Origin of the sequence: Streptomyces sp. NP160 (genome assembly GCF_006335115.1) — a bacterium.
GTDB lineage: Bacteria > Actinomycetota > Actinomycetes > Actinomycetales > Quadrisphaeraceae > Quadrisphaera.
This window is the reverse complement of record NZ_VDMJ01000038.1, coordinates 1-57671: the sequence shown is the minus strand read 5'-3', so window position 1 is coordinate 57671 and position 57671 is coordinate 1. Positions and strand designations below refer to the sequence as shown.

The window sequence follows — 57671 nt, the reverse complement described above, 5'->3', positions numbered from 1 at the left end:
GCTGTTCGTCCCCCCGCGGGCCCTCACCGGCCGCAAGCGGCCCCCAGCCGCACCGTCCGCCACTTCCTCGTCCGCCCCCGCGCCGAGAGCGGCTTCCCCCCGAAGGACCTCGTGACCCACTTCCTCCACCGCGCTCGCGACGGCGACCGCGGCATGGCGCGCCGCGTGCTCGTCCTCGCCACCGCTGCCCTCCTGGGCCTCAGCACGGCGTGCACCGAGCCTCCGCCTCCGCAGCTGCTGCCCGGGCGCACGCAGGAGTCGACCGTCGTGGTCGACGAGGACGTCCCGTACCGGGAGGTCGAGGGCGACCAGCTCGTCGCCGACGTGTGCCGTCCCAAGGACCAGTCCGGACCGCTGCCCCTCGTGCTGCTCCTCCACGGCGGGGGCTTCTCCCAGGGTGACAAGTCCAACGTCAGGAAGCTGTGCGAGCGGCTCGCCGACCGCGGCTACGCGGCCCTGGCCATCCAGTACCGGCTCCTGCCCGACGTCTTCCCAGCACAGGTCCTCGACGCCTCGGCGGCGCTCGGCTGGGCGGCGACGCCCGACGTGTCGCAGCGCTACGGCTTCGACACCAGCCGCACCGCGGTGATCGGCAGCTCCGCGGGTGCGATCATCGCCGACTCCCTGGCCGTCGGCATGGGTGACCCACCGGTCGTGCCCCGCGCTGTCGTCGCCCTCTCCGGAGCGACGGACTTCACCGGCACCCTCGCCTCCCCGGACGGGGCCTCGGCCGCCAGCGCGAAGATCGCGACCGAGTACATGGGCTGCAAGGACCTCAGCAGGTGTTCCGCCGCCCGCGAGGCGTCGCCGGTCTTCCGCGTCACGGCCCAGAGCTCGCCGCTCCTGCAGGTGATCGGGTCGGACGAGCTGGTCCCGCTCGACCAGGCCCAGGTCATGGACCAGGCCCTGGCGCAGGCGGGGGCGCAGCACCAGCTCGTCGTCGTGCCCGGGGCCAAGCACGGCCTCGAGCTGCTCGACAGCGACACCACCTCGGCGCTCGACGCCTTCCTCGCCGACCACCTCTGACGGCCCTCGCGCCGCGCCGACTCCGACCACGCACCCCAGCAGAGACAGGACGACCCATGGACATCAGCAGCGCACTGCGCACGGCACGGCGCCTGTGGATCGCCGTCGTCGCCCTCGCCCTCGTGGGTGCAGGCGTCGGCGCGCTCGTCGCCGGGCTGACGCCGGCCAGGTACTCCTCGAGCACCAGCCTGTACTTCGCCTACGACGCCCCGGCTGACGCCGCGCCCAGCGACCTCGTGCAGGCGAACAACTTCGCGCTGCAGAAGGTCTTCTCCTACCAGCAGCTGGTGGTCAGCCCGCGCGTGCTGGACGGTGTCATCTCCGACCTCGGGATGAACACCACGGCCGAGGACCTCGCCGAGGACGTGAGCGTCTCGATCGCCGAGAACAGCGTGGTCATGACCATCACCGCGCAGGCGGCCAACCCGCAGGACGCCGCGGTGCTGGCGCAGAGCGTGGCCGACAACCTCGTCAAGGTGGTCGTCGACCAGCTCGAGGCGCCGGCCAGCGGCGGCACCGGACCGCTGCGCGCCGAGGTCATCGCTCCCGCCAGCGAGGGGGAGAGCAGCCGCCCAGCCGGCATCCTGCTGGGCCTGCAGCTCGGCCTGTTCGGTGGCCTCGTCGTCGGCCTGGCCCTCGCCGTCCTCCTGACGTTCCTGGACCGCCGCGTCCACAGCCGTGCCCAGCTGGAGGACGAGCTGGGCCTGCGGGTGCTCGCGGGCGTCCCGGTGCAGCGCCGACCCTCCGCTGTCGAGGTGCTGCAGCAGCCGACGAGCCCCACGGCGTCCGGATACCGCGCAGCCGCGTCGTCGCTCCTGCTGGACACCAGCGTCGCGGACGCGAAGGGACTGGCGGTGCTGGCCAGCACCGAGCGCGAGGACTCCGCCGAGGCGGCGTGCAACCTCGCTGCGTCCGTGGCCGCGGCGGGCTTCAACGTGCTGCTGCTGGACGCCGATCCCGGCAACCACGGGGTCACGACGCGCTTCGAGCTGGACGGCGTCCCCGGTCTGGTCGAGAAGCTGGTGGACGGCGCAGACGTCGGTCCCACCGCCACCAGCGTGCCGGGCCTGCGCGTCATCCCCGTGGGGCGGACCGAGGGCCTGGGGGGCCGGAGCCTGCCCGCCGCGGCGTTCACCGAGCTGGTCGAGGACCTCTGCGGGACCGCGGACCTGGTGCTGGTGTCGTGCCCGCCGGTGCTGGGGGGCGCCGGCTACAGCCTCACCGCATCGTCGTGCGGAGGGGCGCTCCTCGTGGTGCGCGCTGGTGCCGTGACCACGCCGCAGGTGCGCGCCGCGATCGCCGACCTCGAGGAGACCGGACTGGCTCCTGTCGGGACCCTGGTCACCGACATGCCGACCCGCGGTCCTGACTCCGACCCGGCCGTGCGCGCGCTGGCAGGGCGGCGCCGGTGACCGCGGCGCCCCCTGGGAGGGACATCACCTTCGTCGTCACGTCGCTGCACGGCGGCGGCGCGGAGGCGGTGGGGCGTGCGTGGATGGGGTGGCTCGCCTCCCGCGGGCACCGCGTCAGGGTCCTGGCGACCTCGCGGAAGCAGGCGCCGGGCCACCTCCCGGAGGGCGTCCAGCTCGACCACCTGGTCGGCGGGCACGCCCAGAAGGTGGCCCAGCTGCGTCGGGAGCTGACCCAGCAGCCCTGCGACGTGGTCCTGGCCATGCAGTCCTACCCCAACCTCGTGGCGGTCGCGGCGGCCACGGCGCTGCGGCGGCCGCAGCGGCCGGCGGTGCTGGTCTCCGAGCGCAACCTCGTCACCCCGGGGTTGGTGGGCGCGCGGATCGGTCACCGCGCCAAGCACCAGCTCACGCGCATGGCGTACCCCCGCGCCGATCGCGTGATCGCCATCTCCCACCCCGTGGCCGCTGAGCTCCTCGCGGGTGCGGGGGTCTCTCCGGAGCGCTGCGTGGTGGTGGCCAACCCGGCGGCCGCCCTCACGAGCGGTCGGCCCGCGCGACGCGGCGCGGGGGGCGGCGGGACCCTCGAGGTGGTCCTCGCGCACCGCATGGTGCGCCAGAAGCGCCCCCTCCTCGCGGTGGCGGCGGTCGCGGAGCTGGTGCGCCGCGGTCGGCCGGCCAGGCTCGTCCTCTTCGGAGACGGCCCGCTGGCGGGTGACGTGGACCGAGCTGCGCGCGAGGCGGGCGTCGAGCTCGAGGCCCGCGGCTGGGTGGAGGACTGGACCGGCGAGTGCAGCGAGGGTTCGGTCCACCTGCTCGCCTCGGCCCGAGAGGGCTTCGGCAACGTGCTCGTCGAGGCCGCGGTCGCCGGCATCCCGTCGGTGGCCGTCTCAGGGGCGCTCGGCGTCGCCGACGCCCTGGTGCCGGGCATCACGGGCCAGCTGGCCCTGGAGAGCACGCCCACCGCTCTCGCTGACGCCCTCGAGGAGGCGAGCAGGCTCCGGCTGGACGCCGACGTCGTCGGTGCCTGGGCGGAGCGGTTCAGCCTCAGGTCGAGCGGCACGGCGCTCGAGAAGGTCATCGAGGGTGCCGTCTCGGGCAGGCGGGCCGCCGCGTGAAGGTCTTCGCGTCCGCAGTCGGACAGCACGACAACCTCGGCGACACCGTCTTGCGGCGCGCCTTCCTCCGCACGGTCAGGCGGGCCGGCCAGCTCCACGTCTACGTGGGCAGGCCTGGAGACGACCAGGTCAGCGCGTTGGGCCTCGAGGCTGACGACGTCGTCGTCCGCACGTCCTCGGAGTGGCGTGCGGAGCTGCGGCGGACCCTGGGCCGCACTCCGGCGCTCTACTCCTTCGACACGGGGGAGAAGGAGCTCGAGCGTCGCTTCGCCCTGCGCTACCTGCGCACAGCGCCGCTGCTGGTGGCCAACCGCTTGCGCGGAGGCGCCTCCGTGCACCTCGGCGTCGGTCTGCGGCGAGCGACCCCGTGGCGCTACCCGATGGCAGCAGTGCTGCGGCTGTGCCAGGAGGTAACCTGGCGCGACGAGCACTCGCACCGCTGGATGGGCGTGGGACGGACGGCTCCGGACTGGGCCTTCCACGAGGGCGCGTCCACCGAGGAACTCCGCGCCCAGCACCCGCGCGACGTCCTCGCGGTGGCCCTGCGCGCCAGCCTCCCTCACGACCGCCGGCCCGAACCCAGCAGCGAGTGGGCCCACGAGGTCGCCGCTGCCGCGGGCTCGCTCGGGCTGCGCCCGGTGTTCACGGCCCAGATCGGTCGGGACGGCGAGCTCGCGAGCCGGCTGGCCGACGCGGTAGGGGCTGAGGCCATGACGTGGGGGTCTGCGCACCACGGGGAGATGGAGGCCCGGCTGCGGCCGCTCTACCGCCGCAGCGCCGTCATCGTGAGCGACCGCCTGCACGGATTGGTCATCGCCGCCACCGAGGGCGCGTCCCCGCTCGCCCTGAGCTCCGGGCCGCTGGACAAGGCGACCCGGACGCTGGCCGCCGCAGGGCTCAGCGAGGCGTCGGTCCAGCACTCGCCCACGAGCGGTGCCGCTGTCGCTCGCGCCCTGGAGGGGGCGGTGGGACGTCGGTCGCGGGTGGTCGAGAGCGTGATCGCCGCCCGCCGCGAGCTGGACCGGCTCAGCGACGCCGTCGCCGCCCTCGGGGCGCGGGCGTGATGAGCACCACGCCGCAGGTCAGCGTGGTCCTCCCGGTCTTCGACGACGAGGAGCACCTGCCGGCAGCGCTGGAGCGCCTGCTGCGCCAGCGCAGCGTCGACCTCGAGGTCGTCGTCGTCGACGACGGCTCCCGTGACGGCTCCCTGGCGGCTGCCCGCGCCGTGGCAGCTCGCGAGCCGCGGGTGAGGGTGGTCGCCCTGCCCGAGAACCGCGGCGTGGCCCGCGCGCGCGAGCGGGGCGTGGCGGAGAGCCGTGCGGAGCACGTCTGGTTCGTCGACTCCGACGACGACTGGCCCGACGACGCCGCCGCGACGCTCCTGGACACCGCCCGGTCGTGCGATGCCGACGTGGTGGTGGCGGCGGCGGTGCAGGACGCCTCGGGCACGGGCGCGAGCCGGGCGGCGCGGCGCCTGTCACCCCCTCAGGAGGGTGGGTCCGTCTCCGGCGAGCGGGCCCTGCGCTGGGCCCTGACCGGTCGCATCACCGGGCACCTGTGGAACAAGCTCTTCCGCCGGGAGCTGCTGCTCGCGGTGGAGGTGGTCCCCGCGACCACCCAGTCCGACCTCCCCACGGTGCTGGGGGCTCTCGCGCGAGCTCAGCGCGTCGCCTTCACCGGCGCCGTCGTGTACGAGTACCGGCTCCGTCCCGGGTCCGTCATCACCAGCGCCCGACGGCGCGCTGCTTCCCTCGCGCTCATCGGCCCTGCCGTCGAGCGGGCCCTGGTGCACAGCGCTCCTCACCTCTCGGGGTCACCGGAGCACCGGTACTTCACCACTCGGTACCTGCTGCTCTCCGGCATCAAGGACGCGCTGAGCGGCGCCTACCCGCCGGACGAGTCCGCCCGCGCTGCGAGCGCACTGCGCCGCCAGATCGGGTGGCAGGAGCTGACGGCGGTCGGTCGGCAGCGCGACCCGAGGCGACTCGCCCTGGCCGCGGCGGCGCGCGCGAGCCTTCCCCTCTACAGGAGGCTGCTGCGCGTCGCCGCGCGCTGAGCCGTCGCCTCGACGTCCCGTCAGTTCTGGCAGGGGCCGCTGTACGCGCCCGCCGTCGCCCCCGTCAGGTAGTTGTCGCACCCGACGATGGCGCCCTTCGGAGGGGGCGAGCCCGGGTTCTGCAGCAGGACGCCCCACCCCGGCGCGTCGACGGCGCCGGTGTTGCCGACGACCGAGTTGTCGTGCCCCCACTCACCGCCCTGCCGCATGAGCATGTAGCCGTTGTTGACGGCGCCCGAGCCGTCGTTGCCGCGGACGAGCCAGTCGTTGCCGGTGACGAGCACCCAGGCCCTGGCGCGCGAGCCCGGCTGGTGCCCGCGGAGGGTGTTGCCCTGGATGATGCCGTCCGACGTCCCCATCTTCGCCTCGATCGGCTCTGCTCCCGCGTCGGTGATCGTGTTGGCCACGACGGCCACGCGTCGTGTGGTGTCGGGTTCCCCACCGGTCACCTCCTCCCACCGGCGGTCGGAGGTCCCGACGTAGACGCCCTCACCGAAGGCGACGTCCTCGACACCCGTGTCCTGGATGCGGTTCCCCCGCACCACCACGTCCTCCGAGAAGCCGTAGACGTGGACGCCCTCGTACCCGATGTCCTGGACCGCCAGGCCGGTGACGACGACGTCGGAGCTGCCCTTGACGAAGACTCCGTGCAGCGCTCGGGTGACGGTGAAGCCGCTGACGCCGACGTGGCTGGCCGAGTCGATGCGCAGCGCGGTGCCCGAGCTGGTGCTGCCGTTCTCGAGGACCGCCCCGCGGCCGCCGCACAGCCACACGGGCGCCTGTGACGTGCCCTTGGCCGAGAGCCGGAAGGGGCCGCGGTAGGTGCCGTCAGCGAGCCGGATGACGTCCCCCGGGCGCGCTCCCGCGAGCGCTGCGGTCAGCTGCTCCGCGGTGCGCACCAGCGTGCCCGGCTTCGCGGCCGCAGCGGGGCAGGTGCTGGACAGCAGGGGCGCGAAGGAGGCGAGGGGGTCGGCGGGCACGACGGACGACGTGGGCAGGTCGACGGGGCGCCGCAGCTCGGCCGTCGCTGCGACTTCCGGGTACCTCGCCTTCACGGCGTAGGTGTAGGTCTTGCCCGCCGTGAGCCCGGCGTCCCGGAAGCGGGTCTGCGAGATGAGGTCGGAACTCACCCTCACCCAGCCCTCGGGTCCCGCTCCGACCTGCTCACGCGTTCCCGGCGCTCGGAAGAGGTCGTAGCCGACCGCGCCCAGCACCGGCGTCCACGACACCTCGGCCCCGTCGGACCAGGGGGCGGTGGTCAGCTGCACCTCGGCGTCGGTGGCGACGCCCTGCGCAGCCACCGCGTCGAGCTCGACGGGGCTGGTGGGCACCCCTCCTGAGGACGCCTGCGGCGCGGAGCTGGCGGCGAGGACGCTGAGGACGACGGTGGCCAGCGCACCGACGCCGACGCCCACCAGCGGTCCTCGCGCGCGGCGCGCGCGCCGCGCCCGACGGCTGGGGGAGCGGCGCGTCGCCGTCGGTGCAGACGCGTGCCTGCTGCGGTCCACGGGGCCTCCTTCGACACGGACGGCGCTCCGCAGACCGTGTGTCAGTTGCGCACGGTCACCGGGACTGCCGCCGATGTGGTGGTGTTGCCTGCGGCGTCCGCCGCGACTGCCGTGATGCTGTAGCTGCCGTTGGCGAACTTGGAGGTGCTGATCGTCAGCCTCCACAGGCCGCCGGACAGCACGCCGGACCCGGCGAGACGGCCGCTGGCGTAGAACTTCACCGACGTGACCCCGACGTTATCGGACGCCTGCGCCGTTGTGGTGACGCTTCCCGAGATGACGGCACCGGCCGCGGGTGCGGTGATGGTGACCGCGGGGGCTGTGGTGTCAGCGGTGGCGTTGGCGACGGTGGCGCTGACGGCGGTGCTGGTGGTGGTGTTGCCGGCGGCGTCGCGGGCGGTGGCGGTGATGCTGACCGGGCCGTTGGGCAGCGTGGTGGTGTCCAGGCTGGCGGTCCAGGTGGTGCCGGTGCCGCTGGGGGCGGTGGCCGCGACGGTCTTGGTGGTGGTGCCGGCGGTGGCGGTGAAGGTGACCGCGGTGACGGCGGTGTTGTCGGTGGCGGTGGCGCTCAGGGCGCTGGTGCCGCTGAGGGAGGCCCCGGCGGTGGGCGCGGTCACCGACACGGTCGGTGCGGCGGTGTCGGCGTTGGCGACGGTGGCGCTGACGGCGGTGCTGGTGGTGGTGTTGCCGGCGGCGTCGCGGGCGGTGGCGGTGATGCTGACCGGGCCGTTGGGCAGCGTGGTGGTGTCCAGGCTGGCGTTCCAGGTGGTGCCGGTGCCGCTGGGGGCGGTGGCCGCGACGGTCTTGGTGGTGGTGCCGGCGGTGGCGGTGAAGGTGACCGCGGTGACGGCGGTGTTGTCGGTGGCGGTGGCGCTCAGGGCGCTGGTGCCGCTGAGGGAGGCCCCGGCGGTGGGCGCGGTGACGCTCACGGTCGGCGCGGTGGTGTCCGTCACGACGGGCGCCGGTGCCCACCGCGGGATCTGCGCCAGGAAGTCGGGCTCGGCGAAGCCGGGCGTCTGGTGCCCGAGCGAGTGCGCCCGCATGGTGGCCTCCTTGGCCACCGGCGTGGCCAGGGAGAGCAGCGCGAGGCCGTGCTGCTCCGGCGGGACCGTCCGGTCGCTCGAGTCGGGCTGCGAGACGACGATGCGCATCGTCGACCCGCTCCAGGCCGCCTGGCCCAGCTTGGCCGGGTTGGCCGCGGCGATGGCCGCGGGGTCGTCGCCGAAGGCGGCGACGATGCTGGCGCGGTCGCGGCCGTCGGGTGCGCTGCCGTAGTAGAGCGCCTCGAGGTCGTACACGGCGTTGACGTTGTACATGCCGGCGATGTTGGGGATCACCTTGGCGCCGAGCGTCCAGCAGGCCAGGGCGCCGCCGCCCGAGGTGGCGCGCAGGACGTTGGAGACCACCGTGTAGACGCCGGCGGCCCACGCGTAGCCGGCCGCCTGGATCGACTGCGCCGTCGGGTGGGAGTAGAGGGTGCCGCCGTCGTTCTGGCAGATCGTCACCACGCCCGCCTCGACGAGGCGCTGGGAGAGGTTGCCGAAGCCGTTCGCGATCGCGTTGTGGTCGCTGCCGGCGCCGTGGTACAGCCACACGAAGCGCACCGGCTGACCCGGCTTCACCGTCTGGGGGACGAACAGGCGCGCGGGGTCGCCCTGGATGCGCACCGTGATGTCGTCGTACAGCACCCCGGTGTTCTTCGAGACCTGGTTGCCGCGCCGGTAGTACTCGCCCGGGAGCTTGGGGCTCGGGCTCGGCGCGGGAGTGGCCGCGCGGGCGGGGGCGACGAAGGCCCCGACGCTCAGGACGGACAGCGCTGCCGTCGTGAAGGTGCGACGCGTCAGCTCCCTGGCGCGGCGGTCGTCACTGCTGTTCACGGTCTGCTTCCCCCCGGGTGGCGCACTGGTCCGACGGGGAGTATGGGGCAATCCGGACGCACTGGGCGACCAGCGTCCACCACCGGCCTAGCAGGGGGGACGTCACTACCCTCGTCCCATGACCCACGTCCTGTCCGCCGTCGCCTGGCCGTACGCCAACGGCCCGCGCCACATCGGCCACGTCGCCGGATTCGGCGTGCCCTCCGACGTCTACAGCCGCTACATGCGGATGGCGGGTCACGACGTGCTCATGGTCTCCGGCACCGACGAGCACGGGACGCCGATCCTCGTGCAGGCCGAGGCGGAGGGCGTCACGCCGCAGGAGCTGGTGGACAAGAACAACCGGATCATCGTCGAGGACCTCGTGGCCCTGGGCCTGTCCTACGACCTGTTCACCCGCACCACCACGCGCAACCACTACGCGGTCGCGCAGGAGCTGTTCGCCACCGTGCACCGCAACGGGTACATGGTCGAGCAGACGACCATGGGCGCGATCTCGCCGTCCACGGGCCGCACCCTGCCCGACCGGTACATCGAGGGCACCTGCCCCATCTGCGGGTACGGCTCCGCCCGCGGCGACCAGTGCGACAACTGCGGCAACCAGCTCGACCCGGTCGACCTCGTCGAGCCGCGCTCGCGCATCAACGGCGAGACGCCGCAGTTCGTGGAGAGCCAGCACTTCTTCCTCGACCTGCCCGCGCTCGCGGAGGCGCTGGGGGAGTGGCTGCACGGACGCGACGAGGCCGGCGCGTGGCGGCCCAACGTGCTCAAGTTCTCCCTCAACCTCCTCGACGACGTGCGCCCGCGCGCCATGACCCGCGACATCGACTGGGGCATCCCGGTGCCGCTGGACGGCTGGCGCGACCAGCCGAACAAGCGGCTCTACGTCTGGTTCGACGCCGTGATCGGGTACCTGTCGGCGTCCGTGGAGTGGGCGCGGCGCTCGGGCGACCCCGAGGCGTGGCGCGCGTGGTGGTCGACGCCGGAGGCGCGCTCGGCGTACTTCATGGGCAAGGACAACATCACCTTCCACTCCCAGATCTGGCCGGCGGAGCTGCTCGGGTACGACGGCCGCGGCTCGCGCGGCGGCGAGCCGGGGGAGTACGGCGCCCTGGAGCTGCCGACCGAGGTGGTCTCGTCGGAGTTCCTGACGATGGAGGGCGGCAAGTTCTCGTCCTCGCGCGGCGTGGTCATCTACGTGCGCGACTTCCTGGCCCGCTACCAGCCCGACGCGCTGCGCTACTACATCGCGGTGGCCGGGCCGGAGAACCAGGACTCCGACTTCACGTGGGAGGCGTTCGTCCGGCGCACCAACGACGAGCTGGTCTCCACGTGGGGCAACCTCGTGAACCGGACCGCGTCGATGATCGCCAAGAACGTCGGCGCGATCCCGGAGGCCGGGGAGCTGACCGACGACGACGAGGCGCTGCTGGCGGCGGTGCGCGGCGGCTTCGCCACCGTGGGCGGCCTCATCCAGGGGCACCGCCAGAAGGCGGCCATCACCGAGGCGATGCGCCTGGCCGGCGAGGCCAACCGCTACCTGGCCGCGCAGGCGCCCTGGCAGCTGAAGAAGACCGACCCGACGCGCATGGAGACGGTGCTGCACGTGGCGGCGCAGGCCGTGGTCGACCTCAACACGCTGCTCTCGCCCTTCCTGCCGCACTCCTCCTCCCTGGTGCACCGCGCGCTGGGCGGAGAGGGGGTGTTCCAGCCGATGCCGGTCATCGCGGAGGTGGACGACCTCGACGGCGGGCCCGGCTACCCCGTCATCACCGGCGACTACTCCTCGGCGCCCGCGTGGGCTCCGCGCGACGTGGTGCCCGGGACGCCGGTGGCGGCGCCCTCGCCGATCTTCACCAAGCTCGACGAGTCGGTGGTCGACGAGGAGCTGGCCCGCCTCCGCGGAGACTCCTGACCCCGGCTCCCGTCTGCTCGGGCGCACTCGCAGCCCACGACGGCCCGCCGAACAGGTCGAAACTCCTCCTCACGTGTCGGAACCTCGCTGGAGGTGTCGGAACTCGGAGTTGGTTCCGACACATCCGGCGAGGTTCCGACGTTCCGGGCGGACTTCCGCACCCTGGGCGAGGGGCGAAGGCGGAGACGGATCTGCGATGACCCTCTGCAGCCTGGAGAAGGCCTTGAGTGACTGCCTGTGGATAGCGCCAGCGGCGTGATCGCGATCTGCTCCACCCTTGATGAGTGGCCCGTCCCCCCGCACCCCTCCCGCCGGCCCTCAGGCGCCGGCCGTTCACCGTCGCGGAGGCGTTGGAGGCTGGTGTGAGCCCACGCAGGCTCCGGGCCGCCGACCTCCGCGCGCCACACCGCGGCGTCCGCGTGAGCAGCTCGCGGGAGTGGACTTCGCTGCTGCGCCTGGAGTGCGCCCTGCTGGCGTCTCCTCCCGGCACCGCGGGAGCTGGGACCTGCGCGGTGGTGGCGTTCGGGTTGCCGACGCCGTTCGGTGCGCCGGACCCGATGGCCGCCGAACCCGTCGTCGCCGTCCGGGGCGAGGTGCAGCCCCCGAGTGGTGCCAGGATCCGCGTGCTCGACGAGCGGCTGCACCCCGAGACCGTGCTGTGGCGGGTGAAGGGGGTGCTCGTCCTGTCGCCGGAGGACCTGTGGGCGGTGCGGTGCGCCGACCTGGACGACGAGAGCGGGATCGCCCTCGGCGATGCGGTGCTGCGGCGGCTGGAGGGTGACAAGGCTCCGATGGTCGCCGCGGTGGAGCGGCTGCCCGTGGAGCAGCAGGCGCGCGCGACGAGGCTGCTCGGGCTGGTGCGCTGCGAGGTGTGCCCGCCGGTCGAGACGCGGCTGCGGCTCCTGCTGCTCCAGGCTGGCGTCCCGGAGGCGAGCCACTACGCGGCGCCCATCCCCAGGGAGGGCAGGGCCGGGATCTGGCCCGACCTCCAGTGGGAGTCGGTGCGTGTGGCTGTCGAGGTGGATGGTCCCCACCACGCCGCTGACACCCAGCACGAGAGCGACATCCGCCGCAACCGCACCACGAAGGACCACGGCTGGACCCAGGTGGTGGTCTCCTCCCGCGAGGTGATGAGGCAGCCGCGCGACGTCGTGCGCTGGGTCGGCGGCGAGCTCCGGGCGGCGGGCCTGCGGTGGTAACCCGGTGCAGGTGGGGCAGGGTGGACGGCGTGCTGGAGGACGCTGACCGCGAGACCGAGGTGGCCGGGCCGCCGGAGCTGCCGGCGGGGTACCCGCCGGTGCCCGAGCCCCTCCCGCTGGCCGGCGGCGCAGGAGCTGTCGACGACCACACCCACCTGGACCACCTCGACGACGACGCGGTGGAGCGCCTCCTCGGGGCGGCCGCCGCCGCGGGCGTGCCGCGCGCGGTGCAGATCGGCTGCGACGCCGCCGCCCGCGCCTGGACCGATCGCGCGGTGCGCCGCTGGCCGCAGCTGCTGGGCGGCGTGGCCGTGCACCCCAACGAGGCGCCGGACCTGGCCCGCGCCGGTCAGCTCGACGCCGCGCTCGCGGAGGTCGAGCGCCTCGCCACCACCAACGACCGCATCCGCGTGGTCGGCGAGACCGGTCTGGACTCCTTCCGCACCGACTGGGACGACGAGGCCGCCCGCCGCGCGCAGCAGACGAGCTTCGCCGCGCACATCGCCATCGCCAAGCGCACGGGTGCGACCCTGCAGATCCACGACCGCGACGCCCACGCCGAGGTCCTCGACGTCCTCCGCGCCGAAGGCGCGCCGGAGCGCGTGGTGTTCCACTGCTTCTCCGGCGACGCGGCCATGGCGCGGCTGTGCGCAGAGAACGGCTGGTACCTGAGCATCGCCGGGACGGTCACGTTCAAGAGCAACCACGCCCTGCGGGAGGCGGTCCGAGCGGTGCCGCCCGTCATCCTCCAGGTGGAGACCGACGCCCCCTACCTCACCCCCGTGCCGCACCGGGGGCGCCCGAACGGGAGCCACCTGGTACCTCTCACCGTCCGGGTGATCGCATCGGAGCTGCGACACGACGAAGACGAACTCGTGGGAATCCTGAGCCAGAGCAGTGAGTACCTCTACGGTCAGTGGTGATGTCCACACCGACCGTCACCCTTCCCCCCGGGTGCGCCACTGAAGAGGCGTGGGAAGGTAAAGAAACCTTCAACCTTCCGCGTCAGCGCAGGCGCGGTCTGGACGAATCGGACGCGTCCGCCTACGGTCGTACCCCGACAGCCGGGATCGGAAACCTCCCGGACGACGACTCCCCCCACGAGTTCGCCCCGCTTCCCAGCCACCACGGGCGCCGTCGGGCCGAGCCGCCGGCGCGCGCACCTCGCCGCCCGGCTGCCGCACGTGAGCGCCGTCCGGTTCCTGTGCCCGGGGACACCGAAGCTAGGGACCTCGTGCGCCTCATCCCCTCCGGCCGGGCGACCCGCATCGCGGGCCAGGCCGTCGTCGTCACCGCCCTAGTCGCAGGAACCGCCGCGTGGGCGGCCAACGACACCACCGTCAACCTCGACGTGGACGGGCAGACCCAGCAGGTCCGCATGTTCGGCACCACGGTCGACGCGGCGCTGTCCGCCGCCGACGTGGAGCTGGGAAGCCGCGACGCCGTCTCGCTGCCCGCGACCGCGAAGGTCGACGACGGCGACACGATCGTCGTGCGGCACGCGCGGCCGCTCACGCTGACGGTGGACGGCAAGACCGAGACCCGCTGGACCACGGCCCTGACCGTGGGTGACGCGCTCTCCGACCTCCAGGTGCGCGCCGACGGCGCCGCCGTCTCCGCCTCCCGCTCCGCGCCGCTCGGGCGCTCGGGGATGGCGCTGACCGTCAGCACGCCCAAGACCGTGCAGGTCACCGTGGACGGCGCCACGACGCCCGTCACCTCCACCGCCACCACCTACGCGGACCTGCTGGCCGACGCGGGCGTCACGCTGGGCGCCGACGACGAGCCCTCCGTGCCGCTGGCCGACGCCGTGGTCGACGGGACCGCCGTGCAGGTGGTGCGCGTGGTGAAGCAGACGGTCACCGAGGACTCGGAGATCCCCTTCGAGACGCAGACCACGGAGTCGGGCGACCTCTACAAGGGCGACACCGACATCACCACCAAGGGCGTCAAGGGCACCCAGGAGACCACCTTCGAGGTGGTCACCAAGGACGGCCAGCAGGTCTCCAAGACCCAGGTCGGCGCGCCGAAGGTCGTCACCGCGCCCGTCACGCAGGTCCAGGTGACCGGCACCAAGGAGAAGCCCGCCCCGGCGGCGGCCCCGGCGGTCGGCGGCGGCTCCGTGTGGGACTCCATCGCCAAGTGCGAGTCCGGCGGCAACTGGTCGATCAACACGGGCAACGGCTACTACGGCGGCCTGCAGTTCTCCGCCGGCACGTGGCGCGCCTACGGAGGGACCGGGCTGGCGAGCAACGCCTCGCGCGAGCAGCAGATCGCGATCGCCCAGAAGGTCCAGGCCGCGCAGGGCTGGGGCGCCTGGCCCTCCTGCACCCGCAAGCTCGGGCTGCGCTGACCGCTCTGAGCACCTCACCAGCTGACGACGGCCTGCTGGGGCCCGCTGACGTGCGGGCCCTGGCGGGCCGTCTCGGCGTGCGCCCGACCAAGCAGCTCGGCCAGAACTTCGTCCACGACGCCGGCACCGTCCGCCGGATCGCCGCCAAGGCCGGCGTTCAGCCGGGCGACGTCGTGCTGGAGGTCGGCCCCGGGCTGGGGTCGCTCACGCTGGCGCTGCTCGCGGCGGGCGCGCGCGTCGTCGTCGTCGAGATCGACGAGAGGCTCGCCGCCGAGCTCCCGGCCACCGTGGCAGCCCGCCGTCCGGACCTCGCCGCCGACCCCGACGGCGGGCTGGCCGCCCACCTGCAGGTCCTCCGCGCCGACGCCCTCGAGGTCACCGAGCTGCCTTCGCTCGCCGGCGACGCCGGTGCCGCTGCCGGGGCCCCGACCAAGCTCGTGGCCAACCTGCCGTACAACGTGGCCGTCCCGGTGATCCTCACGCTGCTCGCGCGGATGCCGCAGCTCGAGCAGGTGCTGGTCATGGTGCAGACCGAGGTGGCCGAGCGGCTCGCCGCCGGGCCCGGCTCGAAGGCCTACGGCGTCCCGAGCGTCAAGGCCGCCTGGTACGCCGAGGCCTCGATGGCCGGTGCCGTGGGGCGGCAGGTGTTCTGGCCGGTGCCCAACGTCGACAGCGCCTTGGTCCGCCTCGTGCGCCGCGACCCGCCGAGCACCGCCGCCTCCCGCGAGGAGGTGTTCGCCGTGGTCGACGCCGCCTTTGGGCAGCGTCGCAAGACGCTGCGCGCTGCGCTGGCAGGCTGGGCGGGCTCGTCGGCCCGCGCCGAGGAGGTGCTGCGCGCAGCCGGGGTCGACCCGACGCTGCGCGGGGAGCGCCTCGACGTGGGCGCCTTCGCGCGGGTCGCGGAGGCCGCCTCGGCAGGGTCCGCTCCGAGCTCGTCCCCCCGAGGTGGGTACATCGCTGAGCGTTAACGTTGCGTGAAGTGGTTCTTCGGCGAGCAGCGATCTGCCAGAGTTGCCCCAGGTTCGTCGAGGGTGCGTCCGCAGGCGGCCGTCGTCAGGCCCCTCGTGGGTGCAGCCACCACTGGGGGAGTCGCATGACGGTACAGGTGCGCGCGGTCCCGACCGACGCCTACTCCTTCCCCGGTCGCATCGCGCGCGTCGCGCCCCCCCGCACGCACTGGGCGCCTGCCTACCGCCGTCGCGTGGTCCTCGCCGACGTGGGCGCCATCACCGTCTCGACCTTCCTCGCCTACCTGCTGCGGTTCGGCAACGCCCACGAGCACCCGGTCCAGGCGCTGCTCCTCCTCGGGGTCGTCCCCGCCGCCTGGTTCGCCGCGCTCTTCGTCTTCCGCGCCTACGAGACGCGCTTCATGGGCCTGGGCAACGAGGAGTACGACAGGGTCCTCCAGGCGAGCGTGTTCACCCTGGCGCTCGTCGGCACCGCGTCGTGGGCCTTCCAGCTGGAGATCGCGCGCGGCTACGTGCTCTTCGCGCTGCCGCTGGGGATGGTGGCGCTGCTCCTCCTGCGCTACGCCATGCGCAAGTGGCTGCACGCCCAGCGCGACCGCGGCCTGCACATGCAGTCACTCCTGGTGGTGGGGCACCGCCAGGGGACCCTAGCGATGGTCCGCCAGATCAGCCGCGCCAGCTACCACGGCATGCGCGTGGTCGGTGTGTGCCTGCCCCCCACCCGCACGGGGCGACCGGGGCCGGAGGAGCGAGCGCTCGCAGCCCTCGGCGTCCCGGTCCTGGGGACCCTCGACGACGTGATCGAGGTGAGCACCACCGCAGACGTGGACGCGGTGGCGGTGCTGCCCACGCCCGAGACTGACGGCGTCTTCCTGCGCCGGCTGGGCTGGGCGCTGGAGGAGACCCACGCCGACCTCTACGTGGCCCCGGCCGTCACCGAGGTGGTGGGGCCGCGGGTGGCGATCCGGCCGGTGTGCGGGCTGCCGCTGCTGCACCTGGAGCGCCCTGAGCTCACGGGCTTCCGCCGCTTTGCCAAGGGCACCTTCGACCGGGTCGCCTCGGCCTGCGGGATCCTGTTCCTCGCGCCGGTGATCCTGGCCATCGCGCTGGCCGTCAAGCTGGACAGCCGCGGCCCGGTGTTCTTCCGCCAGGAGCGGGTGGGCCTGGAGGGCCGCACGTTCGGGATGCTGAAGTTCCGCAGCATGGTGGTGGACGCCGAGGCGCGCCTGCGCGACCTGGCCGCCTCCAGCGAGGGGAACGCGGTGCTGTTCAAGATGAGGCAGGACCCGCGGGTGACGCGCGTGGGTCGGGTGCTGCGGCGGCTGTCGCTGGACGAGCTGCCGCAGCTGTTCAACGTGCTGCTCGGCCAGATGTCGCTGGTGGGTCCGCGTCCGCCGCTGGCGCGGGAGGTGGCCGTCTACGGCGACGACGCGCGGCGCAAGCTGCTGGTCAAGCCGGGCCTGACGGGGCTGTGGCAGATCAACGGCCGGTCCGACCTGGACTGGGACGAGTCGGTCCGTCTGGACCTGCGGTACGTGGAGAACTGGTCCTTCGGGTTCGACTTCATGATCCTCTGGAAGACCTTCGGGGCCGTCGTGCGGAGCCGCGGCGCCTACTGACCCGCGGTGGGGGTCCTGGGCCCCGTGCGCCGTCCCGTAGGGTGCGCGAGGTGACGGCACCGGGGGAGCGGGTGGTCGTCCGAGCCCCCGCCAAGATCAACCTGGCACTGCGGGTCGGAGCCCTCGAGGACGACGGGTACCACGACGTGGTCAGCGTCTACCAGGCCGTCTCGGTCTTCGAGGAGGTCAGCGCCTCCCTCCCGCGCGACGGGGTCACGGGCGTCACCGTGTCCGTGCGGGGCACGGGCGCCGCCTCCACCCCGCTGGACGGGACCAACCTGGCGGTGCGCGCCGCGCACCTGCTGGCCGAGCGCGCCGGCGTGCCCGCCGACGTGGCCCTGTCCATCCGCAAGAGCGCCCCCGTGGCGGGAGGCATGGCCGGCGGCTCCGCCGACGCCGCGGCCGCCCTGCTGGCGTGCGACCTGCTCTGGGGCACCGGCGCCGGCCGCGACGAGCTGGAGCGCATGGGCGCCGAGCTCGGCGCCGACGTCCCGTTCGCCCTCATGGGCGGCACGGCGCTGGGCGTGGGCCGCGGCGACCAGCTGACCCCCGTGCTGGCGCGCGGGGAGTTCCACTGGGTGCTGGCCATCGCCGACGAGGGCCTGTCGACGCCGGCGGTGTACCGCGAGCGGGACAGGCTGCTGGCCGACGCCGGCGAGCAGGCGCCCGCGCTCGACCCGGAGGTGCCGGCCGGTCTGGCGCAGGCGCTGCGCAGCGGTGAGGCCGACGCGCTGGGGGCAGCTCTGGTCAACGACCTGCAGGACGCCGCCTGCTCGCTGCGGCCCGCGCTGCGCCGCGTGCTCGACCTCGGACGCGACCACGACGTGCTCGGGTCCCTGGTCTCCGGCTCCGGGCCGACGGTGGCGCTGCTGGTCCCCGACCGGTCCGCGGCCCTGGAGCTGGCGGTGGCGCTGACGGCGTCCGGGCTGGCCTCCGACGTGCGCCGTGTGACGGGGCCGGTGCACGGCGCCCGCCAGGTCGACGCGGTGGCGCCGTCCCCGTTCCACCCCTCGACGGGCTCCCACCCCACCGTCCGCTGACCGTGCGCTGAGGCTCCTCCCAGGTCGGGGAGGATGGGGGGTGTGGCCCACCTCCTGAACCTCGAGGGCGCGACCGTCATCCACGGTGCGCGCACCGTGCTCGACGGCGTCTCGCTCGGCCTCGACGACGGCGCGCGGGTGGGCGTGGTCGGCCGCAACGGCGACGGCAAGTCCACGCTGCTGCGCGTGCTGGCCGGGAGCCAGGCCCTCGACGGCGGCCGGGCCACCCGCAGCCGGGGCACGACGCTCGGCGTGCTGTCGCAGTCCGACGACCTCGACCCCTCCCACACCGTGCGCCGCGCCGTGGTCGGCGACGTGCCCGACCACGTGTGGGCCTCCGACGCCCGCATCCGCTCCGTGCTCGACGGGCTGCTCGGCGACATGCTCGAGGGCCCCGCAGCGGCTCCCGGGGGCGCCGAGGCGCTGGTGGGACAGCTGTCGGGCGGGCAGCGGCGCCGCGTCGCGCTGGCGCGGCTCATGGCCGGCGACGACGACGTGCTGCTCCTCGACGAGCCCACCAACCACCTCGACGTCGAGGGCGTCGCGTGGCTGGCCGAGCACCTGCGCACGCGCTGGGGCGGCAGCGGGAGCGCGCGCGGTGCCTTGGTGGTCGTCACCCACGACCGGTGGTTCCTCGACGCCGTCGTCGAGAGGACGTGGGAGGTGCACGACGGCGTCGTCGACGCCTACGACGGCGGCTACGCCGCCTACGTGCTGGCCCGCGCCGAGCGCGCCCGCATCGCCTCGGTGACCGCGGAGCGGCGCGACAACCTGCTCCGCAAGGAGCTCGCGTGGCTGCGCCGCGGCGCGCCGGCCCGCACGAGCAAGCCCCGCTTCCGCATCGAGGCCGCCAACGCGCTCATCGCCGCCGAGCCGCCGCCGCGCGACGCGTTCGCGCTGGCGCGCACCGCGACGGCCCGTCTGGGCAAGGACGTCGTCGACGTCGAGGGCGCCTCCCTCGCCGTGGGCGAGGGCGACGGGCGGCGCGTGCTCCTCGACGACGTGACGTGGCGCCTCGGACCGGGGGACCGGATCGGCGTGGTGGGCGTCAACGGCTCCGGCAAGACCACCCTGCTCAAGCTGCTGCTGGGGCAGGTGCAGCCGGACGCCGGACGCGTGAAGCTGGGCAAGACCGTGGTGACGGGCGTGCTCAGCCAGGACCTGCGCGAGCTCGACGCCGTGGCCGACCAGCGCGTGCTGGAGACCGTGGAGCGCGAGGCGACCAGCGTGCTCGACGTGGCCACCGGCAAGGAGCTCACCGCCTCCTCCGTGGTGGAGCGGCTCGGCTTCCCCGCGGCGCGGGCGTGGACCCACGTGCGCGACCTCTCCGGTGGTGAGCGGCGCCGCCTGCAGCTCGCCCGGCTGCTGGTGCGGGGGCCCAACCTCCTGCTGCTCGACGAGCCCACCAACGACCTCGACACCGACACCCTCGCCGCCGTCGAGGACGTGCTCGACGGCTTCGCCGGGACCCTCGTGGTGGTCAGCCACGACCGGTACCTGCTGGAGCGCACCACCGACCGCCAGGTGGCCCTGCTCGGTGACGGCGCCATCCGCGACCTGCCCGGCGGGGTGGAGGAGTACCTCCGCCTGCGCCACGCCGGCGCCGCCACCACCGGGCAGACCACCCTCAGCGACGACCAGGCGAGACCGCGCCAGGACGGCACCGGCTCAGGGGCGTCCGCCGCCGACGCCCGCGCCGCGCGCAAGGAGGTGGCGCGCCTGGAGCGGCAGCTGGCCAAGCTGTCCGAGCGGGAGGCGAAGCTGCACGACGCGCTCGCCGCCAGCGCCGCCGACTACGGCGCCGCCGCCAAGCTCGACGCCGAGCTGCGCGAGCTGCTCTCCGAGAAGGAGGCGCTCGAGGAGGAGTGGCTGGAGGCCGCCGAGACCGCCGGCTGACCTGCGCCGGCTGCTCCGCGCCGGGTCAGAGGTCCAGGCCGCTGGGGCGGAACTTCTGCTCGAGGAAGCGCGACTGCTCCTGCTGGCGCGCCACGTCGGAGCGCAGCACCGCCTCCTGCAGCTGCTCGCAGCCGGTGAGCAGCAGGTCGAGCTGGGTGCGCAGCTCCTCCAGGGGCGTGCGCCCGGAGGAGTTCCTGCTGGTGCGGACGTGCTCGGCGGGCAGGGCGAGGAACGCGTCGACGCTGGCCGGCAGGTGCTCGGTGGCGATCGTCTCCACGTCGTGCCGCACCCGCGGGTCCGAGCCCGGTTCGGACACCTTGGCCAGCAGCGGGAACAGCACGTCGGCCAGCTCGCCCACGAGCACCGCGTCGCGCCGCTCGAAGCGCTCGGAGGCCTCGACGCGGCGCAGCGTGCGGGTCAGCGCCCGCTCGGCGGGGCTCGCGGACAGCGACGGCGGCACGGCGACCGGCTGCTCCGCAGCCGCCGACGGCGCGGCCCCCGGTGCCGGGGGAGCGCTCGCCAGCGCGGCCGGCACGCCGGCGGGGCCCACCGCGTCGGTGCCCCCGCCCGCCGGCAGGCCGCCACGCGCGGTGATGTGCGCCTGGATCTGCCGCCGGCGCTCGCGCCGCAGCTGCTTGCGGTGCTTCTCGTAGGCGCCGTTCGCGGCGATCCACGCGAACATCACCACGAGCGCCGGCCCGGTCAGCCCCCAGGCGAACAGCGCGATCCACGCGCCCAGCCAGGTGAAGCGCACGACGTTGACGACCACCTCCGGCACGAACCTCCCGCTCGGGGTGGTCAGCCCGATCGGCGTGAGCGTCCGCTCGTCGATGCCGTAGCGCTCGATCTCGCGCGCCTCGGCCTCGGCGGCCTTCTCGTCGTCCTTGTCCTCCCGGCTCACCGCGCTCCCCCGCTCACAGGTCCAGCTCCGAGCGCCGCACCTTCTCACCGAGGAACGCCGCCTGGACGCGCAGCTCGCGGGCGTCGTGCTCGTGCACGCGCTCGGTGACCTCGGCGAGCAGGCCCACCATCGAGCGGAGCTGGGCCAGCAGCGCCTCGGTGGGCGTCGGCCCGCCGGCGACGGTGTCGGGCGCGTAGCCGGGCGGCAGCGCGAGGTACTGCCCGAGGGCCGCGGGCAGGTGCTCGCCCACCACGGCCTCCACCTCGTACAGGTCCAGGGCCGGGACCGGGCGACCGCGACCGGCGGCGCGCGCCAGCAGCGGCAGGGCGGCGTCGTGCACCTCGCGCACCAGCGGCAGCACCGCCGGCGGCAGGGCGGTGCCGGCGCGCGCGGCCACGGCCACGAGCTCCTCCAGCCGGAGCTGGTGCAGCGCCGCCCGCTCGGCGGGGTCGCTCGGCTGCGGTCCGCTGGCCGCCGACAGCGCCGAGGACGACGACGCCCCGGTCAGCGGCGGCAGCCACGGGGCCGACGGGTTCGGTGCCAGCTGGGCGCTGGTCCGCAGCCAGCGGGGGTTGGCCGTGAGCCCGTGCACCACGCCCGCGCCCCAGCCACCGCCGGCGACGAGCACGCCCAGCACGGTGGTCCACAGCTCGCCGGCGCTCAGCGCGGTGACCGCGCCGGCCGAGACGCCCAGGTGCAGCGCGGCGGCACCCGCCCACTGCGGACGGCGCGCCTTCCAGCTGATGTACCCGAAGCCCACCCACGGGAGCCCGGCCACCGGCAGCAGGAGCCAGGCCGACTTCCGCGCGCGCCACCCCTGCCGGCGCGCCGCCGTCCCGACCTGCCGGCCGACGTCCTGGGACACCCGGCGCGCCACCTCCCGCGAGCGCTCCCGCAGCTCGGCGAGCTCGGTGAGCTCGGGGCGCTCGGTCCGGTCCGGCGGACCTGACCGGTCGGTGGGCGAGGTCATTGGCGGTCTTCGATCTGGGCCGCCGCGTCGCGCGCCTCCGCCTCGCGCGTGCGGGCGACGTACGAGCGGGACCTCCTCATCTGGCCCTCGAGCGCGTCGACGGTGGTGGCGAGGTTCTCCACGGCCTTCAGCTTGAACGTGTCGATCGCGTCCATGGTGGCGAACACCTCGTCGAAGGCCCGCTGCAGCACCTCCACGTCGACGGTCGCGCTGGCGGCCTGCTCGTGGACCTGCGCCGTCTGCTGCCGCAGCAGCCGCGACGTCGACTCGATGGTCGCGCTGGTGGTGCTGTTGAGGGCGCTGACCTGGTCGAGCACCAGCTGCTGCTGGGACAGGGCCTGCGCGACGACGACGGCGGTGCGCAGCGCCGAGACGGTGGTGGTCTGCGCCCTGTCGACGCCCTTGATGAGCTCGACGTTGTTGCGGCGGACCAGGTCGAGCGCGAGGTAGCCCTGCGCGCTGACGGTGAGCTGCGTCAGCAGGTCCTGGTGGCGCTGCCGGATCGGGAACAGCGCGTCGGCCGTGAGCGCGTCGGCGGCCTTCGGGTCCGTCAGCGACAGCTCGGTGACCTTCTCCTGGGTGGCCGTGTCGAGGGCCCGGGCCAGCACCACGTACTCGGTGAGCTTGCCCATGGTGGCCCACAGCTCGGCCTTCTCCTGCTCGATGGCCGCGTTGTCGCGGCGCAGCGCGTCCTGGCCGCTCGCCAGGGCGCGGATGATCGCGTCCAGCTGGCTCTGCGCGTCCTGGTAGCGGTCGAAGTACCGCTGCACCTTCTGGCCGCCGGGCAGCAGGCCGAACAGCCGGCGCGGCCCCTTGAGGTCGGCGCGTCCCGGGTCGAGCTCGGTGACGGTGCGGCGCAGCTCGGCGAGGGTGTCCGCCACCTGCACCTGCGCGTCGGCGGCGGGGCCGCTGCCCGGCCGCTTCGCGGCACCCGCCGGGCTGGACGAGGGGCGCTGCAGCATCCGGTTGGACACCTGCGAGGAGGCGCGGACCTCCCGGTCACCCATCTTCACGACGTCGTCCAGCTTGCGCTGGAACTCCGGGCTGCGCGGGTCCTTGCCGGCGAGGTCGGCGACGAACGCCCGCGCCCGCTCGGCCAGCGCGGCGCGAGTGGCCGGGTCGAGCGGGACCATCCCCTCGGCCTCGTCCTCCGGGACGGCGGGCACCGGTGCCGCCGGCGTGAGGTCGAGACCTCTCGGGCCCGCCCCGGCCGGCGTGGGGGCTCCCGGGGCTGCGCCCAGGTCCAGCGAGCTGTCCGACGGGTCAGGCATCCGGAGCGACTCCTCCTGCGGCAGGTGCGGTCCCCTCCCATTGTGGACGCTGCTGGCCGCAGGCACCGAACGCGACCGGCCCCGCGGTCCCCGACGGCCCGCTACGGTCGTGACCCGTGAAGGGGATCATCCTGGCCGGGGGCTCGGGGACGCGGCTGCACCCGCTGACCCTGGGCACGTCCAAGCAGCTGGTGCCGGTCTACGACAAGCCGATGGTCTACTACCCGCTGTCCACGCTCATCGCGGCGGGCATCCGGGACGTGCTGGTCATCACCACCCCGCACGACGCCGCGGCGTTCCAGCGCCTGCTCGGAGACGGCTCGCAGTTCGGGGTGGCGATCAGCTACCAGGTGCAGGCCGAGCCCAACGGGCTGGCGCAGGCGTTCGTGCTGGGTGCGGACTTCATCGGCGGCGACACCGTGGCGCTGGTGCTGGGCGACAACATCTTCTACGGGCCCGGCCTGGGCACCCAGCTGGCGCGGTTCGTGGACATCGACGGCGCGTCGATCTTCGGCTACTGGGTGGCCGACCCCACGGCGTACGGCGTCATCGAGTTCGACGCCGCCGGCCGTGCGGTCTCCCTGGAGGAGAAGCCGGCCGTGCCGCGGAGCAACTTCGCGGTGCCGGGCCTGTACTTCTACGACAACGACGTCGTGTCCATCTCCCGGGACCTGCGGCCCTCCGCCCGCGGGGAGTACGAGATCACGGACGTCAACCGCACCTACCTGGAGCAGGGACGGCTGTGGGTGGAGGTGCTGCCGCGCGGGACGGCGTGGCTGGACACCGGGACAGTGGACTCCCTCATGGACGCCGGGGTGTACATCCGCACCATCGAGGCCCGGCAGGGCCTGAAGATCGGGGCGCCGGAGGAGGTGGCCTGGCACCAGGGCTTCCTGTCCGACGAGGAGCTGCGCCAGCGCGCGGAGCCGCTGGTGAAGTCCGGGTACGGGACCTACCTGCTGGAGCTGCTGGAGCGCCGCCACGCCGGGCCGGGCGCCATGACGACGAGCGCGGGGGAGTCGCTGTGAAGCTGCTGGTCACCGGGGGCGCCGGGTTCATCGGCGCCAACTTCGTCCACGCCACCGCAAGGGAGCGCCCCGACGTCGACGTCGTCGTCCTCGACAAGCTCACCTACGCCGGTGACCGCGCCACGCTCGACGCCGTCGCGGACCGGATCACCTTCGTGGAGGGCGACTGCGCGGACACCGCGCTCGTCTCCGAGCTCGTCGGTGGCCTCGGTGAGGACGGGGCGGTGGTGCACTTCGCGGCGGAGTCGCACAACGACAACTCCCTGCACGACCCGTGGCCGTTCGTGCAGACCAACCTGCTGGGCACGTACGCGCTGCTGGAGGCCGTCCGGCAGCACGGCGTGAGGTACCACCACGTCTCCACCGACGAGGTCTACGGCGACCTGCCGCTGGCCGAGCCGGCCGACGACCCGCAGCGGGAGAAGTTCACCGCGGACACCCCGTACAACCCGTCCTCGCCGTACTCGGCCACCAAGGCCGGGTCCGACCTGCTGGTGCGGGCCTGGGCGCGCTCGTTCGGGATCCGCGCCACCATCTCCAACTGCTCGAACAACTACGGGCCGTGGCAGCACGTGGAGAAGTTCATCCCGCGCCAGATCACCAACATCCTCGACGGCGTGCGCCCCAAGGTCTACGGCGCGGGCACCAACGTGCGCGACTGGATCCACGTCGACGACCACAACCGCGCGGTGTGGGCGGTGCTGGGTCGCGGCCGGACCGGCCAGACGTACCTCATCGGCGCGGACGGCGAGGCGAACAACCTGCGCGTGGTGCGGGCGCTGCTGGAGATCGCGGGGGAGGACGCCGACGCGTACGACCTCGTCTCCGACCGCCCCGGGCACGACCTGCGCTACGCCATCGACGCCACCCAGCTGCGCGAGGAGCTGGGGTGGCGCCCGCTGCACTCCGACCTGGAGTCGGGGCTGAAGGCGACGTTCGACTGGTACCGCGACCACGAGGCGTGGTGGCGGCCCCGCAAGGCCGCCACCGAGGCCAAGTACGCCCAGCTCGGTCGCTGAGCAGCCGGTGGCCCCTGCGGACCCGGCGCTCGCGCCGGCTACCTGACGGTGTCGGCGAGCTCGGCGTCAGGGTGGGCGGCCACCCAGGAGGCGACGTCGTCGCGCTTGACCGCCTGCCACAGCTCCGCCCCGGCGCCGGCGTCGAGGTAGACCACCGACTGCGACCCCTCCATCCCCGTGGCGGGGCTGGCGAGCGGTGCCTGCAGGAAGGCCACGTCGTCAGCGCGCAGGTCGCGGTGCTCCAGGGCCAGGGACAGCAGCTGCGGTTCGCCCAGCCCGTCGTCGGTGCGCACCGAGGCGGCCAGCTCGCGCACCACGGCGGTGAGCTTGACGGGGTCGCCCAGCAGCTCGCGGTCGGTGGCGCCGGCGATCACCGAGCGCATCCAGTTCTGCTGGCGGCGCTGCCGGTCGAAGTCGCCGCCGGGCAGGGTCTTGCGCTGGCGGACGTAGTCGAGGGCCTGCGCGCCGTCCATCACCTGGCAGCCGGCCTCGACGGTGCCGATCTGGTCGCTGACCGTCTTCGGCACGCAGATGCGCACGCCGCCGAGCGCGTCGGTGACGCGGGCGAAGCCGGAGAAGTCGATCGCCACCACGTGGTCGATGCGCACCCCGGTGAGCTGCTCGACGGTCTGGACCGCCAGCGACGCACCGCCGTAGGCGAAGGCGGCGTTGACCTTGGTGGTGCCGTAGCCGGGGACGGCCACCCAGGAGTCGCGGGGGATGGAGACCATCGCCGCGCTGCGCCCGTCGGCGGACAGGTGGAGCACGGCGAGCACGTCGCTGCGCTGGCCGCCGCGCGTCCAGTCGGCCTCCTGGCCGCTCTCCGCACCGGACGGGTCGGTCACCTCGGAGCCGTCGCCGTTGGCGCGGCTGTCCGATCCGATCAGCAGGATGTTCTGCGCCTGCCCGGCCGCGGCGTCCACGGCGGGCCGCTCGGCGGCGGGGATGGCGGAGAACGGGTCGCCGAGGTGACCGACAGCGGGCACCGAGCTCCACAGCGCCGTGGCCGAGGCTGCGAGCGCCACCACCACGACGGCGGCCAGCACGAGAACCAGCCGGGGCCTGCGCCGGCGTCGCGGGGCTGCGGGTGCGTCCTGGCGCGGTGCGAGCAGCTGGTCCAGCGCTGCGCGCTCGTCCTCGACGGTGCTCACGTGCTGCCCCCTGCGGCGTGCGGGGGCGCCCGGTCGTGCCCCGTCCGGCCGCCGACGCTAGGTCGGTGGGGAGCGCACCCGACACGCTGTGACCAGCGGGTCACCCGCTGGCGCTGGACCCGCTGCGCCGTGCCACCGACCCTTGTCACGCGAGAGTGACCGGGCAGTCACGCAGCGTCGCGAAGAGCGGGAGCCGCTGTCAGCTGGCGAGGACGGCGGCGGCAGCTGCGTCCCAGCGCAGCGCCCAGTCGTCGATCGGCGCCACGCCGGCCGCCACCAGCGCCTCGTGCCCGAGCACCGACCACGCCGGGCGCGGCGCCGGCCGCGCGAACGCCTCGCTGGTCGTGGGGCTCGCAGTGCCGGGGTCGATCCCCGCCGAGGCCAGCACCGCCTGCGTGAACCCGTACCAGCTCGTGCGCCCGCTGGAGGTCGCGTGGTACGTCCCCGCCGGTGCGCCGGCCTCCAGCAGGTCTGCGACGACGCGCGCCACGTCCGCGGTCCATGTCGGCTGCCCCACCTGGTCGTCCACCACGCTCACGGCACCGCGCTCGCGGGCGGCCCGCGCGATGGTCTTGGGGAAGCAGCCTCCACCGGCGCCGTAGAGCCAGGCGGTGCGCACCACGAGGGTGTCGGGCTGGGCGGCGAGGGCCGCCGCCTCGCCGGCGGCCTTGGTGCGTCCGTACACCGAGCGCGGCGCGACGGGCGCGTCCTCGGCGTACGGCTCGTCGGCGTCCCCGGAGAAGACGTAGTCGGTGGAGACGTGCACCAGCCGCGCTCCCGCGGCCGTGCATGCGGTCCCGAGCAGACCTGGCGCGGTGGCGTTGAGCAGCTCAGCAGCCTCGACGTCGGTTTCCGCGGCGTCCACGGCGGTGTGGGCGGCGCAGTTCACCACGGCGGCGTGGCCCGGGACGGCGGCGGTCAGGGAGGCGGCGTCGGTGACGTCGACGTCGGCGCGGCCGGCTGCGGTGACGTCGTGGCCGCGCTCGCGCAGGAGCGCCACCACGTCCTGCCCGAGCATGCCGGCCGCGCCGGTGACCAGGACCCTCACGCCTGCACCCCCGCGAAGGAGCGGGCCGTCTCCCACGTGGGCAGCAGGCCGTCCTCCGCGGCCTGCGCGAGCGTCGGCGCGGCCTGGTCCTTGGCGGACAGCTCGTAGCTGAGCGGCCGGCCGTCGCGCCCGTGGGTGGGCCACGCGATGCCGATCTCCGGGTCGAGGGGGTGCACGCCGTGCTCGGCGGCCGGGTCGTACCCGGTGGAGCAGAGGTAGGTGACGGTGGAGCCGTCGGCCAGGGAGCAGAAGGCGTGGCCCAGGCCCTCGGCGAGGTAGACGGCGCGGCGGTCGACGTCGTCGAGGAGGACCGAGGTCCACTGCCCGTAGGTGGGCGAGCCGGTGCGGATGTCGACGATGACGTCGAGCACCGCTCCCACCGTGCAGGTGACGTACTTGGCCTGGCCCGGGGGCACGTCGGCGAAGTGGACGCCTCGCAGCGCACCGGCTGCCGAGACCGAGCAGTTGACCTGCGCCACCGTGAGGTGGTGGCCGATGACCTCGGCGAGGGCGTCGTTCTTGAAGGCCTCGAGGAAGGTGCCGCGGTCGTCCCCGAACTGCCTCGGGGTGATGGACCACGCGCCGGCGACGGGCAGGGGCTCGATCAGCACGCACGCGACCGTAGCGGCGCACGCGCCCCGCCGGGCCCGAACGGCGCCCGGGCGGCTCAGCCCTCGAAGGGACCCAGCAGCGCCCGGAGCAGCTCGGCGAGCTGCTCGGCCTGCGACGGAGAGAGCGCGTCCAGCACGGACCGCTCGCGCACCAGGAGGTCCGCCAGGGCGGCGTCGACCCGACGGGCGCCGGCGCCGGTCAGCTGCACGAGCACCCCGCGCCGGTCCGCCGGGTCGGGGTGGCGCTCCACCAGGCCGCGAGCGGTGAGCCTGTCGATCCGGGTGGTCATGGTGCCGCTCGTCACCAGCGTCGCCGCCGCCAGCGACGACGGCGACAGCGCGTGCGGCGCGCCCGAGCGCCGCAGCGCCGCGAGCACGTCGAACTCCCACTGCACCAGCTCGGTAGCGGCGAACGCCTCCGCCCGCGCCCGCTCCAGGTGGTGCGCCAGCCGCGACACCCGCGACAGCACCAGCAGCGGCGACGCGTCGAGGTCGGGGCGCTCGCGGGCCCACGCGGCGACCAGCCGGTCGACCTCGTCGGGCTCGGCGTGCTCGTCGTGCTCGTCGTCCACCGGGTCAGCTCGCGTGCGGGGTCAGGCGCGGACGCGGCTCCATGCCGGACAGCCCGTTCCACGCCAGGTTGACGATGTGCGCGGCCACCACGGCCTTGTCGGGCGTGCGCGAGCCCAGCCACCACTGGCCGGTCAGCGCGACCATGCCCACGAGCATCTGCGCGTACATCGGGGCGGCGTCGACGCTGAGCCCGAGGCGCCGGAACTCCTCGGAGAGCATCTCCTCGACCTGGGTGGCGACGTCGCCCAGCAGGCTCGCGAAGGTGCCGGTGGTCTGCGCCACGGGGGAGTCGCGCACGAGGATGCGGAACCCGTCGGTGTTCTCCTCGACGTACCCCAGCAGCGCGAGCGTGGTGCGCTCCAGCAGCACGCGGGGGTGGGCCCGGGTGTCCAGGGCCGCGCTGAGAGCGGCGAGCAGCGCACGGACCTCGCGGTCGACGATGACGGCGTACAGGCCCTCCTTGCCGCCGAAGTGCTCGTAGACCACCGGCTTGGAGACGCGGGCGCGGGCTGCGACCTCCTCGACGCTGGTGCCGTCGAAGCCCTTCTGCGCGAACAGGCCGCGCCCGACGACGAGCAGCTGCTCGCGCCGCTCAGCGCCGGTCATCCGCGTGCGCCCCACCCCGCCATCGTGCCCTACGGCGGCGGCGTCCCGGCCGTGCCGGGAGGTTGCGCTGGACGGGTGACCGGCGGTGGTCGTCGTGACGAGGGGCTCAGGTCCGGCGGTGGGGCTGCCGATGCAGCACCCGTCGGGGCCGCCTGCGCGGCACCGCCTCGCGACCGCGATCGACCCCAGGAGGAACCAGTGGAGACGGTGGTGCAGGTGCTGGTGGTGTGGCTGCTCGCGAGCCCGGTGGTCGCGGTGCTCGTCGGTGTGGCGATCTCCCGCGCCGCTCGCGCCGCTGAGCTCCGCGGCGAGGCCGTCCCGGTGCCGCTGCCCGACCTCAGCCTCATCCCCGCGCAGGCGACCGCGTCGCCGGAGGTGCTCCGGTTCGCCATCCTCCCGCGCGGCTGACGCCGCGCCCCGGACAGCCCGATCACCTGAACGGGTGACGGCGCGAGGGTGAACGGCGGCCGACCTGCTTCCCTCGCTCGCGGGCTGGCGCTTCGGTGTGATCACGCCCTCGCCGCCCTTCACGCACAGGAGCCTCCATGACCACCGTCGTGCCCGGCCCCGTGCCCCCCACGGACCCTGAGGCTCCGGCGACAGCCGGCGGGCGAGAGGCCGACCGCGGGCGGTCCGCGGTGCCAGACCTCCCGGGACGCCTGCGTCGCGTCCCGCCTCCCCGCTCCCACTGGACCACCGCCTACCTGCGACGCGTGGTGGCGGCGGACGTCGTCGCGGTGACGGCAGCGGTGACCTCCGCCTACGCCCTGCGCTTCGGGGGAGTGCCGACGGCCTTCTGGCAGGACCTCCTCCTGCTCGTGGTGGTCCCGCTGGTGTGGTTCTCGGCGCTCTTCGCCAACCGCGCCTACGAGACGCGCTTCCTCGGCCTGGGCAGCGAGGAGTACGGCCGCGTGGTCAGGGCGAGCACCCTCGCCCTCGCCCTCGTGGCCACGGCGTCGTGGGTCTTCCGGGTGGACATCGCCCGCGGGTACGTGCTGCTGGCGCTGCCGTTCGGCACGGTGCTGCTGCTGGTCCTGCGCTACCTGACGCGGCAGCGCCTCCACAGCCAGCGCGAGCGCGGCCTGCACACGCAGTCGCTCCTGGTCGCAGGCCACCCGGAGGGGGTCCTCGCCGTCGTGCGCCAGGTGCGGCGAGCCAAGTACCACGGCATGGTCGTCGCGGGCGTCTGCCTGCCCGACCCGGGGAGCGGCCGGCGGGGTGACGAGTCGTCGGTCCCCGCCCAGCTCGCCGAGATGGGCGTCTCGGTGCTGGGCACCCTGGACGAGGTGGCCGACATCAGCGTCCGCGCCGGGGTCGACGCGGTCGCTGTGCTGCCGACGCCGGAGGTCGACGGCGCCTTCCTGCGCCGGCTGGGCTGGGCGCTGGAGGAGACCCACGCCGACCTGTTCGTGGCGCCGGCCGTGACCGAGGTCGTGGGTCCGCGGGTGGCGATCCGCCCGGTGTGCGGGCTTCCGCTGCTGCACCTGGAGCGGCCAGAGCTCACCGGTTTCCGCCGCTACGCCAAGCAGACGGTGGACGTCCTGGCAGCGGGAGGCGCGCTCCTGCTGCTGGCCCCCGTGCTCCTCGGCATCGCGCTGGCCGTCAAGCTGGACAGCCCGGGACCGGTCCTGTTCCGCCAGGAGCGGGTGGGCCTGGAGGGCCGCACGTTCGGGATGCTGAAGTTCCGCAGCATGGTGGTGGACGCCGAGGCCCGCCTGCGCGAGCTGGTGGCCTCGAGCGAGGGCAACGCGGTGCTGTTCAAGATGAAGCAGGACCCGCGCGTGACGCGCGTGGGCCGGGTGCTGCGGCGGCTGTCGCTGGACGAGCTGCCGCAGCTGTTCAACGTCCTCGTCGGCCAGATGTCGCTGGTGGGGCCGCGGCCGCCGCTGGCCCGCGAGGTGGCCGTCTACGGTGACGACGCGCGCCGCAAGCTGCTGGTCAAGCCGGGTCTGACGGGCCTGTGGCAGATCAACGGGCGCTCGGACCTGGACTGGGACGAGTCGCTGAGGCTCGACCTCCGGTACGTGGAGAACTGGTCCTTCGCCTTCGACTTCATGATCCTGTGGAAGACCGTCGGTGCCGTGGTGCGCAGCCGCGGCGCCTACTGACCGGGGGCCGCCCGCCCCGACGGACCGGGGCTCGCTCACTCGCACGTCCGGTTCGTACCGCTATGGTCGGCCGCCGTGCAGACGACCCCACGCCGGCCGCGCTCCCTCCAGCTCCCCCTCGGGGCGCTCCTCCTCGTGGTCGGGGTCGTCGCCGCGCTCCTCCTGGAGCCCCGTCCGGACGACGCGGCGGAGCCGTCGGGAGGCGGTCGCGCCGTGGTCCTCGACGACGCGGCGCTCACCGCGTCGGGACTGACGCACCCGGGGATCGTCACCAGCTCGGCCCAGCTCGCCTTCGTCAAGAACAAGATCGCCGCCCGCGCGGAGCCCTGGACCAGCGCCTACGAGCGGGCCCGCACCTCCAGCTACGGCAGCCTCTCCTACACCGCGCAGCCGGTCGCCTGGGTGGGGTGCGGCTCCTACAACAGGCCCGACGAGGGGTGCACCGCCGAGATGAGGGACGCGCAGGCGGCCTACACGCACGCCCTGCTGTGGGTCTACTCCGGTGACCGGCGCCACGCCGCCAAGGCCATCCAGATCCTCAACGCCTGGTCGGCGACCCTCCAGGGCCACCGGTTCGACACCACCACCTACAAGAACGGCCACCTGCAGGCCGCGTGGGCGGGCTCTGTCTTCCCGAAGGCCGCGGAGATCATCCGCCACACGGGGGCCGGCTGGTCCAGCGCCGACGTCCAGCGCTTCTCGACCATGCTGCGGACCGCCTTCCTCCCGATGGTGAGGGACGGCTGGGCCGGCGGGGGCTCGAACTGGATGATGTCGATGGCCGAGGCGACGATCAACATCGGCGTCTTCCTGGACGACCGCTCCGTCTTCGACGACGGCGTCTCGGACTGGCGCGCCACCGTCCCGTCCACCGCGTACCTGAGCACCGACGGCTCCAAGCCCCTCCTGCCGCCGGCCCGGGCGATCAAGGCCAGTGGCATCGACGCGTACTGGAAGCAGCCCACCCGCTACGTCGACGGCCTGCAGCAGGAGACCTGCCGGGACCTCGACCACGCGGTGCTGGGGCTCGGAGCCACCTTCAACGCCGCTGAGACGGCGTCGATCCAGGGGGTCGACCTGTTCGGAGAGCAGCAGCGCCGCCTGACGGCCGCCCTCGAGCACAACGCCCGCTTCGCGGCCAACCAGTCCGCCTCCGGGTGGGTCTGCCCCAACCCTCCCAAGATCATCGGGACCACGGTGCGCCAGGGGTGGGAGATCGCCTACAGCCACTACGCCGGCGACCGCGGGCTGAGCCTCCCGCAGACGCGCGCCTACGTGCTCTCCCAGCGGTCAGCCACCAGGAGCGAGCTCCACCTGAACTGGCAGACCCTGACCCACGCGGCGGGGTGAGGCCGGGGCGCCGCCCTCGGCGGTGATCGACCAGATCCGCAGAAACGCCGCGAAGCGGACCCGGCTTCCCTAGCGTCGACCCCGTGGAGCACGCCCCCCGACCTGGTCGACGCCAGCACCGCGCCCGCGCGACCACCAGGACCCAGCTCCTCGTGGCCCTCGTCGCAGTGGCCCTCGGCGGCGTCCTCGTCGGGCCGGTGGCGGCGCGGGCTGGCTCCGGGAGTCCCGAGCAGCACGTCGCCGCGCGGGCCGCTGCGGCGCTGGCCGACCGCCCCACGGCCACGGGCTTCGTCGACGGGTCGGCCTCGAGCAGCGCCGGCACCGTGCTCAGCCCGGACGCCGGCGCGCTCGTCGTCGACCCCCTGCTGCCACGAGGCTCGTACGGCGTGGAGCTGGCGGGAGGCCCCGCGCTCGACGTCAGGGTCGGCCACGCGACCCTCCTCGACGAGGCCGGCCAGGCGGGCGGGCTCTACGAGAGGACCGAGGCCCGTCGCGCACCTGACGGCGACCACTACGCCCTCGTGCTCGTCGTGAGGGCGCACGGCCACGTCGCCGCGAGGCTCGTCCGGGACTCGGGAGGACGGCGGACCGTCCTCGCCAGCTCGGGGTACCTGGGTGCCTCCTCCCCGGGGCGCGGGCTGCGCAGCGAGCTCGCGGTGGTGGGCACGTCCCCCGTCGAGCTCTCGGCGCGCGTCTGGACGGACGGGGAGGAGGCGCCGGACTGGCAGCTCATGGCCAGCGACGACGACGACGCGCGCATCACCGCGGCCGGTGCGAGCGCGCTCAGCGGCTACCTCGCCGCGTCCGCCGCCCAGCAGTCGGTCACCGTCTCCGACGCCGCCTGGTGGAGCACCGGTGCCGACGCCGCAGCGCCCTCCGAGGTGCCGGCCGCGTCGTCCCCGGCTCCGTCGGGCACCCCCGCCGACGCGCCGCAGCCCGCCTCCCCGGAGCCGTCGGCGACCGCACCGGGCGCTGGTGGCGGCGAGGACCCCGCCGCCACCGTGCCGGCGACCCCGTCAGAGGTGCCTTCGGAGGTGCCGTCGACGACACCTCAGGAGCCGCCCGCGCCGACGCCGTCCGCCCCGGGCGTCCCGGTCACCACGTCACCCGCCGGCTTCCAGCACCCCGGCATCATGACCAGCGCGAGCCAGCTGGCGTTCGTCCGCCAGCAGGTCGCCCGTGGTGCGGAGCCGTGGACCAGCGCCCTGGCCCGGACGAGGGCGTCGAGGTTCGCCAGCCTCGACTGGGTGCCGCGTCCTGTCGCCTGGGTCGGGTGCGGCTCGTACAACCAGCCGAACGAGGGCTGCACCGACGAGACCGACGACGCGCAGGCCGCGTACACCCACGCCCTGCTCTGGAGCCTGACGGGGGACCGACGTCACGCCGACAAGGCGGCCGAGATCCTCGACGCGTGGTCGTCGACGCTCCAGGGGCACCGCTTCGACACCGCCCTGTACAAGAACGGCAGGCTCCAGGCGGCGTGGGCCGGGGAGGTCTTCCCCAAGGCCGCGGAGCTGCTGCGCCACTCGGACTCGGGGTGGGACCCGGTCAGCGCAGACCGGTTCGGCGGCATGCTGCGTGCGGCGTTCCTGCCGATGGTGCGCGACGGCTGGACCGGGGGCGGTTCGAACTGGCAGATGTCCATGGCCGACGCGACCATCGCGATCGGTGTCTACCTCGACGACCGTGCGGTCTTCGAGGACGGGGTGGGGGACTGGCGGCGCCAGCTGCCCGCCACCATCTACCTGTCCTCGGACGGTCCGCTGCCCGTGGTGCCACCCGGCACGGTGATCACCGAGCGCGGGCTGCCCGGCTACTGGAAGCACCCCACCCGCTACGTCGACGGCCTGCAGCAGGAGACCTGCCGCGACGCCGACCACATGACCATGGGCGTGGCCGCCGCCCTGAACGGCGCTGAGACCGCGTCCATCCAGGGGGTGGACCTCTACGGGGAGGGCCGGGAGCGCCTCGTCGCCGCCATGGAGCACAACACCCGCTTCCTCAACGACCCCGCCGCCAGCGGCTGGGTGTGCCCGCAGCCGCTGAAGACCATCGGCACGGCCTCCCGACTGGGGTGGGAGGTGGGGTACCACCACTACGCCGTGGCCGAGGGCGTGCCCATGCCGGAGACCCGGCGGTGGATCGAGACCGTCAGGCCCAAGAACCGCAGCGAGCTCTTCATGAACTGGTCGACCCTCACGCACGGTTCCTGAGATCCGCCGACCGGGTGATCAACAGCGGCAGAAGGGTGTCCCCCACCCGAGGGCCCTCATGTCGAGCGTCCACCACCCGTTCACTCCTCTGACACCTGAGCCGCGCGTGCTCGGTGCGAGGAGTCGTCGTGAGCGTCCTGGACCGCGCCCTTCCCCCGGTCGGCGAGAGCACCGGGGAGCGGCTCACCATCGCCATGGTGGGCACCCGCGGCGTGCCCGCCCACTACGGCGGCTTCGAGACCTGCGTCGAGGAGGTCGGAGCGCGCCTCGTCGACCGCGGGCACGACGTGGTCGTCTACTGCCGCCGGGCCTCCGCCGACGACGACGGCGACCGCCTCGACGCCTACCGCGGCATGCGCCTGGTGCACCTGCCGGCGATGCGCCAGCGCACGCTGGAGACGCTCAGCCACACCGGCGCCTCGGTGGCCCACCTGGTGCGCCACCCCACCGACGTCGCCCTGGTCTTCAACGCGGCCAACGCGCCGTACCTGCCGATCATCCGCGCGCGCGGCATCCCCGTGGCGACGCACGTCGACGGGCTGGAGTGGAAGCGGGCCAAGTGGGGACCCACCGGCCAGCGCTACTACCGCCAGGCCGAGGCGCTCGCCGTGAGGTTCTCGGACGCACTCATCGCCGACGCCGTCGGGATCCAGGACTACTACGCCGAGCGCTTCGGGGTGCCCACGAGCCTCATCACGTACGGCGCCCCGGTGGTCGAGGGCGACGGCGACGCCGCTCGCCTCGCCGAGCTGGGCCTGGTGCCCGGCGGCTACCACCTCGTCGTCGCCCGCTTCGAGCCCGAGAACCACGTCGACGTCATCGTCGAGGGCTACGCGGCGAGCAGCGCCAGCAAGCCGCTCGTGGTGGTCGGGTCGGCGCCCTACTCCGACGCGTACACCGCGAGGGTGCGGTCGCTGGCCGACGACCGCGTGACCTTCCTCGGTGGTGTCTGGGACCAGGACCTGCTCGACCAGCTCTACGCCGGCGCGCACACCTACCTCCACGGGCACTCCGTCGGCGGGACCAACCCGTCCCTCCTGCGCGCCATCGGCGCCGGGACCGCCGTCGACGCCTTCGACGTCGGATTCAACCGCGAGGTGCTCGGTGACACCGGACGCTTCTGGACCTCCGCCGCCGACGTCCGGTCCGCGGTCGAGGCCTCCGAGGCGGACTCCGAGGGCACAGCGCTGAGGGCGAAGGGCTCTCGGGAGCGGGCGACCGGCTACGACTGGGACGTCGTGGCCGACGGGTACGAGCGCCTCTGCCGGCAGCTCGCCTCGCTGCGCGACCGCCGCCCCGCTGCCGCGGGGCCGGTCGCCCGGTCCTGACAGAGGTCCGAACGGCCCGCGCGGGCGCGTGTCGGACGGACCTGGGGCGGGGAGGCGTGGTCTGATCGACCCGTGGGGACCTCCGAGCACCGCTCCGCGACCACCGCGCGGCTGCGCGGCCTGACCGTCGTCTCCGCCCTCGGGGCCGTCCTGCTCCTCGGCGGGTGCACGGGCGGTGGCGGTGAGGAGCCCTCCCCGACGTCGCCGGCGTCCTCGGACGCGTCCACGCCCGGCACGTCCAGCACGGCCCCCTCGCCCCGGCCGTCGTCCACCTCCGAGTCGCCGAGCTACAGCGGGCCCCCGCCCGCCACGGCACCCGTGGTGGGCGCCACCACGCTGCCTGCGGTCGAGGTCGGCAGCGCCGCCGACTTCGGCGACGGGCTCCGTGTGACCGTCACCGGGGTCCGCGCCGCCCAGCTCGAGTCCGGCGGGCCCGGGGACGCCTCCGGCGCCGGCGTTGCGGTGGCCGTGGAGGTGGAGAACGGCTCGGAGCAGCCCGTGGACCTCTCCGGGCTGACCGTGACCGCCGCCTACGGCGACGACCTCGCCGCCAGCTCGACCACCGGAGCTCCCGCCGACCTCCCGACCGGCGTGCTGGCGCCCGGTGCCTCGGGGGAGGGCGTCTGGGCCTTCGCGGTGCCGGAGGCCGACCGCGGGTCGCTGGTGCTGACCATCACGTCGAACAGCTCCAGCGCCGCTGTGGTCGTGCGGAGCTGACCTGCACGCACGGTGACAGTCAGCTGTGACGCGCAGTGGCCGACACCGCGTCGGACCGTGACGCGGGGTGACACAGGGCCTGTCGTGAGAAGACCGAGACGGCCTGAAGTTGCCGCTGGGTGTCCGAGGAGTGACGCCACTGCTCCATCCGGGTCGTTCCCCCCTCACGGAGCGTGACACTCAGACGATCTCCTTCTTACCGTCGACCCCGTTGACAGCGCCGCCCCTCCGGGTGCGCGTTCGGGGGGCCGCACAGCGTGTGGCCGACAGATGGAGCGTCGATGGACTTCCTTCGATCGAAGCGCACAGCGCGCACGGCGGTGGCCGGCGCTCTCGCGCTGGTGGTGAGCGCGGGAGCTCTGCCCCTCGTGGCCGTGTCCGCCCAGGCCGCCGGTGAGCAGACCCCCGCCGCCCAGCCGGCCACGGTCACCGCTGACGCGCTCCCCACCGTGCAGGTCAACGGGGTCGTGTGGTCCCAGGTGGTCGTAGGCAACACGGTCTACGTCGCAGGCGAGTTCACCGCCGCCCGGCCGGCCGGTGCGGCCGCAGGCACCAACGAGACCGCGCGCAGGAACCTGCTCGCGTACGACATCACCACCGGCAACCTCATCACGTCGTGGGCGCCGACCATCAACGGCGCCGGCCTGGCGATCGCCGCGTCCCCCGACGGCAGGACCATCTACGTCGGTGGTGGGTTCACCGTCGCGTCGAGCAACGGCCGCCAGCGGATCGTGGCACTGGACGCCACCACCGGCGCCGTCGTCAGGACCTGGGCGCCCGCGCTGAACGACAAGGTGCGCTCCATCACCGCCGTGGGCAACACCGTCTACGTGGGTGGCTCCTTCACCGCCGCCGGGCCCTCCGGCGCCCAGCAGGCCCGCAACCGCCTCGCGGCGTTCAGCGCGACCGACGGCTCCCTGCTCCCGTGGGCTCCCTCGGCCGACGGTGACGTCCTGTCCATGACGGCCCCGTCGAGCGTGCCCGAGCTGGTGGTCGGTGGTCGCTTCACGTCCGTGAACGGCGACCGGCGGCTCGGCAGCGCCGCCGTGGACCTGACCTCCGGCGCATCCCTGCCGTGGGACGTCCAGAACACCGTCAACGACTACGGCGACGGCTCGGGCATCACGAGCCTCACCAACGACGGCACCAACGTCTTCGCCACGGGCTACAACTTCGACAGGCCCTCGGGCAACTTCGAGACGGCGTTCTCGGCGAGCGCCGACGGCGGCAGGCTCCAGTGGGTCAACGGCTGCCTCGGTGACACCCACTCGGCGTTCCCGCTGGGCGGCGTGCTCTACACGGTGGGGCACTCCCACGACTGCTCCGCCCTGGACAACGGCCTGCCGGAGCAGGCGCCCCGGGCCTACCAGAACGCCCTCGCGATGACCATCGCCCCCTCAGGCGCGGTCAACCGGACCAACGCCTACGGCTGGCAGGGCGGGCAGCCCGCGCCGGCGCTCCTGCACTGGCTCCCGACCCTCAACGCCGGGACCTTCACGGGGGCCAACCAGGCCGCCTGGTCGCTGGCCGGCAACGACAAGTACCTCGTCATGGGTGGCGAGTTCCCCCGCGTCAACAACGTCGCGCAGCAGGGCCTCACCCGCTTCGCCGTGCGCTCGGTCGCGCCGAACAAGCAGGGCGCCCAGGGTGTCGGCGGCGTCACCCCGGACGCGGCCACCACCGCGCCCGGCACGGTGAGCGTCTCGATGGTCTCCGCGTGGGACCGCGACGACGCCCAGCTCACCTACGAGCTCCTGCGCGGACCGGCCGCGAGCCCCACCGTGGTCACCAGCACCACGCTGTCCACCAAGACCTGGGACCGGCCGAGGATCACCCTCGTCGACCCCTCGCCCGTCATCGGGACGGCGACCTCCTACCGCATCCGCGTGACGGACGGGTCCGGCAACGTCGTGACCAGTGCGCCGGTGGCGGCCACCGCCACCGCGGCACTGCCGGCCAGCGCCTACCGCGACGCGGTCCAGGCCGACGCCCCCGTCGACTACTGGCGCCTCGGCGAGGCCCGCGGCACCGCGGGCTTCTCCAGCTCCACGAACGCCGCCGCCCAGACGCTCTCGGTGGACGCTTCCGAGACCCGCGGCACCGCCGGTGCGACCGGTGACGCCGACACGGCCACCACCTTCACCGGGGTCACCCGCACCACCATCGACGGCGTGAGGTTCGGCTCGAACTACGAGCCGACGGTCCCGGCGACCACGACCACGCCGCAGGCCGCCCCGAAGGACTTCTCGGTGGAGGCGTGGATCAACACGACGTCCACCTCCGGCGGCAAGATCGTCGGCTTCGGCGGATCGCGCTCCGACCTCAGCTCCGACTACGACCGGCACGTGTACATGAGCGACGACGGCCGACTCACGTTCGGCGTCTACAACGGCGGGGTCGCCGCCATCACCTCCGCGAAGAGCTACAACGACGGTGCCTGGCACCACGTCGTCGCGACGGCCACCGGCGGCGCCGGTGCCCTGTACGTCGACGGCGTGCGGGTGGCGAGCGCCGGGAGCGGCTTCACCGGCTACGACTACCAGGGCTACTGGCGGGTCGGCGGGGACAACCTCAACGGCTGGCCGGCTGCGCCTTCGAGCGCCGGGTTCGCCGGGGCCATCGACGACGTCGCCGTCTACGCCGGTGCGCTGAGCCGGGCGCAGGTCCAGGCCCACTTCACCGCCAGCGGCCGCACCGCCGCGGGACCCGCGGCCCCCTCCGACGACTACGGCAAGGCCGTCTACGGCTCGGACCCCGGGGCCTTCTGGCGCCTGCAGGAGACGTCCGGCACCTCGCTGGCCGACTCCGGCCCCGACGGCAGCACCCCGGCCGTCCTGAACGGCAGCGCTGCCCTGGGTGCTGCGGGCGTCCCCGGCATCGCGGGGAGCACCGGCATCCGGCTGGACGGCTCCCAGGGCGGTGGTCTGGCCAGCTCGGTCCGCACCGACGCCCCCACCGCCTACAGCGAGGAGCTGTGGTTCAAGACCACCAGCAGCCGCGGCGGCAAGCTCATCGGCTTCGGTGACCAGCCCAGCGGCTACAGCGGGTCCAACGACCGCCACGTCATCATGAAGCGCGACGGCACCCTGTTCTTCGGCACCTGGACCGGGAACGAGAACCGCGCCACCAGCAGCAAGTCCTACAACGACGGCGCCTGGCACCACATGGTCGCCACCCAGGGCGCAGCGGGCATGGCCCTCTACGTCGACGGCGCCCTGGTGGCCTCCAACCCCCAGACCGGAGCGCAGTCCTACTCCGGCTACTGGCGGGTCGGCGGTGACACCGGCTGGGACAACACGGACAACGGCTTCTTCGACGGCACCATCGACGACGCCGCGGTCTACAACCGGTCGCTGAGCGCCTCCGACGTCGCCGCCCACTACCGGGCGGCCGGAGGCAACACCGCACCGACGCCGTCCTTCACCGCGACGGCCACGGGGCTGAGGCTCTCCGTGGACGCCTCGGGGACCACCGACGCCGACGGGACCGTCTCCGCCTACGCCTGGACCTTCGGGGACGGGGGCACGGCCACGGGCGCCACGGCGCAGCACACCTACGCCGCGCCCGGCACCTACGCGGTCACGCTGACCACCACGGACGACAAGGGCGCCAGCGCCTCGACCACCCAGAGCGTCCAGGTCCGCGACTCCGCGGTGACGGCTCCCGCCGACGCCTACGGCAAGGCCGTCTTCGAGGCCGGGCCCGACGCCTACTACCGCCTCGACGACGCCCCCGGCTCCACCGCGGCGACCGACTCGAGCGGGCTGGGGAACACCGGGGTCGTCCGCGGTGGCGTCCGCACCGGCGCCCCTGGCGTCTCCGCCGCGGTCGGCGCCGGCACCGGGGCGACCCTCGACGGCCAGGTCGGCAGCACCGTCGTCGACCCGCAGCGCCTCGACGGCCCGACCACCTACTCCCTGGAGCTGTGGTTCAACACCACCAGCGCCCGCGGTGGGAAGCTCATCGGCTTCGGCGACGGTGACGGCGCCGGGTACAGCGGGAACTACGACCGCCACGTCATCATGAACACGGACGGGACCCTGCACTTCGGGGTCTGGACCGGTCAGGAGAACCGGGTCGACACCTCCACCGCCTACAACGACGGCAAGTGGCACCACCTGGTCGCCACGCAGGGGCCGGCCGGCATGGCGATGTACGTCGACGGGCAGTCGGTGGGCACCAACCCGCAGACCCGGGCCCAGTCGTACAGCGGCTACTGGCGCGTCGGCGGCGACAGCAGCTGGGGCCCGACGCAGAACGGCTTCGTGGACGGCTCCGTCGACGAGGTCGCGATCTACTCGAAGGTGCTCGGTGCGTCCACCGTCACCGACCACTTCACCAAGGGGGCACCGGCCCCTGCCAACCAGGCGCCGACCGCGGCGTTCACGGCGGCGGTCACGGACATGTCGGCGGCGTTCGACGCCTCCGGCTCTCGGGACGCTGACGGGACCGTGGCCTCCTACGCCTGGGACTTCGGGGACGGCAGCACCGGCACCGGGGTGAGCCCGAGGCACACCTACACGACGGCGGGCTCGCACGTGGTGACGCTGGTCGTCACCGACGACAAGGGCCTCACCGGGACGACGAGCCAGACGGTCGTCACGACCGCGCCGACGCCGACCAACCAGGCGCCGTCCGCGTCCTTCACCGCCACCACGGCGAACCTGCAGGTGGGCTTCGACGCCTCGGCGTCCGCCGACTCCGACGGCACGGTCGCCAGCTACGCCTGGGACTTCGGCGACGGGGCGACGGGCACGGGGCGAACCGCGCAGCACACCTACGCGGCGGCGGGCACGTACCAGGTCAAGCTGGTCGTGACCGACGACAAGGGCGCCACGGGCTCCGTGACCCGCGACGTCGAGGTGACCCGCCCGGTGCCTGCCAACCAGGCCCCGACCGCGGCGTTCACCAGCTCCGCCGACGGGCTGAAGGCCTCCCTGGACGCCTCGGGGTCCAGGGACTCCGACGGCACGGTGGCCTCGTACGCCTGGGACTTCGGTGACCAGACCAGCGGCACCGGCGTCACCACCCAGCACACCTACGCGGCGGCGGGCACCTACCAGGTGACCCTGACCGTGACCGACGACAAGGGCGCGACCGGCGCGGTCACGACGCCGGTGACGGTCAGCGCGACCACCCCGCCGGCGACGACGGTGCTGGCCCAGGACTCCTTCGGTCGCACCACGACCGGTGGCTGGGGCAGCGCTGACACCGGTGGCGCGTGGACCGTGGGCGGTGGCGCGGGGAACTTCTCGGTGACCGGCGGTGCCGGACAGGCCGTGGTCCCCGCGGCCGGGAGCACCGTCTCCGCCTACCTGCCGGGAGCGTCCTCCACGGACGCCGACGTCCAGGTCGGGGTGGTCCTCGACAAGCCGGCCACCGGCGGCGGCACGTACGTGTCGCTGCTCGGGCGCCGGGTCGGCAGCGCCGACTACCGCACCAAGGTGAAGGTGGCCTCCAACGGCACGGTCACGCTGTCGCTGACCCGTGTGGCCGGCGGCGTCGAGACCTCGCTCGGGTCCGTCTCGCCGACGGGTCTGAGGCTGGCCGCCGGTCAGCAGCTGCTGGTCCGCCTGCAGGTCTCGGGCAGCGGTACCACATCCCTCAGCACGAAGGCGTGGATCGCCGGCACCGCCGAGCCCGCGACGTGGGCGGTCACGGCCACGGACACCACCGCAGCCCTGCAGGCGGCCGGTGGCCTGGGCCTGGTGACCTACGTCTCGGGCAGCGCCACCAACGCCCCGGTGACGGCCCGCTTCGACGACCTGGTGGCGCGCAGCAGCACCGCCACCACGCCGCCGCCCGCGGCGAACCAGGCTCCGACGGCGGCGTTCACCAGCGCCGTCGACGGGCTGACGGCCTCCCTGGACGCCTCGGGGTCCAAGGACGCCGACGGGACCGTGGCGTCCTACGCCTGGGACTTCGGCGACGGGACGACGGGCACGGGGCGCACCGCGCAGCGCAGCTACGCGGCGGCGGGCACCTACCAGGTGACGCTGGTGGTGACCGACGACAAGGGCGCGACCGGCACGGTCACGACGCCGGTGACGGTCAGCGCGACCACCACACCGCCGCCCACCACGCCGCCGGCGACGACGGTGCTGGCCCAGGACTCCTTCGGTCGCACCACGACCGGTGGCTGGGGCAGCGCTGACACCGGTGGCGCGTGGACCGTGGGCGGTGGCGCGGGGAACTTCTCGGTGACCGGCGGCGCCGGCCAGGCCGTGGTCCCCGCGGCCGGGAGCACCGTCTCCGCGTACCTGAACACCGTCCGCAGCACCAGCTCCGACACCGTGGTGCAGCTGTCCCCCGACCGCCTCGCCGACGGGGGTGGCCTCTTCACCTACCTGTCCGGGCGGCGGATCAGCAGCACGGCCGACTACCGGGCCAAGGTGAAGCTCCTGTCGGGGGGCAAGGTCTCCGTGGGCCTGACCGCGCTCAAGGGCGCGAGCAGCGACTCGGTCCTGGCCGCCGACACGGTGGTTCCGACCACCTACTCCGCCGGCAGCTCGCTGTCGGTCCGGCTCCAGGTGACCGGGACCAGCCCCACCACGGTGCGGGTCAAGGTCTGGGCCACCGGCACCGCCGAGCCCACGGCCTGGACCCTCGAGGCCACCGACTCCACCGCCGCCCTCCAGGTGGCGGGGGGGCTGGGCGTCTCGAGCTACCTCTCCGGCAGCTCCACGGCGGCTCCGCTGACCATCCGCTGGAGCGGGTTCAGCAGCACCACGGCCGTCTGACGGCGCCGCGGCGGCACTGGGCCGTCGAGGGCGGGCGGGCGCTTCCGGCTTCACCGGAGGCGCCCGCCTGTCGATGTGTCCGCAGGAGGGGCTGATCCCGGTGAGCACCCCAGCAGGAGGAGACGGCGTGGCGAACAGGACAGACCCCGGCCCCGGCGGTCGCACCGCGGTGGTGGCGCACCCGGGCGCGGAGCTCTACGGCTCCGACCGGGTGCTGCTGGAGTCGGTGGCGGCGCTGGTGGAGCGCGGGTGGCGGACCGTCGTCGTCCTGCCTGGCACCGGTCCTCTCTGCGGCGCCCTCGAGGACGCCGGGGCGCAGGTCGAGGTCCTCGACGTCCCCGTCCTCCGCAAGGCGGCCATGAGCCCCCGCGGCCTGCTGGCCCTGTCCGCCCGCACCCTGCTCAGCCTGCCAGCGCTCGTGCGGCTCCTGCGCCGCGAGCGCCCGGCCGTCCTCTACGTCAGCACCCTCACCGTGCCGGTCTGGCTGCTCGCCGGCGCCCTGCGGCGCGTCCCCGTCGTCGTCCACGTCCACGAGGCCGAGGCCTCCGCCCCGGCCCCCGTGCGCCTGGCGCTCAACGCGCCACTGCTGCTGGCCCGCCGCGTCGTGGTCAACAGCGACTTCAGCCTCGGTGTGCTCACCCGCGCCGTCCCCGGGCTCGCCCGCCGCAGCGAGGTCGTCCTCAACGGCGTCCCCGGCCCCGCCGCCGTCGTGCCACCGCGCGAGGAGCTCACGGGCCCGGTGCGGCTGCTCTACGTGGGTCGGCTGTCCTCCCGCAAGGGGGTCGACGTGGCCGTCGAGGCGACTGCCGAGCTGCGCCGCCGAGGGCTCGACGCGGAGCTCGACGTGGTGGGCAGCGCCTTCCCGGGCTACGAGTGGTTCGTCGAGCAGCTCGACCGCGCCGCCGCAGCGCCGGAGCTGGCCGGCCGCGTGCGCCGCCACGGCTTCTCGGACGCCGTCTGGGACCACCTGGCGTCCGCCGACGTGCTGCTGGTGCCCTCCCGCCTGGACGAGCCCTTCGGCAACACCGCCGTCGAGGGCAGGCTGGCAGCGCGGCCCGTGGTGGCCAGCGCCACGAGCGGACTGCTCGAGGCCGTCGCCGGCTCGCCGTCGTGCCGCTCCGTCACCCCGGGTTCCGGCGTCGCCGTGGCCGACGCCGTCGCCGAGCTCGTCGACGCGTGGCCCGAGGTGCGCGAGCAGGCCCTGCGCGACGCGCTCCTCGCGGCCGAGCGGCACGCCCCCGCCGGGTACCGCGAGCGCCTCGCGGAGCAGGTCGCCCGGGCGGCCGGGGTCCCCTCCAGCGCCGTGGCAGCGCGGTGAGCGCCCCGGTCGCCTTCGCGGGCCGCACCGCCGCGCGCGCGACGCGGTGGAGCGCCGTCTCGGTGTTCGGGCGCCAGCTGGCGCAGGTGCTCTTCGCCGTGGTCCTGGCGCGGATCATCGGCCCGGAGGAGTTCGGGCTGGTCAGCGCGGCCACGGTGTACGCCACCCTGACCGCGCTGCTGCTCGACCAGGGCCTGTCGGCGGCCCTCGTCCAGCGCCGCGACCTGCCGGAGGGCGCGGGGCGCGCGGTCGCCACGCTCAACGTCGTCGTCGCCCTGGTCCTCGGGGGGCTGACCTGGGTGCTGGCTCCGGCCCTCGCGGACTTCTTCTCGGCGCCCGAGCTGTCCCTCGCGTTCCGCGTGCTGGGCGCCGGGCTGGTGCTCAAGGCCCTGGCCGTCGCCCCGCGGGCGCTGCTCTCCCGCGCGCTCGACTTCCGCCCGGTCGCGGTGGGCGACGTGGCGGGGGCCGTCTGCGGTGTGGCCGTCGGCCTGGGCGCGGCCTTCAGCGGCGCCGGCTACACCTCGGTCCTGGCGCAGGTGCTCACCACCGACGCGGTGGTGGCGGCGGTGCTGCTCGTCGCCGCCCGCGGACCGCTGCCCGGCGCGTCCCTGGGCCCCCTGCGGGTGCTGCTCCCCTTCAGCGCGCGCGTCTTCGGCGCCAACGCGGTCGCCTACTTCTCCCGCAACACCGACAACGTGCTCGTCGGCAAGGTGCTCGGCCTGGAGGCCCTGGCGCAGTACGCCATGGCGTACCGGGTGCTGGTCATCCCGGTGCAGCTCCTCGGCCAGACCGTGAAGCGCACGCTGTTCCCCGCCTTCTCGCGGATGGCGGACGACCCGCCGGCGGTGGCGAGGGCGCTGGTGGCCGGCACCGAGCTGGTGGCGCTGCTGGCGGTGCCGGTGATGGCCCTGGTGGCCTGCGCCGCGCCGGAGGCGGTCGACCTCGTCCTCGGTCCGGCCTGGGCGCCCGCGGCGCCGGTCATGACGGTCCTGGCCCTGGCGGGAGCGCGCGAGACGGTCTTCTACATCACCCCGTCCCTGGTCTCGGCCCTCGGGCGCGCCGGCACCACGCTCCGCCTCGAGCTGGTCTCCACGGGCGTGCAGGTGGTCGGAATCGTCGCCGGGCTGCCCTTCGGCATCCTCGGCGTGGCCGTCGGCTACGCCACCGCGGGCCTGCTGATGACGCCCGTCTTCCTCGCCGTCCAGCGCCGCGTCACGGGCGTCACCGTGGGGGCCCAGCTGCGCGCGCTGGCGCCCGCCGCCACCGCGGCCGCCGCCGGCTCGGTCGCCTACCTGGCGGTCGCGGCGGCGCTCACGGGCACCGTGGTGACCCTGGCCGCGGGGTCGCTGGTGTTCGTGGTGGTCGCCCTCGCCGCGCTGCGCGTCGTGCACCCGGCGGCGGCGAAGCGCGCCACCGCGCGCCTGAGGGAGGTGGCCCGGTGAGCGGTCTGCGCGTGGTCCTCGTGACGCCAAACTTCGACAACAACTCCCTGGGGCGCACGTACTGCCTCTGGGTGCTCGCGCGCCACCTCGGGTGGACGTGCCGCGTGGTCGGCGTGAAGGGCGAGCGGATCTGGTCACCGCTGGCCGACGACGCCTTCGCCGCCGACTGCGTGCTCCCGGCCGGAGGAGCGTCGGCGCAGGCCCGCGAGGCCGCGGTGCGCGACGAGGTCTCGGCCGCCGACGTCGTCGTGGCCGTCAAGCTGCTGCCCTCGAGCTTCGGCGTGGCCCTGGACGCGAGCCGGTCGACGGGGACACCGCTCGTGCTCGACGTGGACGACCCCGACTACGAGGTCCGCGTCACCTGGCTCCCGCGCCACGAGCTGGTGGCCCGCTACCTGCTCAAGCCCTACACCCGTCGCATCGTGCAGCTGCGCCGGGAGGCCCGCGCCCAGCGCGTCATGGTGAGCAACCCCGTGCTCCAGGACTGGTACGGCGGGCTCCTCGTGCCCCACGTGCGCTCGGTGCCGCCGCCCCGCCAGGAGGTTGGCGCCGAGAGCGTCGCGGACGGCACCACCGTGGTCCGCTTCGTGGGGTCTCCCCGCGGGCACAAGGGCGTGGAGCAGCTGCGCGAGGCCGTCGCCCGCCTCGCCGGCGACGGCTTCCGCTTGGAGGTGACCGGGCCCGAGCCGCCCGACGCCCGTCCCTGGGAGCGCTGGTGGGGCACCACCTCCATGGCCCGCGGAGCAGAGCTCGTGGCCACCGCCGACGTCGTCGCCCTGCCGAGCCTGGCCGAGACCTGGGCCCGCGCCCAGCTCCCGGTGAAGCTGGTCGACGCGCTGGTGCACGGCCGCCCCGTCGTCGCCTCCGACCTGCCGCCGCTGAGGTGGGCCCTCGACGGCGCCGGCTCCCTCGTCGCCCCCGGTGACGTGGACGCGCTCACCGAGGCCCTCGCGGAGCTGCGCGACCCGCGGGTGCGGGCGCTGCGGGGAGCTGCAGCGCGAGCCCGCGCTCTGAGCACCTTCACCCCCGAGGCCGTCTCCCCGGCCTTCCGGGCGCAGGTCCTCGCCGCCGTGGCCGGGGAGCCGCAGCCCGCCCGCCCCAGCACCCCGCAGCCCAGGAGCGCCCTGTGACCCGCACGCCTGCCGCAGACCACCCCGCCGACCTCGTCGTCGCGGTGCTCACCTACCGCCGCACCGACCTGCTCCTGGCGCTGCTGCCCCGGCTCCTGGAGCAGACGGGCGCCCTGCACCGCCGTGCGGGGGTCCTCGTCGTCGACAACGACCCCGAGGCCGGCGCGTGCGCCGCGGTCGAGGCCTTCGCCGCCGGTGCGGGGGTCGGAGAGGTGGTCTACCTCCACGAGCCGCGCCCCGGCATCGCCGCCGCGCGCAACCGGGCCCTGCAGGGCGCCGGCGCCGCGGAGCTCCTGGTCTTCATCGACGACGACGAGGTGCCCGAGCCGCACTGGCTCGAGCTGCTGGTGCGCACCTTCGAGGAGCACCCGGGGGCCGCAGGCGTGGCGGGGGCGGTGGTCTCCACCTTCGAGGCGCCTCTGACGCCGTGGGTGGTGGCGGGGGGCTTCTTCGTGCGCCAGCGCCACCGGACCGGCAGCCCGCTCCCCGCGGCGGCCACCAACAACCTCCTGCTCCACATGCCGCCGGTGAGGGAGCTCGGCCTGGCCTTCGACGAGCGCTTCGGCACCTCCGGGGGTTCGGACACCCTCTTCACCCGGCAGCTCACCGCCGCGGGCCACCTGCTGGTCTGGTGCGACGAGGCGGTCGTCGTCGACCAGGTCCCGGCCCAGCGCTGCACCGCCTCCTGGGTGGTGCGCAGGGCGCTGCGCAGCGGCAACTCCTGGAGCAGGACCAGCCTGGCGCTGACCGCCGGTCGCGCGGCCCGCACCGCCACCTGGACGAGGCTCGTCGCCCGGGGGGCGCTGCGCATCGGCGCCGGCGGCGCGCGCGCCGCCGCCGGCACGCTGCTGCGCTCGCCGGAGCACCAGGCCCGCGGTGTCCGCACCGCGGTCCGCGGGGCGGGCATGGTGGCCGGCGCCGTGGGCGGCACGTACGCGGAGTACCGGCGGTGACGCGGCCGTGAGGCCCGGGGTGCTCCTGCCGGCCCTCGCCGGCGCACTGCTCGTCGTCTTCGTCGCCCTCGCGGGGCGCACGACGGCCGCCACCGGTCTGGCGCTCCTGGTCGTCGCGGTCACGTGCGCGGCGGTGGTGCTGCAGGGCGACCCCGCCCGGCGCGCGGAGCGCGTCGTCGTCGCGTCCCTGCTGCTGTGGGTCGCGGTCCCCGTGACGCGGCTGCCGTCCAGCCTGCCGCTGCGGGTGGTGCTCGCCGGGTCGGTGGCGCTCGGCGTCGCAGCCCTGCTCGGACCAGGACGGCTGCGCCTGCCGACGGGGAACCCCCTGGTGCTCGGTCTGTTCGCCGTGCTCCTGGCCGCCACCCTCGGCAGCCCGGACAGCGGCGCGGGCACCAGGCTGGCCGTCAGCGCTGTCGCCGCGCTCGTCCCCTTCTGCTACGCCGCGCAGCTCGACGAGCGCGGGCGGGCGACCGTCGCCGCCTCGGTCGTCGTGCTGGCGGTCGTCGAGGGGCTGCTCGCGCTGCTGGAGCCCCTGGTCTTCCCCGGACCCCTCTGGGTGTCCGCCCTGGTGGACGCGGACGGCACGCCGATGCCCTTCGGCAACGAGCTCCTGGGGGCGGGCTCCACGCGCTCCCAGGGCACCTTCGGACACCCCCTGCCGCTGGGGCTGCTGCTGCTCATCGGGATCTCGCTGCTGGTGAAGGGGCCGCTGCTGGTGAGCGCGCGGGTCCGCGCGGTGCTGCTCCTGCCGCTGGTGGGGGGGCTGGTGATGGCGGGCGCGCGCGCCTCCCTGGCCCTCGGTGTGCTGGTGCTGGTGCTCTGGGCCGGGCGGCGCCCGGGACCGCTGCGCCTGTACGCCGCCGCGGCGCTCGTGGCCAGCAGCGTCGCCCTCGCGCTCAGCGCCGCGGGCGACGCCGTGAGCGACGCTGCGGGGTCAGGCTCCTACACGCACCGGGTGGGGGCTCTGGTGGCGGTCCAGGCGCTGCTGTCGCACCAGGGGCTCGCGGAGGTCCTGCTGGGCAACGGCTTCGGGTCGGTGGGCCGGCTGACGGCGGAGGGCCTGCTGCACAACGACGGGCTCACCGCGGTGGACAACCAGTACGTCTCCCTGCTGGCCCAGGCGGGCCTGGTCGGCCTGGCACTGCTCCTCGGGGCCCTGCTGCTGGCCCTGACCGGCGGGCGGCCCGGGCTGAGGCCGGCGGTGTGGTGCTGCGCCGTGACCATGATGCTCTTCGACGTCTTCACGTGGCCGCCCGCGGTGGCCCTCCTCATGCTCGTCCTGGGCCTGTCCCTGACGCCCGAGCGGGTCGAGCGCCCTGCGTCCCCGGCGCCGAGGAGGGACGACCGCTCAACAGCGGGCGTCCACGTGCCGATGGTCCTCTGAGGGGGTAGCGAGCCCCCGGGGAAAGCGCCTGGAGGACCGAGTGACGCTGCACGAGTTCCTGGTGATGCTCCGGCGGCGCTGGGTGCTGGTGGTCGTCGTCATGGTCGTCTTCGGAGGCGTGGCCGGCGTCCGGTCCGCGCTCACCGAGCCCGTCTACCAGGCGTCGGCGCAGTCGTTCGTCACCACCTCGGCGGGCCAGCAGACGGGCACCGCCTTCCAGGGCTCGCAGTTCACCCTCCAGCGGGTCGCCTCCTACGTCTCGGTGGCCACCAGCTCCGAGGTCCTCGGTCCCGTCGCCGCGGCCCGCGGGGGAGGCGAGTCGGTGGGGAGCCTCCAGCGACGCGTCACGGCCTCCAGCCCCGAGGGGACCGTGCTGGTGAACATCACCGCGACCGGACCGACGGGCGCCGCCGCAGCCGAGCTGGCCAACCAGGTGGCGCGCGAGTTCGCCGTCGTGGTGGAGGACCTCGAGCGGCCGGCGCCGTCCGAGGCCTCCACGGTGAAGGTCACCGTCATCGAGCCCGCCACGGCGCCGACCCGCCCGATCTCGCCGCGGCTGTCGACCGACCTGGCCGTCGGCCTCCTCCTCGGCGCCTTCGTGGGCCTCGGCCTCGCCATCGCCCGCCACCAGCTCGACAGCACCGTCCACGGCGCCCAGGAGCTGCAGGAGTTCCTCGGCACGAGTCCCCTGGGAGTGGTGACCGCCGACCGCAGGGCCGCCGAGTCCGTCACCGCGGTGGAGCCTGGCCAGCTGTGGGCCGAGGCGTACCGCTCGGTGCGCGACAACCTCCGGTTCGTCGACGTCGACGCGCCGCCGCGGACCGTGGTGGTCACCTCGGCGACGCCCTCGGAGGGGAAGTCGACCACCGCCTGCAACCTCGCGATCGCCCTGGCCCAGGCGGGTCAGCGGGTGGTGCTGGTGGACGCCGACCTGCGCCGTCCCGCGATCGCGACGTACCTGGGGCTGGAGGGCGGGGCCGGCCTCACCGACGTCCTCTCCGGAGCTGCTGCCCTGGAGGACCTGCTGCAGCCCTCGGTCACCCCCTCGCTGTCGGTGCTGGCCGCCGGGCGGACGCCACCGGACCCCGCCACGCTGCTCGGCTCGCACCAGATGGAGGTGCTGCTCGCCAAGCTGGCCGCGGAGAACGACGTCGTCGTCATCGACGCGCCGCCGGTGCTGCCCGTGGCAGACGCCGGGATCCTCGCCAACGCCGCCGACGGGGCGCTCCTGGTGGTGCGCCACGACCGGGCCAAGCGCCAGCAGGTCCAGGCGGCGGTGGAGCGGCTCACGGCGTCCCAGGGGAGGCTGCTGGGCACCGTGCTGACGTTCGTGCCCCGCCGCTCCCTCAGCGCGGGGTACGGGTACGGGTACGGCTACGGGCACGAGGAGCGGTCCGGGGGGCGTCGGCGCCTCCGCGCCCTCGGGAGGCGGCGGGCGCCCGCGCGGACCCGCTCCTGAGCTCGGCGGCTCCGGCTCGGCGGCGCCGCGACAAGGACGAGGGGCTGGTCCCGGCNNGCCGGGACCAGCCCCTCGTCGTCGTCCGTCTCCCGGCTCAGTCAGCCGGACCTGCCGGTGCTCTGCAGCGTGGACAGCGCCGCGCGCAGGAGCGTCGAGGAGGTGTGGTCGGTGTAGGCGAAGTACTCGATGCGCACGCCCAGCGAGGCGAACTCCTCCTCGAGGGCCACCCACTTCGGCGTCCCGCGCCAGTCGTCGCCGACGAACATGACGTCGAAGCGGACCGCCTCCCAGGCCTCCCGCTTGTTCATGGACGTCTGGGGCACCACCTCGTCGACGCACGAGAGCGCGGAGACGATGGCCCGGCGCTCGTCGAAGGGGATGACGGGCGTCTTGCCCTTGACCGCCAGCGACAGCTGGTCGGTCGTCACCCCCACCACGAGCCGGTCGCAGTGCTCCTTCGCGCGCTCCAGGAGCCGGAGGTGGCCGATGTGGAAGAGGTCGTAGACGCCCGTCGTGTAGCCGGTGATCATGCCGCCGCTCCGTCCAGGGTCGAGATCTGCCGGAACCACGCGACCATCGACGCCGCGGTGACCGCGACGAAGCCGGCCGCCAGCAGGGTGTAGCCCCACACGAAGACGACGGGTGCGCCCACCAGCAGGAACAGCAGGCACAGCACGCCGTAGTCGACGGGCGACGACGCCAGGGACCGCAGCGCGGAGTGCTGGCGCGCCTCGCCCGAGGCGACGGTGGCCTGCACGTCGCGAGTGCCTGCGAGCCGGCGGAGGTGGTCGTTGAGGATGATCGTGAAGAACCAGGTGCTCGCCACGGCGGCGAAGACCAGGGGCACCAGGAGCCACGCCTCGGGGCGGGGGTCGAACGTGAGGTAGGCGCCGACGGCCACGCCGAGGTGCAGGCACGAGGTCTTGGCGGCGTCGACGACGTGGTCGAACCACTCGCCGGCCTTGGTGCCGCCGCCGCGCAGGCGCGCCAGCTGGCCGTCCGCGGCGTCGAGCGCGTAGCCGAGGGCCAGCAGCGGCGCCACCACCAGGCCCTTCCACCACTCGGACGGCGCCAGCACGAGGACGGCGATCGCCGAGGCCGTCGCCGCCGCCGAGAGGGCGGTGACCTGGTTCGGGGTGAGACCCGCCACGTGGGCGAGGGCCGCGAGCCGCCGGCCCAGCGGCCGGTTCACGAAGCGCGAGTAGGCGGGGGCGCCCTTCGCCGACTTCTGGGCGTGTCGCAGCCGCTCGACGGACTCGCCGTACGTGGGCCGCGACAGCGCGAGCGTGCTGGTCACGAGACCTCCTCGGTGGGTGGGACGGGGGGAGCTGCAGCGGCCGTGCCGGGGCCGGAGGGCGCCCAGCGCGGGAGCGCCGTGGCGCTGGCGGGGTGGGCGCCGGCTCTGCTGGAGATCGTGTCCGCACACGGGAGGCCTGTCACTGCCGCACCAGCAGTCACACCCGTTTGCCCGTGGTGGCTGCTCCGGACGTGGCGCCCTGAGCGGGAAGGGCCCACGCGGAGGGCAGGGCGAACAGCCACCGGCAGCGCATCCGCACCAGCACGGCGTGCGTCGCGAGCGACAGGGCCACGGCCGTGACGAGGACCAGGACGACGACGAGCGCGTCGGGAGCGCCCTCGGCCCACGTGTTGGCGGCCCGGCCCACCACCTTCATCCACAGCGTGTGCATCACGTACACGGGCAGCGTGCGCTGGCCCAGCCACTCGACGGCGCGCCCGGCGCGGCTCCGGCTCAGCGCCACGGCGATCCCGACGCCGGTGGCCAGCGCCAGCACCGACAGCACCAGTCGCGAGCCCACCACCTCGCGGTCCCCGATCCAGAGGGACAGCAGGACGTAGGCGGCGGCCGCCCCCAGCACCGCGAGGAGCGGCAGAGCCTCGGCCAGCCGCCGCACCAGCGCGGAGCCGTGGACGCCGACGAGGAAGAAGACGAGGTTGATGGCCATCGCCCGCCAGACGTAGCCGTCCACCGGCAGCACGCCGCTGCCCACGACCACCGAGAGCGCCGTCGCCGCACCGATCTGCCAGGCGGCCGGCACCCGGACCGCCAGGGCCGCGACCAGGGAGTAGAGGGCCAGCGCGTAGAGGAACCAGAGCTTGCTGGACGGCTCCACGAAGCCCAGGAGCCAGGCGACGGGGAGGGAGTGCTCCAGGCGGTCGGAGAAGCCCGTGGCCGCCGCCACGACGCCGAGCGTGGACCAGACGGCGAAGACCCAGGCGTAGGTGGCCACCCGGCGCCGGACCACCACGCGCAGACCGGCGCGCAGCGGGCGGGCTGCGAACAGCCCCGACGCCAGGAAGAACAGCGGCATCCGGAAGGTGCTCAGCTGCTCGTCGAGGGCCAGCAGCACCGGAGGGGCGCCGCGCGAGTCGGCCAGCCACTGGAGGCTGTGGTGGAGCACCACGAGCACGATGGCGATGCCCTTGGCGGCGTCGACCCACCCCACCCGGGAGGAGCTGGTCCCCGCCCGCGGGACGGCCGGCGAGGTGGAGGTCATCCGCGCAGGGTGGCGCCCCCGGAGGCGCCAGCGGGTGCGCCGAGGACAGGGTTCGCCTGATGGGAGGAGCGGTGTCGACCGTCCGTCGCACAGGGGCACGACGACGCCTGACCCCGCCGCGCCGCAGACCGCGCAGCCGGTCGCCGCACGACCGCTGCTGCCGCGTCATCACCGTCACGAAGGGCGCGAGCTGGTACCGCCGGCTCGAGGGGACGTGGAAGGGTGTCGTGCAGTCAGCGGAGCACGCGACCGCTGACGGGATCCCCCGTGGTGTAACGGTCAGCACGAGTTACTTTGGATAACTACGCCGAGGTTCGACTCCTCGCGGGGGAGCCGCGGACCCGGGTCCGCGAGGGCCCGGGCGGGTGCGCCGCCGCAGCAGGGCGTGGCCGGGACGGCGCCCCGGCACAGGTAGTGTCCGGGGACGTACCCCGACCCCCTCGCCAGGGAGCGCGTGCGCGTGAGCTCGACCCGCCCGGCCGTCGTCGTCGTCCTCGCCGCAGGGGAGGGCACCCGGATGCGGTCGGCGACCCCCAAGGTGCTGCACGCGATCGGCGGTCGCTCGCTGCTGGGGCACGCGCTCACGGCGGCGCGCGGCGCGCTGCCCGGGCGCCTCGTCGTCGTCGTGCGGCACGAGCGCGAGCGCGTCGCCGCGCACGCCCTCGAGGTGGACCCCGACGTCCTCGTGGCCGACCAGGACGACGTGCCCGGCACCGGCCGCGCCGTGCAGTGCGGGCTGGACGCCCTGGCGCGCGAGCGGGGCGAGGGCGCAGGCCCGCTCACCGGCACCGTGGTGGTGACCTTCGGCGACGTGCCGCTGCTGCGCGCGCAGACCCTGGTCGACCTCGTCGAGGCCCACGAGGCCGGGGGCCACGGCGTGACGGTGCTGTCCGCCGTGCTCGCCGACCCGACGGGCTACGGGCGGGTCCTGCGCGACGACGCCGGTGGGGTGACCGCGATCGTCGAGCAGAAGGACGCCAGCGAGTCGCAGCGCGCCATCACCGAGGTGAACACCGGCATCTGGGCCTTCGACGCCGCGGTGCTCGCGGCCGCCCTGCCCAGGGTCGGGCGCGGCAACGCGCAGGGCGAGGTGTACCTCACCGACGTGCTGGCGCTGGCCCGCGAGGAGGGCCACCGCGTGGCGGCCCGCCCGGTGGCCGACAGCAGCGAGGTGGAGGGCGTCAACGACCGCGTGCAGTTGGCGGCGCTGGGCGCGGCGCTGAACCGCCGCACGCTGGAGGCGCACATGCGCGCCGGCGTGACGGTGGTGGACCCGGCGACGACGTGGGTGGACGTCCACGTCGACCTGGGCGCGGACGTGACGCTGCTGCCCGGCACGCAGCTGCTCGGCGCCACCAGCGTCGCCTCCGGGGCCGTCGTCGGACCCGACAGCACCCTCACCGACTGCGAGGTGGGGGAGGGGGCCGTGGTGCAGCGGACGCACGGCACCCTCGCCGTGGTGGGCGCCGGCGCGAGCGTGGGCCCGTTCTCCTTCCTGCGCCCGGGCACCCGGCTGGGGGCCGACGGCAAGATCGGTGCCTTCGTCGAGACCAAGAACGCGGTGATCGGCGCTCACAGCAAGGTGCCGCACCTGTCCTACGTCGGCGACGCCGAGATCGGTGAGCGCGCCAACATCGGCGCCGCCACGATCTTCGCCAACTACGACGGGCAGACCAAGAGCCGCACGGTGGTCGGTGACGCCGCCTTCGTGGGCAGCGACAGCGTGCTGGTGGCCCCGGTGGAGGTCGGCGCGGGTGCGTACACGGCGGCCGGGTCGGTCATCACCGACGACGTGCCGCCCGGCGCCATCGGCGTGGGCCGGGGGCGGCAGAAGAACATCGAGGGCTGGACGGAGCGCAAGCGCCCCGGCAGCGCGTCGGCCCGCGCGGCGGCAGCCGCGCGCACAGCAGCCACGGACGGGCCCGCGGACGCGCGGGACGAGCAGGAGGAGCAGGCATGACCGGCATCACCACCCAGGGCGAGAAGCGGCTGGTCCTCATCAGCGGGCGGGCCCACACCCAGCTCGCCGAGGAGGTCTCCTCCGAGCTGGGCGCGGCGCTGGTGCCGACCTCCGCCTACGACTTCGCCAACGGCGAGACGTACGTGAGGTTCGAGGAGAGCGTGCGCGGCTGCGACGCGTTCGTGCTGCAGAGCCACTGCGCGCCCATCAACCAGTGGATCATGGAGCAGCTCATCATGGTCGACGCGCTCAAGCGCGCCTCGGCCAAGCGCATCACCGTGGTCGCCCCGTTCTACGGCTACGCCCGCCAGGACAAGAAGCACCGCGGCCGCGAGCCGATCTCCGCCCGCCTCATGGCGGACCTGTTCAAGACCGCCGGCGCGAACCGCCTCATGTCGGTGGACCTGCACACCGCGCAGATCCAGGGCTTCTTCGACGGCCCGGTCGACCACCTCTGGGCGCTGCCGCTGCTGTCCGACTACGTGCGCGGCCGGGTCGCCGACGCGAGCATGATCACCGTGGTGTCCCCGGACGCGGGCCGCGTCCGCCTGGCCGACGTCTGGTCCGACAAGCTGGGCGCCCCGCTGGCGATCATCCACAAGCGCCGCGACCCCAACCGCCCCAACCAGGTGCAGGTCCACGAGCTGGTCGGTGACGTCGAGGGCCGCACCTGCGTGCTGGTCGACGACATGATCGACACCGGCGGCACCATCGTGCAGGCGGCCCAGGCGCTCAAGGACAACGGCGCCCGGGAGATCATCGTGGCGGCGACGCACCCGATCCTGTCGGGTCCCGCGGCCGCGCGCCTGAAGGACAGCCCGATCTCCGAGGTCGTGGTCACCAACACCCTGCCGATCCCGCCGGCGCACCAGTTCCCCAGCCTCAAGGTGCTGTCCATCGCCCCGCTCATCGCCCGGGCGATCCGCGAGGTGTTCGACGACGGCTCGGTCACGAGCCTGTTCGACGGCAACAGCTGACGCTCGCCCGGACGGCCCCTCGCCGCGGTCACCGCGCGCGGGGGCGCGGTTACCGTGGCGCGGTGCCCCTCCTCCTGCGCAAGGCCCTCATGGGTCTCGTCGTGGTCGGCGTCGTGTCAGTGCTGGCCCTCGCCGTGGTGGTGGGTGACCACCGCTTCCAGGGTCCGGTCGTGCTGCCGCTGACGTGGAGCCACGGCGTCCACCTCGGCGACGCGCTGGTGGGTCTCGCGTGGGCGCTGTGCGTGGCGCTGGTCGGCCGGCTCGTCGTGGCACCGGCGGCCAGCCGGTAGGCTGTCACCGCTCCTCGGCGAGGGAGGGGCCTGCGCGACGGGTGGCTGGTGCCGCCTGCGGGCGGGCCCGCTCCGTGATCGACGCGGTGGTCGGTGCACTCCGGCCCGCCCCCCGGTCCAGCGCCGGGGCAGCGGAGACCGTCTGACAAGCCCGGACCACCAGGAGACCCGTCATGGCCAAGAGCACCGGCACGCAGCTCGCTGCCGCCGCCCGCACCGAGTTCGGCAAGGGCGCCGCCCGCCGCATCCGCCGCGCGCACCAGATCCCCGCGGTGGTCTACGGCCACGGGCAGGACCCGCTGCACGTGACCCTGCCGGGCCACGACACGATGCTGCTGGTCAAGAACCCCAACGCCCTCGTCGACCTGCAGCTCGAGGGCGGCGGCACGCAGCTGGCCGTCGTCAAGGCCGTCCAGGTCGACCCGGTGCGCCGCGAGATCGAGCACGTGGACCTCGTCGTCGTGCGCCGCGGCGAGCGCATCGAGGTGCAGGTCCCCGTCCGCACCACCGGTGAGGCCGCTCCGCAGACCGTGGTCTCCGTCGAGTCCGGCACGCTGGCCGTGACCGCCGAGGCGACGAACCTGCCCGAGGTCATCGAGGTGGACGTCGAGGGCCTCCAGGCCG

The 57671-nt window shown here is 74.4% G+C and carries 46 protein-coding genes (1 of these 46 running past the window's edge); 33 read left to right on the top strand and 13 right to left on the bottom strand.

Going from position 1 to position 57671, the window contains the following annotated elements; all coding sequences use genetic code 11:
* The 6 genes in view from FHN55_RS17890 to FHN55_RS17865 are tightly spaced (at most 56 nt apart) and all read left to right on the top strand, a layout consistent with a single transcriptional unit that may run on beyond the window.
* Positions 1 to 115, top strand: partial view of an acyltransferase gene (locus FHN55_RS17890; RefSeq protein ID WP_180357929.1) — the 3' portion only. It extends 1022 nt beyond the left edge of the window; 115 of the gene's 1137 nt are visible here — the last part of the coding sequence; its start codon lies beyond the left edge, outside the window; it ends in the stop codon at positions 113 to 115.
* Complete coding sequence (locus FHN55_RS17885; protein ID WP_139713692.1) at positions 112 to 1026, top strand: alpha/beta hydrolase; 915 nt, start codon at positions 112 to 114, stop codon at positions 1024 to 1026. The genes FHN55_RS17890 and FHN55_RS17885 overlap by 4 nt, the downstream gene beginning before the upstream one ends.
* Before the next feature lie 56 nt (positions 1027 to 1082).
* A complete protein-coding gene (locus FHN55_RS17880) occupies positions 1083 to 2438 on the top strand; it encodes a hypothetical protein (RefSeq protein ID WP_139713691.1) in 1356 nt (451 codons plus the stop codon).
* Positions 2435 to 3553, top strand: a complete 1119-nt coding sequence (locus tag FHN55_RS17875; protein ID WP_139713690.1) for a glycosyltransferase family 4 protein — start codon at positions 2435 to 2437, stop codon at positions 3551 to 3553. Before FHN55_RS17880 ends, FHN55_RS17875 begins: the two co-directional genes overlap by 4 nt.
* Positions 3550 to 4617: a polysaccharide pyruvyl transferase family protein gene (locus FHN55_RS17870; RefSeq protein ID WP_139713689.1), complete on the top strand. Its 1068-nt coding sequence runs from the start codon at positions 3550 to 3552 to the stop codon at positions 4615 to 4617. The genes FHN55_RS17875 and FHN55_RS17870 overlap by 4 nt, the downstream gene beginning before the upstream one ends.
* A complete protein-coding gene (locus FHN55_RS17865; protein WP_139713688.1) occupies positions 4617 to 5609 on the top strand; it encodes a glycosyltransferase in 993 nt (330 codons plus the stop codon). The genes FHN55_RS17870 and FHN55_RS17865 overlap by 1 nt, the downstream gene beginning before the upstream one ends.
* A gap of 20 nt (positions 5610 to 5629) precedes the next feature.
* Here the strand turns inward: FHN55_RS17865 and FHN55_RS17860 are convergent, their stop codons facing one another.
* Together FHN55_RS17860 and FHN55_RS17855 are read right to left on the bottom strand one after the other, a co-directional pair.
* Entirely contained in the window at positions 5630 to 7024 is a 1395-nt protein-coding gene (locus FHN55_RS17860; RefSeq protein ID WP_218974802.1) for a right-handed parallel beta-helix repeat-containing protein, read from the bottom strand.
* Positions 7025 to 7158: 134 nt separating this feature from the next.
* The gene (locus FHN55_RS17855) at positions 7159 to 8994 is read right to left on the bottom strand and encodes an Ig-like domain-containing protein (RefSeq protein WP_139713686.1); all 1836 of its coding nucleotides are present in this window, start codon (positions 8992 to 8994) and stop codon (positions 7159 to 7161) included.
* A gap of 118 nt (positions 8995 to 9112) precedes the next feature.
* Here FHN55_RS17855 and metG point away from each other — a divergent pair, with 118 nt between their 5' ends.
* From metG to FHN55_RS17815, 8 genes are all read left to right on the top strand, one after another.
* On the top strand, positions 9113 to 10909 hold the full coding sequence (gene metG, locus FHN55_RS17850) for a methionine--tRNA ligase (RefSeq protein ID WP_139713685.1): 1797 nt from the start codon (positions 9113 to 9115) through the stop codon (positions 10907 to 10909).
* 419 nt (positions 10910 to 11328) lie between these two features.
* Positions 11329 to 12108, top strand: coding sequence for a DUF559 domain-containing protein (locus tag FHN55_RS17845; RefSeq protein WP_139713684.1), 780 nt, complete (start codon positions 11329 to 11331; stop codon positions 12106 to 12108).
* Positions 12109 to 12140: 32 nt separating this feature from the next.
* Entirely contained in the window at positions 12141 to 13031 is an 891-nt protein-coding gene (locus FHN55_RS17840) for a TatD family hydrolase (protein ID WP_373995750.1), read from the top strand.
* A gap of 281 nt (positions 13032 to 13312) precedes the next feature.
* Positions 13313 to 14461, top strand: a complete 1149-nt coding sequence (locus FHN55_RS17835; protein ID WP_180357928.1) for a resuscitation-promoting factor — start codon at positions 13313 to 13315, stop codon at positions 14459 to 14461.
* Positions 14462 to 14466: 5 nt separating this feature from the next.
* Positions 14467 to 15429, top strand: coding sequence for a 16S rRNA (adenine(1518)-N(6)/adenine(1519)-N(6))-dimethyltransferase RsmA (gene rsmA / locus FHN55_RS17830; protein WP_139713701.1), 963 nt, complete (start codon positions 14467 to 14469; stop codon positions 15427 to 15429).
* Positions 15430 to 15554: 125 nt separating this feature from the next.
* Positions 15555 to 17048, top strand: a complete 1494-nt coding sequence (locus tag FHN55_RS17825) for a sugar transferase (protein ID WP_139713682.1) — start codon at positions 15555 to 15557, stop codon at positions 17046 to 17048.
* Between the two features lie 50 nt (positions 17049 to 17098).
* Positions 17099 to 18088 carry a 4-(cytidine 5'-diphospho)-2-C-methyl-D-erythritol kinase gene (locus FHN55_RS17820; protein WP_218974801.1) on the top strand — a complete coding sequence of 330 codons (990 nt, stop codon included), beginning with the start codon at positions 17099 to 17101 and terminating at the stop codon, positions 18086 to 18088.
* A gap of 33 nt (positions 18089 to 18121) precedes the next feature.
* A complete protein-coding gene (locus FHN55_RS17815) occupies positions 18122 to 19984 on the top strand; it encodes an ABC-F family ATP-binding cassette domain-containing protein (protein ID WP_218974800.1) in 1863 nt (620 codons plus the stop codon).
* Positions 19985 to 20009: 25 nt separating this feature from the next.
* On the opposite strand, the gene FHN55_RS17810 is transcribed toward FHN55_RS17815, so the two are convergent.
* From FHN55_RS17810 to FHN55_RS17800, 3 genes are read right to left on the bottom strand one after another with little or no spacing between them, the layout of a single operon-like run.
* On the bottom strand, positions 20010 to 20885 hold the full coding sequence (locus tag FHN55_RS17810) for a hypothetical protein (RefSeq protein ID WP_139713679.1): 876 nt from the start codon (positions 20883 to 20885) through the stop codon (positions 20010 to 20012).
* A 13-nt stretch (positions 20886 to 20898) separates the two neighbouring features.
* The gene (locus FHN55_RS17805) at positions 20899 to 21855 is read right to left on the bottom strand and encodes a hypothetical protein (RefSeq protein WP_139713678.1); all 957 of its coding nucleotides are present in this window, start codon (positions 21853 to 21855) and stop codon (positions 20899 to 20901) included.
* Positions 21852 to 23126, bottom strand: a complete 1275-nt coding sequence (locus FHN55_RS17800) for a toxic anion resistance protein (RefSeq protein WP_139713677.1) — start codon at positions 23124 to 23126, stop codon at positions 21852 to 21854. The genes FHN55_RS17805 and FHN55_RS17800 overlap by 4 nt, the downstream gene beginning before the upstream one ends.
* 116 nt (positions 23127 to 23242) lie before the next feature.
* Here FHN55_RS17800 and rfbA point away from each other — a divergent pair, with 116 nt between their 5' ends.
* Positions 23243 to 24154, top strand: a complete 912-nt coding sequence (gene rfbA, locus FHN55_RS17795; RefSeq protein ID WP_139713676.1) for a glucose-1-phosphate thymidylyltransferase RfbA — start codon at positions 23243 to 23245, stop codon at positions 24152 to 24154.
* Positions 24151 to 25173: a dTDP-glucose 4,6-dehydratase gene (gene rfbB, locus FHN55_RS17790; RefSeq protein ID WP_139713675.1), complete on the top strand. Its 1023-nt coding sequence runs from the start codon at positions 24151 to 24153 to the stop codon at positions 25171 to 25173. The genes rfbA and rfbB overlap by 4 nt, the downstream gene beginning before the upstream one ends.
* Before the next feature lie 38 nt (positions 25174 to 25211).
* On the opposite strand, the gene FHN55_RS17785 is transcribed toward rfbB, so the two are convergent.
* The 5 genes from FHN55_RS17785 to FHN55_RS17765 all read right to left on the bottom strand — a co-directional run bounded on the left by FHN55_RS17785 (position 25212) and on the right by FHN55_RS17765 (position 29162).
* Positions 25212 to 26324, bottom strand: coding sequence for an LCP family protein (locus FHN55_RS17785; protein WP_139713674.1), 1113 nt, complete (start codon positions 26322 to 26324; stop codon positions 25212 to 25214).
* Positions 26325 to 26523: 199 nt separating this feature from the next.
* Positions 26524 to 27372 (bottom strand): dTDP-4-dehydrorhamnose reductase, encoded by an 849-nt coding sequence (gene rfbD, locus FHN55_RS17780; RefSeq protein WP_139713673.1) that lies wholly within the window; start codon positions 27370 to 27372, stop codon positions 26524 to 26526.
* Positions 27369 to 27977, bottom strand: coding sequence for a dTDP-4-dehydrorhamnose 3,5-epimerase family protein (locus FHN55_RS17775; protein WP_218974804.1), 609 nt, complete (start codon positions 27975 to 27977; stop codon positions 27369 to 27371). Before FHN55_RS17775 ends, rfbD begins: the two co-directional genes overlap by 4 nt.
* 62 nt (positions 27978 to 28039) lie before the next feature.
* A complete protein-coding gene (locus tag FHN55_RS17770; protein WP_139713671.1) occupies positions 28040 to 28555 on the bottom strand; it encodes a MarR family winged helix-turn-helix transcriptional regulator in 516 nt (171 codons plus the stop codon).
* Positions 28556 to 28559: 4 nt separating this feature from the next.
* Positions 28560 to 29162 carry a TetR/AcrR family transcriptional regulator gene (locus tag FHN55_RS17765; protein ID WP_139713700.1) on the bottom strand — a complete coding sequence of 201 codons (603 nt, stop codon included), beginning with the start codon at positions 29160 to 29162 and terminating at the stop codon, positions 28560 to 28562.
* A gap of 198 nt (positions 29163 to 29360) precedes the next feature.
* Here FHN55_RS17765 and FHN55_RS17760 point away from each other — a divergent pair, with 198 nt between their 5' ends.
* From FHN55_RS17760 to FHN55_RS17700, 13 genes are all read left to right on the top strand, one after another.
* On the top strand, positions 29361 to 29570 hold the full coding sequence (locus FHN55_RS17760; protein ID WP_139713670.1) for a hypothetical protein: 210 nt from the start codon (positions 29361 to 29363) through the stop codon (positions 29568 to 29570).
* A gap of 137 nt (positions 29571 to 29707) precedes the next feature.
* The gene (locus FHN55_RS17755; protein WP_139713669.1) at positions 29708 to 31270 is read left to right on the top strand and encodes a sugar transferase; all 1563 of its coding nucleotides are present in this window, start codon (positions 29708 to 29710) and stop codon (positions 31268 to 31270) included.
* A 75-nt stretch (positions 31271 to 31345) separates the two neighbouring features.
* Entirely contained in the window at positions 31346 to 32620 is a 1275-nt protein-coding gene (locus FHN55_RS17750) for an alginate lyase family protein (protein ID WP_139713668.1), read from the top strand.
* Between the two features lie 83 nt (positions 32621 to 32703).
* Entirely contained in the window at positions 32704 to 34833 is a 2130-nt protein-coding gene (locus FHN55_RS17745) for an alginate lyase family protein (protein ID WP_139713667.1), read from the top strand.
* A gap of 128 nt (positions 34834 to 34961) precedes the next feature.
* Positions 34962 to 36161 carry a DUF1972 domain-containing protein gene (locus FHN55_RS17740; RefSeq protein WP_218974799.1) on the top strand — a complete coding sequence of 400 codons (1200 nt, stop codon included), beginning with the start codon at positions 34962 to 34964 and terminating at the stop codon, positions 36159 to 36161.
* 72 nt (positions 36162 to 36233) lie between these two features.
* Complete coding sequence (locus tag FHN55_RS17735; RefSeq protein WP_139713666.1) at positions 36234 to 36878, top strand: DUF4352 domain-containing protein; 645 nt, start codon at positions 36234 to 36236, stop codon at positions 36876 to 36878.
* Positions 36879 to 37159: 281 nt separating this feature from the next.
* Positions 37160 to 43618 carry a PKD domain-containing protein gene (locus FHN55_RS17730; RefSeq protein ID WP_139713665.1) on the top strand — a complete coding sequence of 2153 codons (6459 nt, stop codon included), beginning with the start codon at positions 37160 to 37162 and terminating at the stop codon, positions 43616 to 43618.
* Positions 43619 to 43745: 127 nt separating this feature from the next.
* On the top strand, positions 43746 to 44936 hold the full coding sequence (locus FHN55_RS17725; RefSeq protein ID WP_218974798.1) for a glycosyltransferase family 4 protein: 1191 nt from the start codon (positions 43746 to 43748) through the stop codon (positions 44934 to 44936).
* Positions 44933 to 46378, top strand: a complete 1446-nt coding sequence (locus FHN55_RS17720; RefSeq protein ID WP_180357927.1) for a lipopolysaccharide biosynthesis protein — start codon at positions 44933 to 44935, stop codon at positions 46376 to 46378. The genes FHN55_RS17725 and FHN55_RS17720 overlap by 4 nt, the downstream gene beginning before the upstream one ends.
* On the top strand, positions 46375 to 47508 hold the full coding sequence (locus FHN55_RS17715) for a glycosyltransferase (RefSeq protein WP_139713662.1): 1134 nt from the start codon (positions 46375 to 46377) through the stop codon (positions 47506 to 47508). Before FHN55_RS17720 ends, FHN55_RS17715 begins: the two co-directional genes overlap by 4 nt.
* Positions 47505 to 48461 carry a glycosyltransferase family 2 protein gene (locus FHN55_RS17710; RefSeq protein WP_139713661.1) on the top strand — a complete coding sequence of 319 codons (957 nt, stop codon included), beginning with the start codon at positions 47505 to 47507 and terminating at the stop codon, positions 48459 to 48461. Before FHN55_RS17715 ends, FHN55_RS17710 begins: the two co-directional genes overlap by 4 nt.
* 7 nt (positions 48462 to 48468) lie before the next feature.
* The gene (locus FHN55_RS17705; RefSeq protein WP_218974797.1) at positions 48469 to 49845 is read left to right on the top strand and encodes a hypothetical protein; all 1377 of its coding nucleotides are present in this window, start codon (positions 48469 to 48471) and stop codon (positions 49843 to 49845) included.
* Between the two features lie 40 nt (positions 49846 to 49885).
* On the top strand, positions 49886 to 51304 hold the full coding sequence (locus FHN55_RS17700) for a polysaccharide biosynthesis tyrosine autokinase (protein ID WP_139713659.1): 1419 nt from the start codon (positions 49886 to 49888) through the stop codon (positions 51302 to 51304).
* A gap of 98 nt (positions 51305 to 51402) precedes the next feature.
* Here FHN55_RS17700 and FHN55_RS17695 read toward each other — a convergent pair whose 3' ends face one another.
* From FHN55_RS17695 to FHN55_RS17685, 3 genes are all read right to left on the bottom strand, one after another.
* Positions 51403 to 51834: an adenylyltransferase/cytidyltransferase family protein gene (locus tag FHN55_RS17695; RefSeq protein WP_139713658.1), complete on the bottom strand. Its 432-nt coding sequence runs from the start codon at positions 51832 to 51834 to the stop codon at positions 51403 to 51405.
* The gene (locus FHN55_RS17690; protein ID WP_180357926.1) at positions 51831 to 52601 is read right to left on the bottom strand and encodes a CDP-alcohol phosphatidyltransferase family protein; all 771 of its coding nucleotides are present in this window, start codon (positions 52599 to 52601) and stop codon (positions 51831 to 51833) included. Before FHN55_RS17690 ends, FHN55_RS17695 begins: the two co-directional genes overlap by 4 nt.
* A gap of 157 nt (positions 52602 to 52758) precedes the next feature.
* A complete protein-coding gene (locus tag FHN55_RS17685) occupies positions 52759 to 53820 on the bottom strand; it encodes an acyltransferase family protein (protein ID WP_139713657.1) in 1062 nt (353 codons plus the stop codon).
* A gap of 460 nt (positions 53821 to 54280) precedes the next feature.
* On the opposite strand from FHN55_RS17685, the gene glmU reads away from it, so the two are divergent.
* The 4 genes from glmU to FHN55_RS17665 all read left to right on the top strand — a co-directional run.
* Entirely contained in the window at positions 54281 to 55780 is a 1500-nt protein-coding gene (gene glmU, locus FHN55_RS17680; RefSeq protein WP_139713656.1) for a bifunctional UDP-N-acetylglucosamine diphosphorylase/glucosamine-1-phosphate N-acetyltransferase GlmU, read from the top strand.
* Positions 55777 to 56757 carry a ribose-phosphate diphosphokinase gene (locus tag FHN55_RS17675; protein WP_139713655.1) on the top strand — a complete coding sequence of 327 codons (981 nt, stop codon included), beginning with the start codon at positions 55777 to 55779 and terminating at the stop codon, positions 56755 to 56757. Before glmU ends, FHN55_RS17675 begins: the two co-directional genes overlap by 4 nt.
* Before the next feature lie 62 nt (positions 56758 to 56819).
* On the top strand, positions 56820 to 57047 hold the full coding sequence (locus tag FHN55_RS22875) for a hypothetical protein (RefSeq protein ID WP_180357925.1): 228 nt from the start codon (positions 56820 to 56822) through the stop codon (positions 57045 to 57047).
* Positions 57048 to 57220: 173 nt separating this feature from the next.
* Positions 57221 to 57671, top strand: a 451-nt coding sequence (locus tag FHN55_RS17665; protein ID WP_139713653.1) for a 50S ribosomal protein L25/general stress protein Ctc, incomplete at its 3' end; no start/stop codon positions are given.

Coding starts and splice junctions, on each gene's coding strand:
- FHN55_RS17685 (WP_139713657.1), bottom strand. CDS start 53,820: ATGACCTCCACCTCGCCGGCCGTCCCGCGGGCGGGGACCAGCTCCTCC.
- FHN55_RS17825 (WP_139713682.1), top strand. CDS start 15,555: ATGACGGTACAGGTGCGCGCGGTCCCGACCGACGCCTACTCCTTCCCC.
- FHN55_RS17675 (WP_139713655.1), top strand. CDS start 55,777: ATGACCGGCATCACCACCCAGGGCGAGAAGCGGCTGGTCCTCATCAGC.
- FHN55_RS17730 (WP_139713665.1), top strand. CDS start 37,160: ATGGACTTCCTTCGATCGAAGCGCACAGCGCGCACGGCGGTGGCCGGC.
- metG (WP_139713685.1), top strand. CDS start 9,113: ATGACCCACGTCCTGTCCGCCGTCGCCTGGCCGTACGCCAACGGCCCG.
- FHN55_RS17695 (WP_139713658.1), bottom strand. CDS start 51,834: ATGATCACCGGCTACACGACGGGCGTCTACGACCTCTTCCACATCGGC.
- FHN55_RS17755 (WP_139713669.1), top strand. CDS start 29,708: ATGACCACCGTCGTGCCCGGCCCCGTGCCCCCCACGGACCCTGAGGCT.
- FHN55_RS17865 (WP_139713688.1), top strand. CDS start 4,617: ATGAGCACCACGCCGCAGGTCAGCGTGGTCCTCCCGGTCTTCGACGAC.
- FHN55_RS17800 (WP_139713677.1), bottom strand. CDS start 23,126: ATGCCTGACCCGTCGGACAGCTCGCTGGACCTGGGCGCAGCCCCGGGA.
- FHN55_RS17880 (WP_139713691.1), top strand. CDS start 1,083: ATGGACATCAGCAGCGCACTGCGCACGGCACGGCGCCTGTGGATCGCC.
- FHN55_RS17815 (WP_218974800.1), top strand. CDS start 18,122: ATGGGGGGTGTGGCCCACCTCCTGAACCTCGAGGGCGCGACCGTCATC.
- FHN55_RS17805 (WP_139713678.1), bottom strand. CDS start 21,855: ATGACCTCGCCCACCGACCGGTCAGGTCCGCCGGACCGGACCGAGCGC.
- FHN55_RS17765 (WP_139713700.1), bottom strand. CDS start 29,162: ATGACCGGCGCTGAGCGGCGCGAGCAGCTGCTCGTCGTCGGGCGCGGC.